Source organism: Streptomyces sp. NPDC006430, from assembly GCF_040612395.1.
Taxonomy (GTDB): Bacteria; Actinomycetota; Actinomycetes; order Streptomycetales; family Streptomycetaceae; genus Streptomyces.
In genome coordinates, this window is the sequence record NZ_JBEXQA010000020.1 from 38,258 (window position 1) to 93,258 (window position 55,001).

The 55,001-nt window shown below is 70.0% G+C and carries 60 protein-coding genes and 2 pseudogenes (1 of these 62 cut by a window edge); 44 read left to right on the plus strand and 18 right to left on the minus strand.

Features of this window, described 5'->3' with window-relative positions:
- On the minus strand, window positions 1-1,214 hold a 1,214-nt coding region (locus tag ABZZ20_RS25015), incomplete at its 3' end, for an ice-binding family protein (protein WP_356873122.1).
- Between the two features lie 840 nt (window positions 1,215-2,054).
- Here ABZZ20_RS25015 and ctaD point away from each other — a divergent pair.
- Together ctaD and ABZZ20_RS25025 are read left to right on the plus strand one after the other, a co-directional pair.
- Window positions 2,055-3,788, plus strand: a complete 1,734-nt coding sequence (gene ctaD, locus ABZZ20_RS25020) for a cytochrome c oxidase subunit I (RefSeq protein WP_356873124.1) — start codon at window positions 2,055-2,057, stop codon at window positions 3,786-3,788.
- Window positions 3,789-3,793: 5 nt separating this feature from the next.
- A complete protein-coding gene (locus ABZZ20_RS25025; RefSeq protein ID WP_356873126.1) occupies window positions 3,794-4,162 on the plus strand; it encodes a cytochrome C oxidase subunit I in 369 nt (122 codons plus the stop codon).
- A gap of 100 nt (window positions 4,163-4,262) precedes the next feature.
- Here the strand turns inward: ABZZ20_RS25025 and ABZZ20_RS25030 are convergent, their stop codons facing one another.
- Window positions 4,263-4,700, minus strand: a complete 438-nt coding sequence (locus ABZZ20_RS25030; RefSeq protein WP_356873286.1) for a hypothetical protein — start codon at window positions 4,698-4,700, stop codon at window positions 4,263-4,265.
- Between the two features lie 305 nt (window positions 4,701-5,005).
- Between ABZZ20_RS25030 and hemL the strand changes: the two genes are divergently transcribed.
- The 8 genes from hemL (at window position 5,006) to ABZZ20_RS25070 (ending at window position 13,218) form a co-directional block, all read left to right on the plus strand.
- Window positions 5,006-6,340, plus strand: a complete 1,335-nt coding sequence (gene hemL / locus ABZZ20_RS25035) for a glutamate-1-semialdehyde 2,1-aminomutase (protein ID WP_356873128.1) — start codon at window positions 5,006-5,008, stop codon at window positions 6,338-6,340.
- Complete coding sequence (locus tag ABZZ20_RS25040) at window positions 6,337-7,011, plus strand: histidine phosphatase family protein (protein ID WP_356873130.1); 675 nt, start codon at window positions 6,337-6,339, stop codon at window positions 7,009-7,011. Before hemL ends, ABZZ20_RS25040 begins: the two co-directional genes overlap by 4 nt.
- Before the next feature lie 151 nt (window positions 7,012-7,162).
- Window positions 7,163-8,404: a hypothetical protein gene (locus tag ABZZ20_RS25045; protein ID WP_356873132.1), complete on the plus strand. Its 1,242-nt coding sequence runs from the start codon at window positions 7,163-7,165 to the stop codon at window positions 8,402-8,404.
- A 66-nt stretch (window positions 8,405-8,470) separates the two neighbouring features.
- On the plus strand, window positions 8,471-9,106 hold the full coding sequence (locus tag ABZZ20_RS25050; protein ID WP_356873134.1) for a TlpA disulfide reductase family protein: 636 nt from the start codon (window positions 8,471-8,473) through the stop codon (window positions 9,104-9,106).
- A gap of 40 nt (window positions 9,107-9,146) precedes the next feature.
- Entirely contained in the window at window positions 9,147-9,884 is a 738-nt protein-coding gene (locus ABZZ20_RS25055) for a cytochrome c biogenesis CcdA family protein (protein ID WP_356873288.1), read from the plus strand.
- A gap of 13 nt (window positions 9,885-9,897) precedes the next feature.
- Window positions 9,898-11,607, plus strand: coding sequence for a cytochrome c biogenesis protein ResB (locus ABZZ20_RS25060; protein WP_356873136.1), 1,710 nt, complete (start codon window positions 9,898-9,900; stop codon window positions 11,605-11,607).
- Window positions 11,604-12,689 carry a c-type cytochrome biogenesis protein CcsB gene (gene ccsB / locus ABZZ20_RS25065; RefSeq protein WP_356873138.1) on the plus strand — a complete coding sequence of 362 codons (1,086 nt, stop codon included), beginning with the start codon at window positions 11,604-11,606 and terminating at the stop codon, window positions 12,687-12,689. Before ABZZ20_RS25060 ends, ccsB begins: the two co-directional genes overlap by 4 nt.
- A gap of 25 nt (window positions 12,690-12,714) precedes the next feature.
- Window positions 12,715-13,218, plus strand: a complete 504-nt coding sequence (locus ABZZ20_RS25070) for an SRPBCC domain-containing protein (protein WP_356873140.1) — start codon at window positions 12,715-12,717, stop codon at window positions 13,216-13,218.
- Window positions 13,219-13,362: 144 nt separating this feature from the next.
- Here ABZZ20_RS25070 and ABZZ20_RS25075 read toward each other — a convergent pair whose 3' ends face one another.
- Window positions 13,363-13,836 (minus strand): MarR family transcriptional regulator, encoded by a 474-nt coding sequence (locus tag ABZZ20_RS25075; protein ID WP_356873142.1) that lies wholly within the window; start codon window positions 13,834-13,836, stop codon window positions 13,363-13,365.
- Window positions 13,837-13,902: 66 nt separating this feature from the next.
- Between ABZZ20_RS25075 and ABZZ20_RS25080 the strand changes: the two genes are divergently transcribed.
- Window positions 13,903-14,274, plus strand: coding sequence for a cupin domain-containing protein (locus ABZZ20_RS25080; RefSeq protein WP_356873144.1), 372 nt, complete (start codon window positions 13,903-13,905; stop codon window positions 14,272-14,274).
- A 71-nt stretch (window positions 14,275-14,345) separates the two neighbouring features.
- Here ABZZ20_RS25080 and ABZZ20_RS25085 read toward each other — a convergent pair whose 3' ends face one another.
- Entirely contained in the window at window positions 14,346-14,660 is a 315-nt protein-coding gene (locus tag ABZZ20_RS25085; RefSeq protein ID WP_356873146.1) for a PLD nuclease N-terminal domain-containing protein, read from the minus strand.
- A gap of 90 nt (window positions 14,661-14,750) precedes the next feature.
- Here ABZZ20_RS25085 and ABZZ20_RS25090 point away from each other — a divergent pair, with 90 nt between their 5' ends.
- From ABZZ20_RS25090 to ABZZ20_RS25110, 5 genes are read left to right on the plus strand one after another with little or no spacing between them, the layout of a single operon-like run.
- The gene (locus ABZZ20_RS25090) at window positions 14,751-16,208 is read left to right on the plus strand and encodes a menaquinone biosynthesis decarboxylase (protein ID WP_356873148.1); all 1,458 of its coding nucleotides are present in this window, start codon (window positions 14,751-14,753) and stop codon (window positions 16,206-16,208) included.
- Window positions 16,205-16,675: a hypothetical protein gene (locus ABZZ20_RS25095; RefSeq protein ID WP_356873150.1), complete on the plus strand. Its 471-nt coding sequence runs from the start codon at window positions 16,205-16,207 to the stop codon at window positions 16,673-16,675. Before ABZZ20_RS25090 ends, ABZZ20_RS25095 begins: the two co-directional genes overlap by 4 nt.
- Window positions 16,672-17,595 (plus strand): menaquinone biosynthesis prenyltransferase MqnP, encoded by a 924-nt coding sequence (gene mqnP / locus ABZZ20_RS25100; protein WP_356873152.1) that lies wholly within the window; start codon window positions 16,672-16,674, stop codon window positions 17,593-17,595. Before ABZZ20_RS25095 ends, mqnP begins: the two co-directional genes overlap by 4 nt.
- A 26-nt stretch (window positions 17,596-17,621) precedes the next feature.
- Window positions 17,622-18,203, plus strand: a complete 582-nt coding sequence (locus tag ABZZ20_RS25105; protein ID WP_356873154.1) for a Uma2 family endonuclease — start codon at window positions 17,622-17,624, stop codon at window positions 18,201-18,203.
- A 39-nt stretch (window positions 18,204-18,242) separates the two neighbouring features.
- Window positions 18,243-18,929 carry a UbiX family flavin prenyltransferase gene (locus ABZZ20_RS25110; protein ID WP_356873156.1) on the plus strand — a complete coding sequence of 229 codons (687 nt, stop codon included), beginning with the start codon at window positions 18,243-18,245 and terminating at the stop codon, window positions 18,927-18,929.
- On the opposite strand, the gene ABZZ20_RS25115 is transcribed toward ABZZ20_RS25110, so the two are convergent.
- Window positions 18,926-19,093, minus strand: coding sequence for a hypothetical protein (locus tag ABZZ20_RS25115; RefSeq protein ID WP_356873300.1), 168 nt, complete (start codon window positions 19,091-19,093; stop codon window positions 18,926-18,928). The genes ABZZ20_RS25110 and ABZZ20_RS25115 overlap by 4 nt on opposite strands.
- A 96-nt stretch (window positions 19,094-19,189) precedes the next feature.
- Between ABZZ20_RS25115 and ABZZ20_RS25120 the strand changes: the two genes are divergently transcribed.
- The 7 genes from ABZZ20_RS25120 (at window position 19,190) to ABZZ20_RS25150 (ending at window position 25,178) form a co-directional block, all read left to right on the plus strand.
- Window positions 19,190-19,645 (plus strand): Lrp/AsnC family transcriptional regulator, encoded by a 456-nt coding sequence (locus tag ABZZ20_RS25120; protein ID WP_356873158.1) that lies wholly within the window; start codon window positions 19,190-19,192, stop codon window positions 19,643-19,645.
- Between the two features lie 80 nt (window positions 19,646-19,725).
- The gene (mqnE, locus tag ABZZ20_RS25125; RefSeq protein WP_356873160.1) at window positions 19,726-20,904 is read left to right on the plus strand and encodes an aminofutalosine synthase MqnE; all 1,179 of its coding nucleotides are present in this window, start codon (window positions 19,726-19,728) and stop codon (window positions 20,902-20,904) included.
- Window positions 20,905-21,020: 116 nt separating this feature from the next.
- Window positions 21,021-21,545, plus strand: a complete 525-nt coding sequence (locus tag ABZZ20_RS25130) for a GNAT family N-acetyltransferase (RefSeq protein ID WP_356873162.1) — start codon at window positions 21,021-21,023, stop codon at window positions 21,543-21,545.
- 137 nt (window positions 21,546-21,682) lie between these two features.
- Window positions 21,683-21,988: a DUF4229 domain-containing protein gene (locus tag ABZZ20_RS25135; protein WP_356873164.1), complete on the plus strand. Its 306-nt coding sequence runs from the start codon at window positions 21,683-21,685 to the stop codon at window positions 21,986-21,988.
- Window positions 21,989-22,369: 381 nt separating this feature from the next.
- Window positions 22,370-23,677 (plus strand): dicarboxylate/amino acid:cation symporter, encoded by a 1,308-nt coding sequence (locus tag ABZZ20_RS25140; RefSeq protein ID WP_356873166.1) that lies wholly within the window; start codon window positions 22,370-22,372, stop codon window positions 23,675-23,677.
- A gap of 185 nt (window positions 23,678-23,862) precedes the next feature.
- On the plus strand, window positions 23,863-24,279 hold the full coding sequence (locus ABZZ20_RS25145; protein WP_356873168.1) for a hypothetical protein: 417 nt from the start codon (window positions 23,863-23,865) through the stop codon (window positions 24,277-24,279).
- Window positions 24,276-25,178: a hypothetical protein gene (locus ABZZ20_RS25150; protein WP_356873170.1), complete on the plus strand. Its 903-nt coding sequence runs from the start codon at window positions 24,276-24,278 to the stop codon at window positions 25,176-25,178. The genes ABZZ20_RS25145 and ABZZ20_RS25150 overlap by 4 nt, the downstream gene beginning before the upstream one ends.
- Window positions 25,179-25,184: 6 nt before the next feature.
- On the opposite strand, the gene ABZZ20_RS25155 is transcribed toward ABZZ20_RS25150, so the two are convergent.
- From ABZZ20_RS25155 to ABZZ20_RS25165, 3 genes are all read right to left on the minus strand, one after another.
- The gene (locus ABZZ20_RS25155) at window positions 25,185-25,505 is read right to left on the minus strand and encodes a hypothetical protein (RefSeq protein WP_356873172.1); all 321 of its coding nucleotides are present in this window, start codon (window positions 25,503-25,505) and stop codon (window positions 25,185-25,187) included.
- Entirely contained in the window at window positions 25,502-26,893 is a 1,392-nt protein-coding gene (locus ABZZ20_RS25160) for a hypothetical protein (RefSeq protein ID WP_356873174.1), read from the minus strand. The genes ABZZ20_RS25155 and ABZZ20_RS25160 overlap by 4 nt, the downstream gene beginning before the upstream one ends.
- A gap of 398 nt (window positions 26,894-27,291) precedes the next feature.
- Window positions 27,292-27,765 (minus strand): hypothetical protein, encoded by a 474-nt coding sequence (locus tag ABZZ20_RS25165; RefSeq protein WP_356873176.1) that lies wholly within the window; start codon window positions 27,763-27,765, stop codon window positions 27,292-27,294.
- 47 nt (window positions 27,766-27,812) lie between these two features.
- Here ABZZ20_RS25165 and ABZZ20_RS25170 point away from each other — a divergent pair, with 47 nt between their 5' ends.
- Both ABZZ20_RS25170 and ABZZ20_RS25175 read left to right on the plus strand, forming a co-directional pair.
- Window positions 27,813-28,211 carry a peptidoglycan-binding domain-containing protein gene (locus tag ABZZ20_RS25170; RefSeq protein WP_356873178.1) on the plus strand — a complete coding sequence of 133 codons (399 nt, stop codon included), beginning with the start codon at window positions 27,813-27,815 and terminating at the stop codon, window positions 28,209-28,211.
- Between the two features lie 39 nt (window positions 28,212-28,250).
- Window positions 28,251-28,919 carry a hypothetical protein gene (locus ABZZ20_RS25175; protein WP_356873180.1) on the plus strand — a complete coding sequence of 223 codons (669 nt, stop codon included), beginning with the start codon at window positions 28,251-28,253 and terminating at the stop codon, window positions 28,917-28,919.
- Window positions 28,920-28,928: 9 nt separating this feature from the next.
- Here ABZZ20_RS25175 and ABZZ20_RS25180 read toward each other — a convergent pair whose 3' ends face one another.
- Window positions 28,929-29,177 carry a DUF397 domain-containing protein gene (locus ABZZ20_RS25180; protein ID WP_356873182.1) on the minus strand — a complete coding sequence of 83 codons (249 nt, stop codon included), beginning with the start codon at window positions 29,175-29,177 and terminating at the stop codon, window positions 28,929-28,931.
- Entirely contained in the window at window positions 29,174-30,031 is an 858-nt protein-coding gene (locus ABZZ20_RS25185) for a helix-turn-helix transcriptional regulator (RefSeq protein WP_356873184.1), read from the minus strand. The genes ABZZ20_RS25180 and ABZZ20_RS25185 overlap by 4 nt, the downstream gene beginning before the upstream one ends.
- A 146-nt stretch (window positions 30,032-30,177) precedes the next feature.
- Here ABZZ20_RS25185 and ABZZ20_RS25190 point away from each other — a divergent pair, with 146 nt between their 5' ends.
- From ABZZ20_RS25190 to ABZZ20_RS25225, 8 genes and pseudogenes are all read left to right on the plus strand, one after another.
- On the plus strand, window positions 30,178-30,594 hold the full coding sequence (locus ABZZ20_RS25190; protein ID WP_356873290.1) for an ATP-binding protein: 417 nt from the start codon (window positions 30,178-30,180) through the stop codon (window positions 30,592-30,594).
- Window positions 30,595-30,920: 326 nt separating this feature from the next.
- Window positions 30,921-31,679: a helix-turn-helix domain-containing protein gene (locus tag ABZZ20_RS25195; protein ID WP_356873186.1), complete on the plus strand. Its 759-nt coding sequence runs from the start codon at window positions 30,921-30,923 to the stop codon at window positions 31,677-31,679.
- A gap of 271 nt (window positions 31,680-31,950) precedes the next feature.
- Window positions 31,951-32,367, plus strand: a complete 417-nt coding sequence (locus tag ABZZ20_RS25200; protein WP_356873188.1) for a hypothetical protein — start codon at window positions 31,951-31,953, stop codon at window positions 32,365-32,367.
- A gap of 297 nt (window positions 32,368-32,664) precedes the next feature.
- Window positions 32,665-32,857 (plus strand): annotated as a pseudogene (locus ABZZ20_RS25205) (GntR family transcriptional regulator); the annotation flags it as partial.
- A complete protein-coding gene (locus ABZZ20_RS25210) occupies window positions 32,854-33,804 on the plus strand; it encodes a DUF1648 domain-containing protein (RefSeq protein WP_356873190.1) in 951 nt (316 codons plus the stop codon). The pseudogene ABZZ20_RS25205 and the gene ABZZ20_RS25210, both read left to right, overlap by 4 nt.
- A 198-nt stretch (window positions 33,805-34,002) precedes the next feature.
- Complete coding sequence (locus ABZZ20_RS25215; protein WP_356873292.1) at window positions 34,003-35,829, plus strand: AMP-dependent synthetase/ligase; 1,827 nt, start codon at window positions 34,003-34,005, stop codon at window positions 35,827-35,829.
- A gap of 145 nt (window positions 35,830-35,974) precedes the next feature.
- The gene (locus ABZZ20_RS25220) at window positions 35,975-37,555 is read left to right on the plus strand and encodes an alpha/beta hydrolase (RefSeq protein ID WP_356873192.1); all 1,581 of its coding nucleotides are present in this window, start codon (window positions 35,975-35,977) and stop codon (window positions 37,553-37,555) included.
- A 150-nt stretch (window positions 37,556-37,705) separates the two neighbouring features.
- Window positions 37,706-40,219, plus strand: a complete 2,514-nt coding sequence (locus ABZZ20_RS25225; RefSeq protein WP_356873194.1) for a DUF6185 family protein — start codon at window positions 37,706-37,708, stop codon at window positions 40,217-40,219.
- Window positions 40,220-40,360: 141 nt separating this feature from the next.
- On the opposite strand, the gene ABZZ20_RS25230 is transcribed toward ABZZ20_RS25225, so the two are convergent.
- A complete protein-coding gene (locus ABZZ20_RS25230) occupies window positions 40,361-41,068 on the minus strand; it encodes a hypothetical protein (RefSeq protein WP_356873196.1) in 708 nt (235 codons plus the stop codon).
- Window positions 41,069-41,253: 185 nt separating this feature from the next.
- On the opposite strand from ABZZ20_RS25230, the gene ABZZ20_RS25235 reads away from it, so the two are divergent.
- Complete coding sequence (locus ABZZ20_RS25235; protein WP_356873198.1) at window positions 41,254-41,562, plus strand: hypothetical protein; 309 nt, start codon at window positions 41,254-41,256, stop codon at window positions 41,560-41,562.
- A pseudogene (locus ABZZ20_RS25240) lies at window positions 41,448-42,176 on the plus strand (transposase). The gene ABZZ20_RS25235 and the pseudogene ABZZ20_RS25240 overlap by 115 nt, the downstream one beginning before the upstream one ends.
- Window positions 42,177-42,259: 83 nt before the next feature.
- On the opposite strand, the gene ABZZ20_RS25245 reads toward ABZZ20_RS25240, so the two are convergent.
- The 3 genes from ABZZ20_RS25245 to ABZZ20_RS25255 form a co-directional block, all read right to left on the minus strand.
- Window positions 42,260-42,850 carry an RICIN domain-containing protein gene (locus ABZZ20_RS25245; protein WP_356873200.1) on the minus strand — a complete coding sequence of 197 codons (591 nt, stop codon included), beginning with the start codon at window positions 42,848-42,850 and terminating at the stop codon, window positions 42,260-42,262.
- Window positions 42,851-43,014: 164 nt separating this feature from the next.
- Window positions 43,015-43,395, minus strand: coding sequence for a transposase (locus ABZZ20_RS25250; RefSeq protein WP_356873202.1), 381 nt, complete (start codon window positions 43,393-43,395; stop codon window positions 43,015-43,017).
- Window positions 43,396-43,800 (minus strand): VOC family protein, encoded by a 405-nt coding sequence (locus tag ABZZ20_RS25255; protein WP_356873204.1) that lies wholly within the window; start codon window positions 43,798-43,800, stop codon window positions 43,396-43,398.
- 66 nt (window positions 43,801-43,866) lie between these two features.
- Here ABZZ20_RS25255 and ABZZ20_RS25260 point away from each other — a divergent pair, with 66 nt between their 5' ends.
- Window positions 43,867-44,310 (plus strand): MarR family transcriptional regulator, encoded by a 444-nt coding sequence (locus ABZZ20_RS25260; protein WP_356873206.1) that lies wholly within the window; start codon window positions 43,867-43,869, stop codon window positions 44,308-44,310.
- Window position 44,311: 1 nt separating this feature from the next.
- Here the strand turns inward: ABZZ20_RS25260 and ABZZ20_RS25265 are convergent, their stop codons facing one another.
- Window positions 44,312-44,704 carry a hypothetical protein gene (locus ABZZ20_RS25265; protein ID WP_356873208.1) on the minus strand — a complete coding sequence of 131 codons (393 nt, stop codon included), beginning with the start codon at window positions 44,702-44,704 and terminating at the stop codon, window positions 44,312-44,314.
- A gap of 312 nt (window positions 44,705-45,016) precedes the next feature.
- Here ABZZ20_RS25265 and ABZZ20_RS25270 point away from each other — a divergent pair, with 312 nt between their 5' ends.
- The gene (locus ABZZ20_RS25270; RefSeq protein WP_356873210.1) at window positions 45,017-46,735 is read left to right on the plus strand and encodes a lytic transglycosylase domain-containing protein; all 1,719 of its coding nucleotides are present in this window, start codon (window positions 45,017-45,019) and stop codon (window positions 46,733-46,735) included.
- Between the two features lie 205 nt (window positions 46,736-46,940).
- Here the strand turns inward: ABZZ20_RS25270 and ABZZ20_RS25275 are convergent, their stop codons facing one another.
- Window positions 46,941-47,144: a cold-shock protein gene (locus ABZZ20_RS25275; RefSeq protein ID WP_030012116.1), complete on the minus strand. Its 204-nt coding sequence runs from the start codon at window positions 47,142-47,144 to the stop codon at window positions 46,941-46,943.
- A gap of 237 nt (window positions 47,145-47,381) precedes the next feature.
- Between ABZZ20_RS25275 and ABZZ20_RS25280 the strand changes: the two genes are divergently transcribed.
- The 5 genes from ABZZ20_RS25280 (at window position 47,382) to ABZZ20_RS25300 (ending at window position 52,393) form a co-directional block, all read left to right on the plus strand.
- Window positions 47,382-48,245 (plus strand): menaquinone biosynthesis protein, encoded by an 864-nt coding sequence (locus ABZZ20_RS25280; protein WP_356873212.1) that lies wholly within the window; start codon window positions 47,382-47,384, stop codon window positions 48,243-48,245.
- A gap of 139 nt (window positions 48,246-48,384) precedes the next feature.
- The gene (locus ABZZ20_RS25285; protein WP_356873214.1) at window positions 48,385-48,630 is read left to right on the plus strand and encodes a hypothetical protein; all 246 of its coding nucleotides are present in this window, start codon (window positions 48,385-48,387) and stop codon (window positions 48,628-48,630) included.
- Window positions 48,631-48,691: 61 nt separating this feature from the next.
- Entirely contained in the window at window positions 48,692-50,467 is a 1,776-nt protein-coding gene (locus ABZZ20_RS25290) for a serine/threonine-protein kinase (RefSeq protein WP_356873294.1), read from the plus strand.
- 74 nt (window positions 50,468-50,541) lie between these two features.
- Entirely contained in the window at window positions 50,542-51,741 is a 1,200-nt protein-coding gene (gene mqnC / locus ABZZ20_RS25295; RefSeq protein ID WP_356873216.1) for a cyclic dehypoxanthinyl futalosine synthase, read from the plus strand.
- A gap of 7 nt (window positions 51,742-51,748) precedes the next feature.
- Entirely contained in the window at window positions 51,749-52,393 is a 645-nt protein-coding gene (locus ABZZ20_RS25300; RefSeq protein ID WP_356873218.1) for a hypothetical protein, read from the plus strand.
- On the opposite strand, the gene ABZZ20_RS25305 is transcribed toward ABZZ20_RS25300, so the two are convergent.
- Complete coding sequence (locus ABZZ20_RS25305; RefSeq protein WP_356873220.1) at window positions 52,359-52,733, minus strand: helix-turn-helix transcriptional regulator; 375 nt, start codon at window positions 52,731-52,733, stop codon at window positions 52,359-52,361. The genes ABZZ20_RS25300 and ABZZ20_RS25305 overlap by 35 nt on opposite strands.
- Window positions 52,734-52,807: 74 nt before the next feature.
- A complete protein-coding gene (locus tag ABZZ20_RS25310) occupies window positions 52,808-53,734 on the minus strand; it encodes a DUF3152 domain-containing protein (RefSeq protein WP_356873222.1) in 927 nt (308 codons plus the stop codon).
- Window positions 53,735-53,998: 264 nt separating this feature from the next.
- Between ABZZ20_RS25310 and ABZZ20_RS25315 the strand changes: the two genes are divergently transcribed.
- Both ABZZ20_RS25315 and ABZZ20_RS25320 read left to right on the plus strand, forming a co-directional pair.
- The gene (locus ABZZ20_RS25315) at window positions 53,999-54,691 is read left to right on the plus strand and encodes a demethylmenaquinone methyltransferase (protein WP_356873224.1); all 693 of its coding nucleotides are present in this window, start codon (window positions 53,999-54,001) and stop codon (window positions 54,689-54,691) included.
- A gap of 6 nt (window positions 54,692-54,697) precedes the next feature.
- A protein-coding gene (locus ABZZ20_RS25320) for a glutaminase (RefSeq protein ID WP_356873226.1) crosses the window boundary here: on the plus strand, window positions 54,698-55,001 show its start. Its footprint extends 608 nt past the window's final position; only the first 304 of its 912 coding nucleotides appear in the window; the start codon lies at window positions 54,698-54,700; its stop codon lies beyond the right edge, outside the window.

The following is a 55,001-nucleotide window of genomic DNA, read 5'->3' on the forward strand; positions in this document are numbered from 1 at the left end:
GGTCCCTCGCCCTGCTCGTGGTCGGGCTTGCCGCCGTGCTCGTGGTCCGGCTTGCCGGGTCCCTCGCCCTGCTCGTGGTCGGGCTTGCCGCCGTGCTCGTGGTCCGGCTTGCCGGGTCCCTCGCCCTGCTCGTGGTCGGGCTTGCCGCCGTGCTGGTGGCCGGGCTTGCCGCCGTTCCCGCCAGTGACGTTCCCGCCGGTGATGCTTCCACCGGTGATGTTTCCGCCCGTGGTGTTCCCTGAGGTGCTCGCTCCCGTCGTGTTGCCCGCGACGTTCCCCGAGGTGTTGCCGGAGATGTTCCCCGAGGTACCGCCCGTTACGCCGCTGCCGATCGGGCCGCCCAGGAGGCCGCCTCCCGTCGTCACGCCACCGAGCACGCCACCGAGGACACCCGACGTCGCACCCGAAGTGGTCGTGCCGGTCGTGGCACCGGTGGTCGTGCCGGTCGTCGTCGTACCCGTGGTGCCACCGGTCGCGCACGTCCCGAGGAAGATCCGGTTGTTGTCGAGCGTCACCTCGCCGTTACGGGCGAACGCCCGGCCCTCGATGTTCGCCCTCGTGGTCACGAAGATCGAGGTCAGAGCCATGATGGTGCCCACGAAGGTGGAGTCGGTGCCGAGGGTCGCCGAACTCCCGATCTGCCAGTACACGTTGCACGGCGAAGCGCCGTTCGTGAGGAGGACGCGGCTGGAGGATGCCGTCGTGAGGGCTTCAGGGATCTGGAACACCCACACCGCGTTGGGGTCCCCCCCGGCGTTCAGGATCAGGTCGCCGGTGAGCCCGACACCGGATGTGGCCGTGTGGACGCCCGGAAGCAGCGTTTGGCCCGCGCCGATGCCCGCCGCGAGCGCGAAGTCCTGGGCCTGGCCGGCCGCGTTGTTGTACGCGATGGTCAGATCGCTCTTGGCCTGGAGGGCCGCAGCGTCCGCAGCGTGCACGGCACCGAGCACCAGGCCGGGCGGGAAGCCGGTGATGGCCGGGTTCGGGTGCGTCCCGAGGTCGTGGCTGATCACCGAGGGGCCGGTGTTGGTCACTCCCTGACCTGCCAGGACGGAGTGGCTGGCGGTGGTGCCCAGAGGCACGGGTGTTGCGATCGCCGACGCTTGCGTCGACGTCGTGGCGACCATCGCAGCGGCAACCGTTGCGGCAAGGGCCGTGGTTAGCCAGCCGGACAGAGGGCGGAGTCGAGCCGCTTGAGGAAATCTCAGCTTCATCGAGAGGCCATTTTCTGTTGGGGCCGTGGCGTGCCGGGCCCTAACCGATTGCCCGGGAAGCCTTACTGGTGAGACGGCATATTACGCAGGGGGTTGGGTACGGCAATTCCAAGCGGCGAGGGGAGGGGCGCGCTTGAGGGCGGAGTGGCGTAAAACGTGCCCGTATTATCGGAGTTCATATGGATGGTCATCCGATGTTCCGCCCGGGCGCGGGGAGTGCCATTTCCTCTATGTGGGTCAGCGACTTCAACCCGGTCTGACAATCCCACCCCGGTGCACCTGCGGAAGTGCCGCCATTTCAGTGAATCGACCAATTCCGGGGTGGGTGGGCGTGGCGGTAACGAGGAAACCCGCGCCGTTTCGTCACCTGGGTGGAAGCATGCGTCCATTGTTCGAGGCTCACGAGCGCGTGGGCGGTGGTCTGCGCACGGAGCCCCTGTTCAACTCGGAGGTGCTGCACGACCTCTGCGCTCCTTCGCCGACGACATCGGCGGTCGCCCTGCTGCTCGGCCACCCCGCCCGGCCCCTCGGGCCACGGGATGTGCGGATACCACGCCGCCACGGAGGCGCTGAAGGAGCAGCAGCGACGCCCCTTGACCCGCCTTCCCGGCTGACCGCCTCACCCGTGCCGCGTGTGTCACGGCGCCACCGGACGCGCCCCCCCGTGAACACCCGCTGAGGCGCCCGTCCGGGTGTCGTTTCGTGCGTTTTTCGGCGTGTCTCCGCGGGGCCGTCCCCGGCGTGGGTCACAGTCGCCGCGCGCGTGGTCACCCGTCGGCCGGTCCGCCGCTGGTCAGGCCGGCGCGGTCCGCACCGATGACGAAGTGACCAGGAGTTCGCGTGGGAGTCCTTTCGCAACCGCCCCGGGGTACCGCCCCGGACGAAGCCTCGTACGAGAACGAGCTGCCGCTACGGCGCAGGCAGCCGGGCAATGTGGTCGTGAAGTGGATGACCACCACCGACCACAAGACCATCGGCACGATGTACATGGTCACGTCGTTCGCGTTCTTCATCATCGGCGGCATTATCGCGCTGTTCATGCGCGCCGAGCTGGCCCGTCCGGGCACGCAGATCCTGTCGAACGAGCAGTTCAACCAGGCCTTCACCATGCACGGCCTGATCATGCTGCTGATGTTCGCCACCCCGCTCTTCGCGGGCTTCGCGAACTGGATCATGCCCCTGCAGATCGGTGCACCCGATGTGGCGTTCCCGCGGCTGAACATGTTCGCCTACTGGCTCTACCTGTTCGGCTCGATCATCGCGGCGGCCTCCTTTCTCACCCCGAGCGGCGCTCCCAGCTTCGGCTGGTTCATGTACGTGCCGCTGTCGGACGCGGTGCACTCGCCCGGCATCGGCCCCGACATGGGCATCATGGGCCTGGCCTTCTCGGGCTTCGGCACGATCCTCGGCTCGGTCAACTTCATCACCACGATCATCTGCATGCGCGCGCCCGGCATGACGATGTTCCGCATGCCGATCTTCACCTGGAACGTGCTGCTGACCGCTGTCCTGGTCCTGCTCGTCTTCCCGGTGCTGGCCGCCGCGCTCTTCGCGCTGGAGGCCGACCGCAAGTTCGGTGCGCACGTGTTCGATGCGGCCAACGGCGGCGCGCTGCTGTGGCAACACCTCTTCTGGTTCTTCGGGCACCCAGAGGTGTACATCATCGCCCTGCCGTTCTTCGGCATCGTCTCCGAAGTGATCCCGGTCTTCTCCCGCAAGCCGATGTTCGGTTACATCGGTCTGATCGCGGCGACGATCGCGATCGCCGGCCTCTCGGTGACCGTGTGGGCCCACCACATGTACGTCACCGGCGGTGTGCTGCTGCCGTTCTTCTCCTTCATGACCTTCCTGATCGCGGTCCCGACCGGTGTGAAGTTCTTCAACTGGATCGGCACCATGTGGAAGGGCTCGCTGTCCTTCGAGACCCCGATGCTGTGGACGGTCGGCTTCCTGGTCACCTTCCTCTTCGGTGGTCTGACCGGCGTCATCCTGGCCTCGCCCCCGATGGACTTCCACGTCTCCGACTCGTACTTCGTCGTCGCGCACTTCCACTACGTCATCTTCGGCACCGTGGTCTTCGCGATGTTCTCCGGCTTCCACTTCTGGTGGCCGAAGTTCACGGGCAAGATGCTGGACGAACGCCTCGGCAAGATCACCTTCTGGACGCTGTTCGTGGGCTTCCACGGCACGTTCCTGGTGCAGCACTGGCTGGGCGTGGAAGGCATGCCGCGTCGTTACGCGGACTACCTCGCCGCAGACGGCTTCACCACGCTGAACACGATCTCGACGATCAGCTCGTTCCTGCTCGGCCTGTCGATGCTGCCCTTCATGTACAACGTCTGGAAGACGGCGAAGTACGGCAAGAAGGTCGAGGTCGACGACCCATGGGGTTACGGGCGCTCGCTGGAGTGGGCGACCTCCTGCCCGCCGCCGCGGCACAACTTCCTCACCCTGCCGCGGATCCGTTCCGAGTCCCCGGCGTTCGACCTGCACCACCCGGACATTGCCCAGTTCGACCATGTGCAGGACCACTCCGGCGCCTCCGGGGCGGCCACCGGCGGCGGCAAGCGGTGACCGCCATGGACGCGTCGGCGGCAAGCGACTCGGGCGGCCAACCGGCCGCGTCCGTCAAGGACGGCCTGCGCAGCCTGGACGGCTACCTCTACTGGCAGAACGAGCTCACCCGGGCCCACCGCGAAGCCGTCGCCTTCTGCGACCAACTCACCTGGCTGACCACCAACGAACGACAAGAACTCGAACGCCTCTACGCGGACAGCCGCATCGAGACGGCCAAGGCGACGACCCGCCACCTCGCCCATCGCTGCACTCAGCTCCGCGCGGAGTACGAGGACCGCTACCGCACCCTGCGGCTGCGCACCTTCGCCCTGGCCCTGGCGGTCATCGCGATCACCGCCGCGTGTCCAGTGCTGCTCCTCCTACGGACCTGAGCCCGCCCACCGGCACCCCTGAACCGCTCCTGACGGACCACTTCCGAGCCGGGCCGGGCGGCTCCCCGAAGAGCCGCCCGGGGGGTGACGAAATCCCAGGTCAGGGCCAGACCAGGCAGTACGGCTGGTGGCCCGCCTCGTGGAGGCGGACGGAGAAGTCCTGCCATTCGTGGAGCAATTGGTAGACGTTGAAGGCGTCGCGGGGTCCGCCGCGGTCCGGGACCGTGGACCAGATGAAGGCCGCCGCGCCGACCGACTCCTCGCCGACGCCGCGCAGCGGGTCGACCACCGTCATCGGGAGCTTGACCACCGCGTAGTCGGGGTGCAGGACGACCAGCTCCAGCGGGGGCACCTTGTGCAGGGGTACGCCCTGGATGCCGGTCAGGACCATCGCGGCCACGGTTTCTGGCTTGATCTTGGTGAACAGGCCGCCCATGCCGAGCTCGTCGCCGCCCAGTTCCTCCGGCCGCATCGTGACCGGGACCCGGGCGGCCGTGGCGCCGTCCGGCGCGCCGAAGTACTTGTAGGTCACGCCCATGCCGCGTCCCTTGGGCGCTTCGTCGGGGGCCTCCAAAGGCCCCGGCACGTGATCGGCCGCGTCCGCGGCCCGGCGCCGGTGCTTGCCTCGGCGGCGGGCTTCGCGGGCCTCGCGGGCGCGCTGCGGATCGAGGCCGTCCGTACCCTCGCCCGGTCCTCCACCGCGTTGCATATCTCCACCCGACTGGTCTTGCCTGCCCCGGCCCCGTGGCCCCCGCCACGCAGCCTGATCATCATGGCAGTGACCTCCCCCGGGGCGGCGCGGTGAAACGCCCGTCCGCAAGTCAGTCGCGGCCTGATGAGACCATGGCTGGTGTGAGCTACCCGTATCCGTATGAAGCCCCAGTCTCGCAGAACCTGTTTACGCGCGCGTCCCTCGTGACTCCCGGCGGCGTGAACTCTCCGGTGCGCGCCTTCCGCGCCGTGGGCGGAACGCCCAGGTTCATGGTGTCCGGTACCGGTCCGTACCTGACCGATGCCGATGGCCGCGAGTACGTCGACCTCGTCTGCTCGTGGGGGCCGATGATCCTCGGCCACGCCCACCCGGCCGTGGTGGAGGCCATTCAGGCCGCCGTCGCCCGCGGTACCTCGTTCGGTACGCCCGGCGAGGGGGAGGTGGCGCTCGCCGAGGAGATCGTCGCCCGCATTGAACCCGTCGAGCAGGTCCGTCTGGTGTCCTCCGGTACGGAGGCGACCATGTCCGCGATCCGGCTGGCGCGCGGTTTCACGGGCCGGGCCAAGGTGGTGAAGTTCGCCGGCTGCTACCACGGCCACGTGGACGCGCTGCTGGCCGCCGCCGGCTCCGGGCTCGCGACCTTCGCCCTTCCGGACACCCCCGGCGTGACCGGCGCGCAGGCCGGCGACACGATCGTGCTCCCCTACAACGACCTCGAAGCGGTACGGGCGGCGTTCGCCTCGCACCCCGGCGAGATCGCCTGTGTGATCACCGAGGCCGCGCCCGGCAACATGGGCGTCGTGACGCCCGCGGAGGGCTTCAACCAGGGGCTCGCGGACCTGTGCCGGGAGAACGGCGCGCTGTACATCTCCGACGAGGTCATGACGGGCTTCCGGACCTCCCGCGCCGGCTGGTACGGCGTCGACGGGGTCAAGCCCGACCTGATGACCTTCGGCAAGGTCATGGGCGGCGGCTTCCCGGCGGCGGCTTTCGGTGGCCGCGCCGACGTGATGGGGTACCTGGCCCCGGCCGGCCCGGTCTACCAGGCGGGCACGCTCTCCGGGAACCCGGTCGCCACCGCCGCCGGCCTCGCGCAGCTGCGGCTGCTGGACGAGGCCGCGTACGACACGGTCAACGCGGTGTCGGGGCAGATCCAGGGGCTGGTCACGGAGGCGCTCGCCAAGGAAGGCGTGGCGCACCGGCTGCAGACGGCGTCCAACATGTTCTCCGTGTTCTTCACCGAGAACGAGGTCACGAACTACGACGACGCGAAGCAGCAGGAGTCCTTCCGCTTCAACGGCTTCTTCCACTCGATGCTGTCGCAGGGCGTCTACCTGCCGCCGTCTGCCTTCGAGTCGTGGTTCGTCTCCACCGCCCATGACGAGCGGGCGATCGAGCGCATCGCGGCGGCGCTGCCCGCCGCCGCCCGCGCCGCCGCTCAGGCCACCCCGGAGGCCACCGCATGAGTGACATCACCGTCGTCCACCTGATGCGCCACGGAGAGGTGCACAACCCGGACGGCGTCCTGTACGGGCGCCGTGCCGGCTACCACCTCTCCGAGCTGGGCCGTCAGATGGCCGAGCGTGTCGCCGACCACCTGCAGAACCGTGACATCACGTACGTCGTCTCCTCGCCGCTGGAGCGGGCGCAGGAGACGGCGGCGCCGGTCGCCAAGAGCCACGGGCTGGCCGTGGTGAGCGATGCGCGGCTGTTGGAGGCGGAGAACGTCTTCGAGGGCAAGACCTTCGGCGTCGGGGACGGCGCACTGCGCAAGCCGGGTAACTGGAAGCACCTGACGAACCCGTTCAAGCCGTCCTGGGGCGAGCCGTATGTCGAGCAGGTCGTCCGGATGATGAGCGCGATCGAGGCGGCGCGCGATGCGGCCCGCGGTCACGAGGCGGTGGCGGTCAGCCACCAGCTGCCGATCTGGATCGTGCGCAGCTTCGCGGAGAAGCGCCGGCTGTGGCACGATCCGCGCCGCCGTCAGTGCACGCTGGCCTCGCTGACGTCGTTCACGTACCAGGACGACCGGCTGGTGTCGGTGGGTTACAGCGAGCCGGCCCGGGACCTGGTGCCGGCGCACCTGCTGGCCGGGGCGAAGCCGGTGAAGGGCAAGTCCAAGGCCTTCGGGGCCTGAGTTCGGCGCCTGAGTTCAGGCCTGAGGTCGGGCCTGAGGTCGGGGTCCGAAGACCTCGAATGCCCTGAACGACTAAAAATTCATACAAGTCGCACCGGAATCCTCGCGTCAGCACTCGACTTCACTCAAAAGTCCGTTTATGTGACTTTTTATGAGCGATGCGACGCGCGACTTCACCCGAAGGGGAATGCTCGGGCTCGGCGCCGCGGCGGCCGTCGTGGCCGCCGCCGGTGTCGCCGGTTGCGGGTTCGGCGGACCGTCCGGCCCGGGCAGCCGGGGACCGGCGGCAAGTGCGAAGCCCGGACCGCCCGCACCCAGGGCCATCGGTGACGGCTCCACCGCCGACACCGGCCCGCAGCCCCGGCAGCCGGCCCGGCCCGTACCGCTCCAACCGGGCGAGACCCCGCCGCAGTTCGTCGTGTTCAGCTGGGACGGCGCGGGGGAGATCGGCAACGGCCTCTTCCCGCGCTTCCTCAAGCTCGCCGAGGACCACGGCGCGGCCATGACCTTCTTCCTCTCCGGCATCTACCTCCTGCCGGAGTCGAAGAAGAGCCTGTACAAGCCGCCGAACAACCCGGTCGGAGCCTCCGACATCGGCTACCTCAAGGACGAGAACGTCCGCAACACCCTCACCTGTGTCCGCCGGGCCTGGCTCGCCGGGCACGAGGTGGGGACCCATTTCAACGGGCACTTCTGCGCCGGCTCCGGCTCCGTGGCGCGCTGGACCCCTGACGACTGGCAGAGCGAGATCGACCAGGCCGTGTCCTTCGTCACCAACTGGCGGACCAACACCGGCTTCACCGATCTGGAGCCCCTGCCCTTCGACTACCGCAAGGAACTGGTCGGCGGTCGCACCCCCTGCCTGCTCGGCCGGGACAACCTGCTGCCGGTGGCGCAGAAGCTGGGTTGGCGCTACGACGCCTCCTCGCCCGGCGGCCTCCAGGTGTGGCCGGTGAAGAGGTCAGGCCTGTGGGACCTGCCGCTCCAGTCCGTGCCCTTCCCGGGTCACTCCTTCGAAGTCCTCTCGATGGACTACAACATCCTCGCCAACCAGTCGAAGAACACCACCCGGGGCGTCCCCGCCCAGTACCCGGCCTGGCGCACCCAGGCCACGTCCGCCTATCTGGGCGGCTTCCAGCGCGCCTACGAGACGAACCGCGCGCCGCTCTTTATCGGCAATCACTTCGAGGAGTGGAACGGCGGCATCTACATGGACGCCGTGGAAGAGGCCCTCAAGGGCATCTCGGACAAAAAGGACGTTCGGCTCGTTTCCTTCCGGCAGTTCACCGACTGGTTGGACGTCCAGGACCCCAAGGTGCTCTCCCGGCTCCAGGGCCTGGCGCCCGGTCAGTCGCCGATCGGTGGCTGGAACACGTACCTCTCCCATGTCTGACCAGCGGCTTAACACACCCCCGGGGGGCGCGGGAGATCCGCAAATCGCTCATGCGAAACTTTTCACATGAGAACTGGCCGCGCCCCCCGTCGCCGCCGCCCGACCAGCGGCCGTGCCCTCCTGCTGACCGCGGTGACCCTCGCTGGCGCCCTGACCCTTTCGGCGTGCGACGGCACGGGAAGTGGCAGCAAGCCGTCCGGCTCCGCCGGTGGCAACTACGTGATGGGCCCCGGCGGGATCTCCACCGTCGCCAAGGGAGCGCGCGACGCGGCCCCCAAGCTCGACGGCGAGAGCGTCGACGGCGAGGCGCTCGACACCACCGCCCTCAAGGGCAAGGTCGTCGTCCTCAACGTGTGGGGCTCCTGGTGCCCGCCCTGCCGCGCCGAGGCCCCGCACTTCGCGAAGGTGTCCAAGGAGTTCGCCGACGCGGGCAAGGACGTCGCCTTCGTCGGCATCAACGTCCGCGACTACAGCAAGCAGAGCGCCGCTGCGTTCGAGGAGAACTTCGGGATCTCCTACCCGAGCCTCTACGACCCGGACGGCAAGCTCATGCTCCGCTTCCCCGCGGGCACCCTCAACCCGCAGTCCATCCCCTCCACGATCGTCCTCGACAAGGAGGGCCGGATCGCGGCCCGCACCCTGATCGCGGTCAACGAGGAGCAGCTGCGCTCGATGATCGACCCGCTGCTCGCGGAGAAGTGACCTCGTGGTCGCTTATGTCCTCGCCGCCGAGGTGACCGGCATGAACGAGACGGTCCTCAGCGGGGCGCTGCTGCTGGCACTGCCGATCTCGCTGCTCGCCGGGCTGGTCTCGTTCTTCTCCCCGTGCGTGCTGCCGTTGGTCCCCGGCTACCTGTCCTATGTGACGGGCGTCGGCGGTGCCGACCTCGCCGAGGCCCGGCGCGGCCGGATGCTGGCCGGAGCGAGCCTGTTCGTCGCCGGGTTCACGGCCGTCTTCGTCTCCACCGGCGCGCTGTTCGGCTACTTCGGCGCCTCCCTCCAGGAGAACAAGGCGGTCATCTCCCAGGTCCTCGGCGGTCTGGTGATCCTCCTCGGCCTCTTCTTCATGGGGGCGATCCCGGGTCTGACGATGCGGGAGTTCCGGTTCCACAAGAAGCCGACGGCGGGGCTGATCGGCGCGCCCGTGCTCGGCGCCCTGTTCGGGGTCGGCTGGACCCCCTGCATGGGTCCGACCCTCGCCGCCGTCAACACCCTCTCCCTCGACCAGGCGAGCGCCGGCCGGGGCGCGGTGCTGACGGTCGCCTACTGCCTCGGGCTCGGCCTCCCCTTCATCCTCGCCGCGATCGCCTTCCGCAAGGCGCTCGGTGCATTCGGCTGGGTGAAGAAGCACTATGCGTGGGTGATGCGCATCGGTGGCGGCATGCTGGTTCTCACCGGTCTGCTGCTCGTCACAGGCTGGTGGGGCACCCTCGTCACCGACATGCAGAGCTGGACCCAGGGCTTCACGGTGGGGATCTGAGGACTTAACGCACATGAGTACGACCGACAAGGCGTCCACCGGGGCGTCGCAATCCGAGGACGCCGCCCTGGCCACGGCCGGCGCGCAGCTGTCCACCGCTCCCGTGGAGGACGGCGGTGCCCCCGTCGGCATCGGCGTGATCGGCTGGATCCGCTGGTTCTGGCGTCAGCTCACCTCCATGCGGGTCGCGCTGATCCTGCTCTTCCTGCTGTCCCTGGGTTCCATCCCGGGCTCCCTCGTCCCGCAGACCCAGGTCGACGCGATGAAGGTGGCCCAGTGGAAGAGGGACCACTCCTTCTGGGTCCCGGTCGCCGAGAAGCTCCAGCTGTTCGACGTCTACAGCTCGGTGTGGTTCTCCGCGATCTACCTGCTGCTGTTCGTCTCCCTGATCGGCTGCATCGTCCCGCGCAGCTGGCAGTTCGTCGGCCAGCTCACCGGCCGTCCGCCCGGCGCCCCCAAGCGGCTCGACCGGCTGCCCGCGTACACGACGTGGCGTACGGACCGGTCCCCCGAGGAGGTCCTCGGGCACGCGAAGACGCTCCTGGGCGGGCGGCGCTTTCGTACCGAAGCCGGTGCGACCTCCGTCGCCGCCGAGAAGGGCTATCTGCGCGAGGCAGGGAATCTGGCCTTCCACATCGCTCTGATCGTGCTGCTGGTGGCCTTCGCCTGGGGCCAGCTGTTCAAGTCCGAGGGCGGCAAGCTCGTCCTGCGCGGCACGGGCTTCTCGAACACGCTCACCCAGTACGACGACTTCAAGTCCGGCAGCTACTTCAGCTCCGAGGACCTGCCGCCGTTCTCCTTCACGCTCGACCGGTTCGACGCGACGTACGAGGCGTCCGGCCCGCAGAAGGGGACCCCGCGCGACTTCACGGCGCACGTCACCCTCCGCGAAGGTGCCGACGGCGCCCCGCAGGAGCGCGAGATCCAGGTCAACAAGCCCCTGGAGGTCGACGGCGCCAAGGTCTACCTGCTCGGGCACGGCTACGCGCCGGTCGTCTCGGTGACCGACCCCACCGGCAAGGTGATCTACAAGGACGCCGTGCCGATGCTGCCCTTCGATGCGAACCTCAGCTCCTCGGGCGCCGTCAAGGTGCCGGACGGCTACCGCGACAAGGACGGCAACAAGGAGCAGCTCGGCTTCAACGCCATGTTCGTGCCGACCTTCGCCGGTCAGGGCAAGGGCACGATGCTCTCCCAGTTCCCGGCGCTGAACTTCCCCGTGCTCGCCCTGAGCGCCTACCACGGCAGCCTGGGCGTGGACTCGGGCCTGCCGCAGAACGTGTACCAGCTGAACACCTCCAAGATGAAGGAGTTCAAGGACGCGGACGGGCAGCTGTTCAAGAAGCGGCTGCTGCCCGGCGAGACGATGGAGCTGCCGAACGGCGCCGGCACCGTGAAGTTCGAGGGCATCGAGCGCTGGGCCACCTTCTCGATCACGCAGCAGCCCGGCAGCGGTCTCGCCCTCGCGGGCGCGATCGCGGCGATCGGCGGCCTGGCCGCTTCCCTGTTCATCCAGCGCCGCCGGATCTGGGTCCGTGCGGTCGCCGGCGAGGACGGCGTGACCGTCGTCGAGATGGCGGGCCTCGGCCGCAGCGAATCGGCCAGGCTCCCGGAGGAGCTGACGGTGCTCGCCGCGTCGCTCCACCAGCAGGCGCCCACCGCGTCCGGCCCCTCTGATTTGTCCGAACTGGTCGAAGAATCCCCGGAAGGAGAGCGCGGATGACGCTGCTCGCAGCCGCAACGAACGAGAATCTGGCTCAGATCAGCAACTACCTGGTCTATTCGTCGATGGCGGTCTACACGCTCGCCTTCCTCGCGCACATCGCCGAGTGGATCTTCGGTAGCCGCAGCAAAGTGGGCCGTACGGCCGCCGCGCTGACCGGCGCCGGGGCCGCCGTCGACGCGCCTGCCGTGCAGGTGCGGACGAAGGGCGGGGGCACGGCCGTCCTCGACAGGCCCAAGGTCGTCACCCGGTCCGCCGCCGGCAGCCGCGACGTCCCGGACGGCCCCGGCGCGGCCGGCGACACCGTGCAGGGCGACCTGTACGGCCGGATCGCGGTCTCGCTGACCGCGCTCGCCTTCCTCATCGAGGCGGGCGGCGTCGTCGCCCGAGCGACGTCCGTGCAGCGGGCCCCCTGGGGCAACATGTACGAGTTCTCGCTCACCTTCTCCACGGTGGCCGTCGGCGCCTACCTGGTCCTGCTGGCGCTGAAGAAGAACGTGCGCTGGATGGGTCTGATCCTGGTCACCACGGTCCTGCTGGACCTGGGCATCGCCATCACCTGGCTGTACACCGACAGCGACCAGCTGGTCCCGGCCCTGCACTCGTACTGGCTGTGGATCCACGTCTCCACCGCGATCATCTGCGGCGCCGTTTTCTACATCGGCGCGACCGGCACGGTGCTGTACCTCTTCCGCGACGGGTACGAGGCCAAGCTCGCGCGCGGCGGCCGACCGGGCCGGTTCGCCACCTCGGTCATGGAGCGGCTCCCGTCCGCGGCCACGCTCGACAAGTTCTCGTACCGGATCAACGCGGCCTTCTTCCCGCTGTGGACCTTCACGATCATCGCGGGCGCGATCTGGGCGGGCGACGCCTGGGGCCGCTACTGGGGCTGGGACCCCAAGGAGGTCTGGTCCTTCGTGACCTGGGTGGCCTACGCCTGCTACCTGCACGCGCGCGCCACCGCCGGCTGGAAGGGCCGCAAGGCCGCGTACCTCGCGCTGTTCGCCTTCGCCTGCTGGATCTGGAACTACTACGGCGTGAACATCCTGCTGAGCGGCAAGCACTCGTACGCAGGCGTCTGACCCGCGGCAGTGGCACGCTGGTGGCATGACCCCTGTGAGTCATGCCACCAGTGAGAGCCGCGGCGAGGGCCGCTGGCTGTTGCGCTTCGAGGTGCACCTGCCGAGTGCGTACGCGGACCTCTGGCCCGCGCTGACCACGGAGGACGGGCTGCGCGGCTGGCTGGCCGCGGCGGACGTCCTGGAACGGCGACTCGGCGGAGCCGTCACCCTGCGCTGGTTGAACACCGGGACGACGGCGTCGGGGCGCATCACGGCCTGGGACGTGGAGCGGGTCGTGGAGTACACCGTGACCGAGCTGGGCCGGATCCGCTTCCACCTGGAGCCGGTGGGGACGGATTCCACCGTGATCCGCTTCCTGAACGAGCGGGACGGCACCGACGAGGACCGCCTCGACTGCCTGGCCACCTGGCACCACCACTTCGAACTGCTGGAATCGGCCCTCCAGGGCCACCCGGCGGACTGGTCCCGGTGGACGGACGCCCGCTGGGCGGAGCTGCGGGCCTCCTACGCGTCCTTCGCCAGGACGTAGGCGCTGCGCGCGTTCGGGTCGCCGAAGAAGAAGTACAGCTCCAACGTCTGCCGCGGGGTGCGGCGCAGCTCGAAGGTCCACCGGTACTGCTCGGGAGCGGCCTGGTGGAGCGTCGTGGCCGCCCTGGTCCCGGCGCCGTTCGGATCACCAGACGGGCCGCAGCGGGGGCAGGCTCCCCTCTCCGGCCAGCGTGCGCACCAGACGGGTCAGCTCGGTGCGCAGGGTGGTGAGGTCGACGTCGGCGCCCAGCTCCGCTTCCAGTGCGTGCAGGGTCCGCCCGGCGACGGCCAGGTGGTCGTGCGCGGCGCGGGTCAGGACCACCAGCTTGCGCCGGCCGCCCTCCGGGTGGGGCTCGCGCCGCACGTACCCCCGCCTCTCCAGGTCGTCCACGATCTGACCGGCGGCCTGTTTGGTCACTCCGAGGTGCTCGGCGAGCTCGGTCGCCGTGGCTCCGGAGCCCTTGAGTGCCTGGAAGGCCATGCCATGCACGGGCCTGAGGTCCGCGTACCCGGCCTCGTCGAGGCGGCGGGTGAACTCGCCGATCAGGAGCTGGAAGCCGAGGCCGAGCAGGAAGCCCAGCTCGATGTCGGAGTCGTCGTTTCTGGTCACGGAAAACATGGTGACACGCCTGAGTCAACCTGCTTTACTCGCTGCAAGTAAAGCTACTTGACTCAGGAGCCCTCCATGCACGTCATCCCCGCCTCGCCCGACCATGTCACCGAGACCCCCAACGCCGTCATGACCGGCCTGGGCGCCCCCAGCCGGGGCAGCACCGAGCTCAGCACCTGGCACGTCGCGATGGCGGCCGGATCCAAAGGCCCCGAGCACTCCGTCGACCGCGAACAGGTCTGGACGGTCGTCGCCGGCGCGTTGAAGGTCACCTCGGCCGGCCGCACCGAGGAGGTCAGCGCGGGCCAGACCCTCGTCCTCCCGCCGGAGGTGCTGCGCTCGGTCCACGCGCAGGAATCCTTCGAGGCGTACGTCGCCATGCGGGCGGACGGCGTGGTGACGGTCCCGGGAGAGGAGGGCACCCGCGTCCTTCCGTGGGCCCGGTGAGAGCGACCCCGGTGGGAACGGCTCCGGTGAGAGCGGCCCCGGTGGGAATGGCTCCCCGGTCGCCGTAGCCCTCAGCCCTTGTCCCCGTCCCCATCCTTGTTCTTGTCGCGGTTCTTGTCGCGCTCCTCGCCGAGGGACCGCAGGAACTCCGGGTTGTCGTCGGGCGCAACCCACTGCGTCCGACGCGCCCGGCCGCCGCCGGCCGGGGACCGCTGCTTGCCGGCGGCCAGCCACACCACCGGTCCGACGATGGAGAAGAGCAGGATGATGATCACCCAGACCACCTTGGGGAGGTGCTTGACCTCCTCCTCGGGGGTGTTCAGGCAGTCGATGAAGGCGTAGATGGTCAGTGCGATGACCAGCAGGAACGGCAGATAGCGCAGCACGGTGGGGGACCGACTCCCAGACAGTGGCGGAGGACCCGCCTCGGGCCCCGGTGACGCTCCCAGGTTAGTCGGTGACGGATACTGGCCCCTATGGCTTACGACGATCTCCGCTCGCTGCTCCGGGCTCTGGAGCGAGAGGGCGACCTCAAGCGCATCAAGGCCGAAGTCGACCCGTACCTGGAGGTCGGGGAGATCGTCGACAGAGTGAACAAGGCGGGCGGGCCCGCGTTGCTCTTCGAGAACGTCAAGGGCTCGGCGATGCCGCTGGCCATGAACGTCTTCGGCACCGACCGCCGCCTCCTCAAGGCCCTCGGCCTGAAGTCGTACGGCGAGATCAGCGAGAAGATCGGCGGCCTGCTCAAGCCGGAGCTGCCGCAGGGCTTCATCGGCGTCCGCGAGGCCTTCGGCAAGCTCGGCTCGATGGTGCACGTGCCGCCGAAGAAGGTGAAGGGCGACGCCGCGCCCGTCCAGGAGGTCGTGCTCACCGGCGACGACGTGGACCTGGACCAGCTGCCGGCCCTCTTCACCTGGCCCAAGGACGGCGGGTCCTTCTTCAACCTCGGCCTGACGCACACCAAGCACCCCGAGACGGGGGTGCGCAACCTCGGCCTCTACCGCCTCCAGCGTCACGACAAGCGCACCATCGGGATGCACTGGCAGATCCACAAGGACAGCCGCAACCACTATGCGGTCGCCGCCCAGCGCGGCGAGCGGCTGCCGGTCGCGATCGCCTTCGGCTGCCCGCCGGCCGTGACGTACGCGTCCACCGCGCCGCTGCCCGGCGACATCGACGAGTACCTCTTCGCCGGGTTCGTCGCGGGCAAGCGGATCGAGATGGTCGACTGCAAGACCGTTCCGCTCCAGGTTCCCGCCAACGCCGAGGTCGTCATCGAAGGCTGGCTGGAGCCGGGCGAGATGCTGCCGGAAGGCCCCTTCGGCGACCACACCGGCTTCTACACCCCGCAGGAACCCTTCCCCGCGCTGAAGATCGACTGCGTGACCATGCGCAAGCGCCCGCTGATCCAGTCGATCGTGGTCGGCCGGCCGCCGACCGAGGACGGTCCGCTGGGCCGCGCGACGGAGCGGTTCTTCCTGCCCCTGCTGAAGATCATCATTCCGGACATCGTGGACTACCACCTCCCCGAGTCCGGCGGTTTCCACAACTGCGCGATCGTCTCGATCGACAAGAAGTACCCGAAGCACGCGCAGAAGGTCATGCACGCCATCTGGGGCGCCCACATGATGTCGCTGACCAAGCTGATCATCGTGGTGGACAAGGACTGCGACGTCCACGACCTGCACGAGGTGTCCTGGCGGGCCCTCGGCAACACGGACTACTCCCGCGACCTCACGGTCGTGGAGGGTCCGGTCGACCACCTCGACCACGCCTCGTACCAGCAGTTCTGGGGCGGCAAGGCGGGCATCGACGCGACGAAGAAACTCCCCGAGGAGGGCTACACCCGCGACGGCGGCTGGCCCGACATGGTGGAGTCCGACCCGGCGACCGCGGCCTTGGTGGACCGCCGCTGGAAGGAGTACGGCCTGTGAGCCCGATCGGAGTGGGGGGCCCTGAGCTCTTCCTCGGCGCCGGCGACGTCTACGTGGCCCTGGTACGCCCGGAACTCGACCCGGCGGACCCGGGCGTCCGGCTGGCAGCCGAACAAGCCGGCGTCTCGCCGGAGGAGTTCGCGGGGCCCGGCAACATCTGGGCGCTGATGCTCGACGACGCGGACGGCGAGGGCGACGGCTTCGAGCTGCCCGGCGCGCGGGACATCGAGGCGGACGACTTCGCGGAGCAGCTCCAGCGGGCCCTGGCCGCCGGCGGGCCGTTCACCGCCGAGGCGGGGAACTTCCTGCGCCTGGACGCCCGCCCGGCTGCCGACACCTGGCAGCTCACCGCGCACGTCACCCCGCCGGAGGGCCACGACGGCGCCCCCCGGACCCTGGAGCTCGGCCCGCTCCCCACCGCGGAGCTGCTGGCCGACATCGAAGAGTTCCGGAGCAGCCTCGCATGATGGCGACCGCCGACGGGGTGATCGGGCCCGGCCCGGTGCCGCAGCCGACCGGCAAGGTGAAGGCGTTCCTCCGGCTCGTGATGATCGAGCACTCGGTCTTCGCGCTGCCCTTCGCCTACATCGCGGCCCTGACCGCCATGTTCCAGCTGGACCGGACCATGCACTGGACCGAGCTGCTGCTCGTCACCGTCTGCATGGTGGGGCTGCGGACCTTCGCGATGGCCGCCAACCGGATCATCGACCGCGAGATAGACGCCCGTAACCCGCGCACCGCCGGGCGGGAGCTCGTCACGGGCGCGGTGTCCGTGCGCTCGGCGTGGACCGGGGCCGGGATCGCGCTGGCCGTCTTCCTCGGCTCGGCGGCCCTGCTGAACCCGCTGTGCCTGGCGCTGGCGCCGGTCGCGGTGATCCCGATGGTGGTGTATCCGTACGGCAAGCGGTTCACGAACTTCCCGCACGCGATCCTGGGCCTGGCGCAGGCCATGGGCCCCGTCGGGGCCTGGCTGGCGATCACCGGCACGTGGTCCTGGGACGCGGTGATCCTCGGCCTCGCGGTGGGCGTGTGGATCGGCGGCTTCGACCTGATCTTCGCGTGCCAGGACGTGGCCGCGGACCGGGCGGACGGCGTCAAGTCGGTCCCCGCCCGCTTCGGTGTTCCGGCGGCCCTGTGGGGGGCCCGCGGCGCGCACGTCGTCACCACCGGCCTGCTGGTCTGGTACGCCGTCGCGATGGACGCGGGCGCCTTCTTCTGGTGCGGCCTGGCGCTCGTCGTGGCGGCCTTCCTCTACGAGCACACGATCGTGACGCCGCACGACCTGTCCCGGCTGAATCGTGCCTTCTTCACGGTCAACGGCTTCATCGGCATCGCCCTCTTCGTGTGTTCCCTGCTCGATCTTGCCGTTCGGGGTCTGACCCTCTAGATGCGGTGCGGCCTACCATCGAGTGCATGGACAGGGAGGCCGACGTGACCATCTCGGAGAGCGACCGCCTGCACTCACAGCTCAGCCGGTTCGAGGGCATGTTCCCGGGCTACCGGACGGAGATTGTCGAGGGCAACATCGTGATGAGTCCGGTAAAGCCCCACCACGCCAGGACCATTCGGCTGCTGTGGAACGCGTTGGAAGCGCAGCTGGCGGCGGAGTGGGGATTCATCAGCGATGTCGCGGTGCCGATCGACGGTGACAACGAGTTCTGCCCGGACCTCGCGGTGGTCCCCGCCACGGAGGCGGACCGGTACCTCAGCGCCTACCCGCCGGATCTGATCGAGCTCACCGTCGAGGTCGTGTCCCCCAGCAGCGTCCGCAACGACTACGTGGTCAAGGACCAGGCCTACGCTCGGCGCGGCATCCCGCACTACCTGGTCTTCGACCCGTACCGGGCGCACTGCGTGACGCTGTGGAACCCGGGGCCGGACGGTTACCGGGGCCGGGACACCGTCCCGTACGGCGAAACGGTCACCGTCGACACCGGCATCGGCAAGCTGCGGATCGACACGAGCGCCCTTCCCGTGGACCCGAGCGTCACCTGACCCGCACCCTGCCCGGTGTGGCCGGATAGTCTCGGAGTCATGACTGACGGCAAGCGCACCCCGTGGGTGGTCGGGGTTTCCGGGGCGTCCGGGACGCCGTACGCGGCCGCGGTGATCCGCGGGCTGCTGGCGGCGGGGGAGAGCGTGGACCTGGTGGTCAGCCGGGCGTCGCGGCTGACCCTGCTCGACGAGACGGGGATCGCCTTCCGCGACGCGCACTGGCGGGACGATCTCACCACCTGGTTGGAGCACGGGGCGGACGGCAAACCGGCGACCTTCGCACGGCCGGAATTGGACGACGTCCGCTACTGGGGTGCCGGCGACCTGGCCGCCGGGCCGAGCTCGGGCTCGTACCCGGTGAAGGGGATGCTGATCGTGCCGGCGTCCACGGCCTGTGTGGCGGGGGTGGCGCTCGGGCTGTCGAAGGACCTGCTCCAGCGCGTCGCGAGCGTGACGCTCAAGGAGCGGCGGCGACTGGTGGTCGCGGTGCGGGAGACCCCGCTGAACGGGCAGACGTTGAAACACCTGGTGACGCTGGACGAGGCGGGCGCAGTGGTGCTGCCCGCCTCTCCGGCGTTCTACTCGGGGGCGACGCACATCCAAGACCTGGTGGATTTCGTCGCGGGGCGGGTGCTGGATGCGGCAGGGGTGCCGCACCGGCTGTACCGCCGGTGGGAGGGGGAGCTCGGTGGCTCCCGCACTCCCCGGGAGGCAAGCGGTGCCTAGCGCTTCTTGGCGGTGTGCGGCTTGCGGGTCTTGTCGACGCGGTGGGCGGCGGCGGGCTGGTCAGTGCGGGATCGGTTGGCCAGCTCCTGGAGCTGTCGCATGTGCGCGTAGGCCATCTCGATCGTGTACACGGTGAACCACTCCTGATGCTCGTCAGATCTCATTGATCTGTTGAAAGATTCACAGGGTGTTGACCCTGTGCGCCTTTGATTCTATACGTAAACTTGCGGGATCGCCGAATAATGGAAGGCTCCAGGTATATGGACGCGGTGGATAGGCAGCTCATCCAGGCACTCCGGGAGAACGGACGTGCCTCGTACGCGGAGCTGGGCCGGCTCGTGGGCCTCTCCGGCCCCAGCGTCACCGACCGGATCAACCGGCTCGAAACGGCCGGCGTCATCACCGGCTACCGCGCGACCGTGGACGCGGCCTCGCTCGGCCTCGGCGTCACGGCGCTCATCGGCATCTCCCTCTCCGACGCCGCCGACCACGAGGACGTGGCCCGGCGACTGCGCGACCTGGCGGAGATCGAGGACTGCTGGTTCATCGCCGGTGACGACTCCTTCATGCTGAAGGTGCGGGCCAGCGACGTGGACGGGCTGGAGAAGATCATCCGGAAGCTCTCCGGGACCAAGGGCGTCTCCCGTACCCGCACCACCATCGTGCTCTCCACGAAGTGGGAGAACCGGGTCGGGGAGCTGCCCGAGGAGCGCTAAGAGTACGGTTGCGGGGTTGGGCAAGGACTGTCCGTACAGGGCAGTGCGGACAGGCAGGACACAGAGGAGGCGGCCGGCCGATGACTGCATCTATCAAAGATGTAGGGCTCAAGCGCGAGCTGGAGGAGAAGGTTCGCTCCGGGGAGCGGCTGACCCGTGAGGACGGCATCGCCCTCTACGAGTCCGACGACCTGGCCTGGCTCGGCGGTCTCGCCCACGAGGTGCGCACGCGCAAGAACGGCGACGTCGTCCACTTCAACGTGAACCGCCACCTCAACATGACGAACGTGTGCACCGCGTCGTGCGCGTACTGCTCGTTCCAGCGCAAGCCGGGCGAGAAGGACGCGTACACGATGCGCATCGAGGAGGCCGTGCGCCTGGCCAAGGCCATGGAGAACGAGAACCTCACCGAGCTGCACATCGTCAACGGCCTGCACCCGAGCCTGCCGTGGCGGTACTACCCGCGTTCGCTCTCCGCGCTGAAGGAGGCGCTGCCGAACGTCTCGCTGAAGGCGTTCACGGCGACCGAGATCCACCACTTCGAGACGATCTCCGGGATGTCGGCCTCCGATATCCTGGACGAGCTGATCGAGGCCGGTCTGGAGTCGCTCACCGGCGGTGGCGCGGAGATCTTCGACTGGGAGGTCCGCCAGCACATCGTCGACCACCGCACCCACTGGGAGGACTGGTCGCGCATCCACCGGCTCGCGCACGAGAAGGGTCTCAAGACCCCGAGCACGATGCTGTACGGGCACATCGAGGAGCCGCGCCACCGCGTGGACCACGTACTGCGGCTGCGCGAGCTCCAGGACGAGACCGGGGGCTTCCAGGTCTTCATCCCGCTGCGCTACCAGCACGACTTCGTGGACGTGAAGGACGGCAAGGTCCGCAACCGGCTCCAGGCGCGGACGACGATGGCGACGGGAGCCGAGGCGCTGAAGACCTTCGCGGTCTCGCGGCTGCTGTTCGACAACGTGCAGCACGTCAAGGTGTTCTGGGTGATGCACGGCGTGCAGACCGCCCAGCTCGCGCTGCAGCACGGTGCGGACGACATGGACGGCTCGGTGGTCGAGTACAAGATCACGCACGACGCGGACAACTACGGCACCCCGAACAAGCTGGGCCGCGACGACCTGCTGGAACTGATCCGCGAGGCGGGCTTCCGCCCGGTCGAGCGCAACACGCGCTACGAGGTCATCCGCGAGTACCCCGGCCCGGACGCGGGTCTGCGCGAGTCCCCGCAGGCGATGCGCGTCTGACGCGTCAACAGCAGGTGCGCAAGGCCCCGGTCCCCCGCGGACCGGGGCCTTGCGCATGTCGCCCCGCGTTCTCGATTCTCGTTGCCGAGGCGGCGTGTAATAGATAATCTTCCATCATGACCCTTACCTTTACGGTCGATCCGGTGGTCGACCCCGCGCTGCGCGACGGCATCGTCGAGCTCTGGACCGAGGTCTCCAACGCCGGCGGCGCCGTCGGGTTCGTGCCGCCCGTCACCGCCGATGACGTCCGGCCCGAGCTGGTCAAGCACCTCGTGGCGATGGCCGAAGGGCGCCACCGACTGGTCGTCGGCCGCGACGCCGACGGGCGGGTCCTGGCCGTCGCGTTCCTCGCGTTCAACGCACACCGGCTCCAGCGGCACTGGGTCTGGGCCTACACCGTCATGGTCAGCCCCGGCCTCCAGGGCCGGGGGGCCGGTCGGGCGCTGATGGAGGCCGTGGCCGGCGCCGCGCGCTCGTTCGACGGCGTCGAGGCGATCCGGCTCGGTTGTCGCGGCGGCATGGGTCTCGAACACTTCTACGCGGCCTGCGGCTACAAGGAGGTCGGCCGCGTCCCGGACGCGATCCGGGTGGCCCCCGGCGACGACCGCGACGACATCACGATGCTGCTGCCGCTGCACTGACGCCCGCGGGGCTCCGCGGAGCCCCGCCGGGCCCTACCGACCCCCGCTCGGGTGACCCCGCCGGGCCCGGTCCGGGGTCCGGCGTGCTTCACTGGACGGGCACGTGACGACGTACCGACGAGAGAGAAGGGGTCACCGTGTCCCTCAAGCCGAGCGCGACGATCCGCTACACCGCGATGCGCCTGGGCATCTTCGTCGGATGCCTCGTCCTGGTCGCCGTCCTGGTCAACGTGGGCTGGATGCCCGCGGGCCTCGGTGACGCCAACTTCGCCTGGGTCGTGCTGCTCGCCCTCGTGCTCTCCGCGCCGCTCTCCTTCGTACTGCTGCGCAAGCAGCGCGACGAGATGTCCGAGCAGATCTCCGGCCGCGTCGCGGGCGCGAAGGAGCGGCTCGCCGCGAACCGCTCCCAGGAGGACGCGGCCGACGACGCCGCGCGCGCGTGAGCGCGTAAGGCTCCGCCAAGGGCCCACCAAGGCCTGCTAAGGCCCGCCCGGGCCAGCCGCGGCCTGTTGGCTTCCTCACACATCGAACCGCCCCAGTACCGGGAAAGCCCCCCGTGTGCTGGGGCGGTGGCGTTTTCCGGGAGGGGGGTGGCGCTCCCGTGCACCCCTGGCTCAAAGTGCACCTTTGAGATCCTCAAAGGGAAAGTGTTAGCGTGTTAAACATGTTGACCACAGTTGCGCACGAAATGACCACGAGCGTTCTGCTCGTGGCGCGCCTGCACGTCGACCTCTGCCGCCGTGTGTCCGCGGCCTGTTGTGGCTGTCGCTGATCCCGCGCCCTTCTTCCCCTCTGCAGCTCTCTTTGCGCATCACCCCCGGAGTGTGTCCGTGTCCGCGACCCCTCAGGCCCCCGCCAAGGCCTCCTTCAAGTTCCCGTTCTGGGCCCAGATCGTCACCGGCCTCGTGCTCGGCGTCCTGTTCGGCTGGCTCGCCCGCAGCCAGGACGTCAGCTGGCTCGCCACCACCCTCGAACAGATCGGCGACATCTTCGTCCAGCTGCTGAAGCTGGCCGTGGCCCCCCTCGTCTTCTTCGCGATCCTGGTGTCGATCACCAACCTGCGGAAGGTGAACAACGCCGCCCGGCTCGCCTCCCGCACGCTGCTCTGGTTCATGATCACTTCGCTGATCGCCGTCGGCATCGGCCTCGCGATCGGCCTGCTGACCAACCCGGGCGCCGGCACCGGCCTCACCCCGCAGGACGGCAAACTGCCCAAGCGCACCGGCTCCTGGCTCGACTTCCTGACCGGCATCGTGCCGAAGGACGTCATCACGCCCTTCACCGAGCTGAACGTGCTCCAGATCGTCTTCCTCGCCGCCGTCGCCGGTATCGCCGCCCTCCAGTTGGGCAGCAAGGCGCAGCCGGTCCTGAACGTCGCCGAATCCGTCCTGGAGCTGCTCCAGAAGGCCCTGTGGTGGGTCATCCGCCTCGCCCCGATCGGCACCGTCGGACTGATCGGCACCGCGATCGCCTCGTACGGCTGGGAGCTCATCGGCAAGTACGCGACCTTCACCGCGGACGTCTACGTCGGCTCGGCGCTCGTGATGTTCGGCGTCTACCCGCTGCTGCTCGCGACGGTCGCCAAGGTCAACCCGATCCAGTTCTTCAAGGGCGCGTGGCCCGCGATCCAGCTGGCCTTCGTCTCCCGCTCCTCGGTCGGCACCATGCCGGTGACCCAGAAGGTCACCGAGCGGCTCGGCGTCCCGAAGGAGTACGCCTCCTTCGCCGTCCCGTTCGGGGCGACCACGAAAATGGACGGCTGCGCCGCGATCTACCCGGCGCTCGCCGCGATCTTCATCGCGCAGATCTTCGACGTGCAGCTGACGATCACCGACTACCTGCTGATCGCCTTCGTCTCGGTGGTCGGTTCGGCCGCCACGGCCGGTCTGACGGGCGCCACCGTCATGCTGACGCTCACCCTCTCCACCCTGGGCCTGCCCCTGGAGGGCGTCGGCCTGCTGATGGCGATCGACCCGATCCTGGACATGATGCGCACCGCCACGAACGTCGCCGGGCAGGCCCTGGTTCCGGTCGTTGTCGCGGCCCGCGAGGGAATCCTGGACAAGAAGGCCTACGAGACCGCGTCGTCCTCCCCGCTGGAGGAGCGCGTCCCGGTCGCCGTCGCCGCCTGACGGCTCCGGCCGCCCGCAGCCCCCGCCGCAGCCCCCGTCCAGTCGGCCGGGGGCTGCGGTGCGTTTTACCGGTCAGGGCCGTTCGCACCGACGCTGATGATGCATTAACTTGTCTGCTCTCGCGGGCAGTTCACCCGCGAACGCCGGTCACCGGGAGGAACAGGGTGCTGTCGGAAACTCTGGAGATGCTGGCTGCATCGGGCGGCGCGGCTCTGGTGAGCGCGGCCGCGACGGATGCATGGCAGACGACGCGGTCCGGCTTCTCCCGGCTCCTGGGACGTGGGAACCCGCAGACCGAACAGGCAACGGCCGGCCGGCTCGACCGCCTTGCCGTGGAAGTGAGCCGGGCGGCCTCCCCTCAGGAGCTGGAGTCCGTCCGACGCGACCTCCAGGCGGAGTGGCGTGGCCGACTGAAGGACCTCCTGGAGGAGCAGCCCGAGCTCGCGGCCGAGCTCGGCGAGCTGATCGACCGCGTCGAGGGCGAGCTGCCGGCGGCCCAGCAGACCTTCGTACAGAACAACACGGCGTACGGGGGCGGGATCCAGAACATCACCCAGAGCGGCGACATCATCGTCGGCGACGCCGGCCGGCCGCGGCGGTGAGCACGCCCGACCAGCCCGGTAGCCAGAACAATGCCGCCCACGACGGCGGGGTGCAGAACATCGCCCAAGGCGGCAACGTCTACAACCTCAACGTGTACCCGCCGGGTTCCGGTGAGTCCGGCGGCGCGCCAGGCGAGACGATACCGTCCGGGCAGCGCGGACGGGCGTTATCGGGCCGAAAGCTTGCCCTTGCCGTCGGCGGCGCCGTTGCGGTGATCGCCGTGCCGACGACGATCCTGGCCATGCAGTACGGCCTGCTGAGGACCGAGAACGTCGACAGTGCCCGCCCGGCCGAGTCCGGCGCGGTGTCCCCGACCCCGACCTCACCCAGCGCCTCCGCCACCGCACCGTCCACCCCGCCTGCGTCACCGAACACGGGCAACGCCGGGCAGACCGTCTCCACCGGGGGTACTCCGGCCCCGGCGCCCGCGCCGTCGACGGGGCCGACGCGCCGGTCAGCTACGGCGAGTTCCCCGTATCCGTCCAAGGACGTGGCCTGCACGACCAGATGGCTCCCGACCAGCGTCATCAACATCGACATGCAGCCCTGCACCCAGGCGGCTAGCGGGACGGGAGCGGCCCAGTTCGGTGTCATGCTGAGGAACGCGGGCGCCACCCAGCTGGTCGTCACGGTGTCCGTGAAGCCCGTCGTGAGCGGGGACTACGGAACATGCCCGTTGCATGCGGGGCCATGGCGGCAGGTCGTCATCGACCCAGGCAAGGTCTGGTACAGCTCGTTCGCGGACTGCTCGGTCAGCGGATCCGTCAAGGGGCACCGAGTGCAGTCCTCGGCCCGGGTCGCCGGCGAATCCGCCAGCGATACGGAAGTCGGGGACGCCAGGCTTGGCCTCGGGCGGGCATTCGACATCAGCACGAACGGTACGGCCACGCCCGCCTGAGACGGCTCAGCCCAGGGATACCCCGCGGAAGTAGGCGGTCGCGGCGAGGACGAGGGGTACGGCGAACCACCAGCGGCTCATCGTCCGGCGGTACACCGGGAGGAGCGAGAGCAGCAGCCCGGCGAAGCTGATGCACAGCGCGACGGCGCCCATCGCGTGGATGTCGTCGCGCGTGCGGTGGTCTTCAGGGGCGATCGGGTCCGCCGTCAGCATGAGGACGCAGATGTACACCGCGGGCAGGTAGATGAGCGCCAGCGGAACGCACAGCACCCACTGGAGGCAGCCCCGGTCCTCGGGCAGGTCGATGCTCTCACGCCCGTACGTCATCGCATTGCGTCCTTCACGTTGCCGAGGTTGTTGCGGAAATCATCGCCGTAGTCCTGGGCCTTCTTCGACTCCCAGTACGGGCCGCCGTTGTAGCGGGCGGCGATCTCCTGCATCTGGGCTTCGGTCAGCTGGTCCGCCGGGACGTTCGCGTAACCCGTCTCCTCCTTGATCTGGGCCAGGAAGCCGGCTGCGATGAAGGCGTTCTGCTTCGGGTCCTGGAGTGCGGACTTCACCACGTTGCGCTGCTGTTCGGTGAGGTGCTCCGGGTCGTAGCCGAGTACCTCGGCCCCGCGCCGCAGCTGGACGGCGATCGGCCCGAAGGAGGTCTCGTCGGGTTTGCCGCCCGCCCGGTCCGGCAGGTTCTCGGGCGTGACGGGGCTCAGGCCCCACGGGGCGTCGGCGGCCTGGCGGAAGAAGTCCACGCCGTCGTCGAAGATGCCCGGCTGCCCGCCGACCTCCTTCCAGGCGATGCCTGCGACCATCTCCTCCGGCAGACCGGCGCGCTGGGCCGCCGCGCGCAGGATCTCCTTGTTGTTGCGGATCCATTCGGCGCGGCCCTCGTCGGACTGCGGTGGGTCCCAGTAGTTGTCGTCCGCCTCGGGCAGACTCGCCACCCGCATCCGGATGTCGCGCAGTTCGGGGGAGACCGGGTCGTTGCCGAACGGCGCGGTCATGTCCTTCTTCGGGCCGCTGCCCGGCAGGGCGGTCAGGGGGTTGGTGCGGGCCTCGGCCGCCTCGCGGCGGATGTCGGCCATGGCCGCGTAGACGTCGACCCGGCCGGCGGTGCCCTTCAGCTTGAACTCGGGCAGCAGCTCGTACGCCTGCTTCAGCGCGTGGACGCAGACGCTGCGCGCCTCCTGCTCGGCCGTCTTGGCCAGGTAGAAGCTGCCGCCCGCGTCGTCGTGCAGCCGGTTGGCCTCGTCGCGGATGTCGTCCACGTCCATGGTGATCTCGGCGAAGAAGTCCATCACCCCGGTGGTGGCCCGCATGTCCTCCCACTGGCACATGGGCTCCGCCTCCTGGGCCGTGCGCGTGATCGCGGTGCCCTTGGTGGCGATGAGCGCGGCGAGCTTGCGTTCGGTGCGCTTGCCGTTCCCGTAGTGGGACTTGGCGGTCGTCAGGGCCGCCGCGTACGCGTGCAGGGCGCTCGCGGCCTTGTCGAACCCCTCGGCCATGTGGACCACGAGCTGGCGGGCCTCCGACAGGCGTGAGGTGTACGTGTGGCTGCCGTCGCTGTGCCATTCCGTACCGGTCTCGGCGCGGCGGGCGGGCTCCTCGGCCTGCACCAGCAGATCGCGCAGGCGCTTGAACTCGGCGGCGTTGCGTTCGACAAGCGCCGGGTTGCACTCCTCCAGGAACTCGACGTCCTTGCGGTGGCTCAGGCTCACCTGATTTCTCCCAGGAGGCTCCGCCCTTTAGGGCGGGGAGGAATGGGTCCTTGGTTCGGAGCCGCGAAGCGGGGGAGTTCTCTGCGCATCTGTTCTGACCTGCGCTCTCTTCCGTTGTCAGTGGCGGGTATTAGGTTTCGATCGTGACGACAGCAGCGGCAGCCGAAGAGGTGTCCGGGCACGCCCGGTACACCTACCGGTTGCGTCTGTCGTCCACCGCCCGTACCGCTTTGGAAGCGGAGTGGGGCCGGTGTCGTTGGGTGTGCAGAACCGCCGGCGTCGGCCAACTCCGCCCGCGTGATGCTCGTCCGGGCTGGTCTCAACCCGGCTAGTGCCGATCTTGTAAGCCCTGCCACCTGCTAGGTGCCAGGCGAAGTGAGCTAGGAATCCCCCTTCCTTCAGGAGGGGGGAGGAGTCAAGTACTGGCCCCCGTCGAGGAGCTGGTCGAGGAAGGATCGGGCGGTTCCGTCGTCCACCTGGGCGAAGTTGGTGCCGGTGGTCTTGAGCTTGGTGGCGAGGGCGGCGAACAGGCTGATCGTGTCCTTGAACTGGTCGTCGGCGAAGCGGGCGAAGCGCAGGGCCTCCGCGGAGACGTCGGCGTGCGCGCGCGGCGCCCGGGCCATGGTGCTCGCGTCGCCGTCGGGCCGGCCCTCGTGGAGGAGCGCGGCGATCTCGATCAGCAGGTTCGCGTTGCCGTTGATGGACTGGGCCCCGGCCACCAGGCTCCCGGCCGGGCTCCCCGAACCGCCGGCGTCGGCGGGTACGTGGTTGAGTCGCATGTCGGGTGACTGCCGTGCCAAGACGGCGGCCTTGTGCTGGGCCCACTCCGCATCGAACGACATGTGTCCCCTGGTGAGTTGAACGATGGACATGGCTAGAATCCACGGGTCATGTACATGCTAATACGGGGATATTGCACATGAACCTTCGCGACACGCGGCGGATGTTGGCCGGAATTGGTGCTGCCGTGACCCTGGTGGCCACTTTCTCCGGTACCGCGCAGGCCGCCTCGAACGCCCCTTACATCGGCTACGGCTACTCGACCTCCGGCCCGGGCGTCTGGTGCGCCCAGGTCTTCGCCAACCGCTACGGCGGGTACTGGGGCCCGATCAAGGAAGACGGCCGATATGGACCGGAGACGCAGGCGGCCATCAAGCGGTTCCAGGGCGAAGCCCACCGTGATCCGTACAACTTCCCGCTGACGATCGACGGCGTGGTCGGCAAGGGCACCGGCAGGGCCATGCTGGAGATAGCCCACCGGGACCACGATCTCGAACCGTACATTTACGACACCTGCGTCCACCACCTGCCCACCTGAGCGCAGGTCCTATAGTCGGTCCCCGTTGATCAACTGAGCTTGTTCGGGGGACTGGTGACGGTACGGGAGATACGCGCGGCGGCGCAGATGATCGGGCGGCGCAACGCGCTGCGCTACCTGGCCATCGGGGTCGGCGCCTCGCTGGTCGCGGCGTGCGGCGGCAAGGGCAAGGACGCCCTGCCCGGCACGCCGTCGGCCTCCGCCACGGACCCGGCCGCGGGGGGCGCCGCCGCCTCGTCGGCGGCCCCGAGCCCGGCACCGTCCAAGTCCGGCCCCCTCGAACGCGCCTTCGATGCCTTCATCGGGGGTGCCTGGAAGATCGAGTCGACCACGCCCGGCAGCAAGACCGTGCACGGGACGGCCACCGTGACCGCGCCGCCCGGCGGCAACGGCGGCTTCACCCTCGTCTGGGACGCCGACGGCACCCCGGTCACCTGGACCGGATCCTGGCTTCTGCGCGGCGGGCACCTGCGCTGCGACGTGTTCCAGGACGGCAAGGAAATGAAGAAGCTGAGCGGCGGCGAAGCCCTCACCGTCCCGGCGACGGTCGGGGAGACCGTCTCGGTCTCCCTGCCCTGGAAGCCACCGGAGGCGAAGGGCACGGGCGACGGCCAGCAGCTGAAGGTGACCTACAAGGACAACGTCCTGCGGATCGTCCACAGCGAGGGCGGGCACAGCGAATCGGTGCACGTCTGCACCCGCGTCTGAAGGCCGTCGTCAGATGTCGGACGCGTGGGCCACGAACCCGGCCCACGCGTGCGGCCCGAAGGCCAGGTGGGGCTGCTCGATGTCCTTGGAGTCCCGGACCAGGACCGCACCGGGGGTGGCAGCCACCTCGACACAGTCCTCACCATTGCTGCTGCTGCTGTAGCTGCTCTTGAACCAGGCGACCTCGACGCAGGAGTCGCCTTCGCTGCCGCTGCTGTAGCTGCTCTTGAACCAGTCGAGCTCGGGATTGTCGATCATGTCTCTCCCAGCAGTTCCTTGATGAAGTCCCGCGACTCCCGCGGCGTGAGCGCCTCAGCCCGGATGATGCCATAGCGCAACTCAAGGATTCGGAGTCGCTTCGGGTCGGAGACCGGGCGCCCGTTGAACGCCCCCTCGGAACGCCCTACGGCGGTGCCGTCCTCGAACTTCAGGATCTCGATACCGCCGTCCATGCCTGCATGTGCCTCGCGGCTGGTGGGCATGACTTGGAGGGATACGTTCCGCATCTGCCCCACCTCCAAAAGCCGTTCGAGCTGATGGCGCCACACCATTGTGCCCCCGATGGGGCGGCACAGTGCCGACGCTTCGTGTACGAAGCTGATCGCCGGTGCGGGTGCCCGGCCGAAGACGGACTGTCGGGCCACGCGTGCGGCCGTGTACCGCTCCACCTCGTCCTGTGAGTGCGCGGGCTGCCGCATCTCGAAGAGGGCCCGCGCATGGTCCGCCGTCTGCAGCAGCCCATGAACGACATGCGTGCTGTACACGCTGATCTCCGCTGCCCGGCGTTCCAACTTCGCCAAGTCCCGCACCTTCTTCGGGTAGCGGACCTGTTCCAGGTCCGCCTTCATCGCCTTGATCTTGCCGCCCGCGTTGAGGACCTCGTCCGCCCTGTCCAGGTACTCGGGGCGGGGGATGCGCTTGCCCGCCTCGACCTTGCGTACCTGGTCCTCCCCGTACTGGATCGCCGCCCCGAAGTCCGCCGGTCGCATCCCGGCAGTCTCCCGCCACGCCTTGAGCTGGCGGCCGAGTGCGGCCACCACCGCTACTCCCTGTTCGTCCTCCGGGTCGACATCCCAGCCGGGTTCTTCCGTACCGTCACTGTCCACGCTCATGCGCACCCACCTCCGACGAGCCGATGTCCTCAGCGCCCCCTACCCGGGCGGTCGGTCCGGACAGCCAGGACAGCGCTGGACAAGCTCCGGACAAACGCGGGACGTACGGGCGGCCTCCCTTCTCACGGTACGCACGGGCGGACACGCTGAGTGACGTGATCTCTCAACTCGTCGACTTTCATGCCCAGCTGTCCGCCACTCCGCGCGGTGCCCGACTCGGCCGGCTGCTCGCCGTCGAACAGCTGCGCTCCTGGGGGCTTCCGTTGGACGTTCCGGCGCAGATCATCGCGGAGCTCGTCGCGAACGCCGTGACCCATGGGCGGGTGCCCGGACGGGACTTCCGGCTGACCATGACCGTCACCGCGGGCGTGCTGTGCATCGAGGTGACGGACGCCCGGGGCGACCGCATCCCGGAGGTCCGCGACACGGGGCGGGGGCTCGTGCTGGTCGGCGAACTCGCGGACCGGTGGGGCGTCAGGGAGGGGCCCGCCCCGTGCAAGGTCGTGTGGGCCGAGGTGGCCCTCGGCGCCGCGTCGTGGGGGGCCGGGACACGGCGGGCTTAGACGCATAAAGAACCAAAGAACCCGGGGAAAGAACCAACCAACCCCACCCCACCGGGCCGCGTAACTCGGTCGGGTGAACCGTGCCAACTGGGCTGGATTTCGCGCCGGTTGGCGGGCATATGCTCGCCCCGACAACCGCAGACATGAGACGGCCCCCGGCGGGACTGCGAATCCCGGTCGAGGGCCTGACCATCTTAGGAAGTGGCTGCTTCCCCATGGCTTCTCAGCACCCTAGCGCGCACTCGCGCCCCTCGTCCCGTGTTCCCGCCGGGACCCCCCGATCCGGTGTCATCCACGTCAGCACGCCGCACGCGAGTCACTTCACGGTGGTCGGCAACCACCTGCTCCAGCACCGTGAGCTGTCGGCCGTGGCGATCGGGGTGGCCGCGTACATCCAGTCGCTGCCCGACGGGGCCCGCGTCGGCATCAGGGCGCTCGTCGAGCGGTTCCCGGAGGGCGAGATCCGGCTCGGCAATGCCCTGCGGGAGCTGGAGGAGCACGGCTACCTGGAGCGACGCCAAGAGCGGCTGGTAACCGGGCAGGTGGTGACCCGGACCTACTCGTACAACAACCCCGGGGCCACGGCCCCGGACGACCCGCCACCACCACCCCCGCCGGGCCGGGAGCCCGTACCCGCGCCCGCGCCCGTGCCCCGTCCCGTACCGGAGCCGCAGCAGGCCGCCGAGCCGGCTCCGGCTGCCGAGCCCGCGCCGCAGCGGCTGCACCCCGGGGCGGTCGAACTGCTCGCCGGGTTGCGGCGCTACGACCACCGGCTGCTGCTGGCCGAGCGGGACGTGGCGCGGCTCGCGCCCGACGTATCGACCTGGCTGGAGCGCGGGGTCGATCCCGAGGCCATCGGGCTGACCTTGGCGGCGAACCTCCCCGAGCCGATGCGCAGCCCGGTCTCCGTACTCGCGTACCGCCTCACCGCGCTGCTCCCGCCGCACCTGCCACCAGCCCCGGTGGCGCGACCGGTGAGACGGCCGGACCCCTTCCAGACCTGCGACGGCTGCGAGCGCGCCTTCCGCGCCCCGCATCCGGGCCGCTGCCGCGACTGCCCGCCCGAAGTGTGCGCGGCTGCCTGAGCCGGGCCTCCGGGGGTGACGTGCTGGCCGTCCGGCCGTTTCGGCGGGACGCAGCCACGGCCCGGCGGCATGTGGATCGCTCGTCGGGGTGCTCCCGCGCGCATCAGACCGGAGGCATACGCATAAGAGGGGCGCCGCCATGAGCCGGAGCTACTCCATGAAGCCGGAACATCGCACCCGCAGGCGCGTAGCGACGTGCTCACGGCCGGTCACAAGTAGCATGGCGGAAGCTCCTGTTCGCTCCATGCTCGTCCGACGGAGAGGAAGAGTCATGCGCAAGCCCCTGATGGTGATGGGTGCGGCCGTGATGGCGGCCATCAGTTTCGCCGCCCCGGCGCAAGCCACCGTGAACAGCGTGGACAGGCCCTTCAGCATGGCCTACGGCAACAGCACCACATCCGGAACGATCCACTTCACCGACGGGTACTCCGCCAGCGTGTCCGGCGTCGTCCACGCGGCGAGCGGCTCCCGTATGGTCTGCGCCTGGGGGGAGAACGGCAACGTGACGACCAGCGCCATCTGCAGCCCGTGGGCGTACGCGGGCGGGCCGAACCAGTCCTTCAGCGGATCGCTGCAGATCGCGCTGTCGGGCGGCGTTCAACGGGTCTACATCGCGATGTACGACGAGAACATCACCCCACGGGCCGAGGAAGTCTGCACCCGCACCAGCTGTACGCGGCTGTACTGAGCCGATGAGCCGATGACCTCACCCGCCGGCCGCGGCGGGACTGAGTAGGACTCTTGAAGCTGGCGGTGCTGACGGCGAGTTGGACATGCCTGCGCAACGACGAAGCTCCTGGTAGACGGGTTCTCGACCGAGATCACCCGTGTCCGCCAGGAGCTTCGCGTGCTTGAGCCTCGATGTCCCTGCGGTTCACGTGCCGTGTCACGGGCCGGCGCTGCCGGGCGATTTAACGCCCGTCCCGGGTGCGTCATCCGCCTACGGCGTCCTCGGCCGCCCAGCGCAGCAGGTCGCGCGCGGCCGACTGTCCTACGGGGCCTGTGCGCCCTGCGCGACGAAGGGCTGCTCGAATTCCGGCGGGGCCGCGGGGTGTCCGTGGCCGTCGGGGCCGAGCAGCGGTCGGCGCTGGTGGAGCGCGTGCGTGAGCTGGTGGTGGACGGGGCGCCTGGGGTACAGCAGGGCCGATCTCATAGAAATGATCAAGGAGGTGCCGTGAACGGCCGTACTGGTCGAAGGAGTGCAGCGGACTGGGGGGTCGCCGGCTGGGCGGCCGGGGTCCTCGTCTTACTCGTGGCGCTGCCGCTCGCGGCGAGCGGGCGGCTGCCGGACCGCCTGGCGACCCACTTCGACGGCGGATCCGGACGGCCCGACGGCTCGATGCCGCTGTGGGCTGCGGTGCTGTTCCCCGCGCTGATCTGGGCCGGGCTCGCGGTGGGCTCGGTGTACCTGCGGCGCGGGGCGGCGGCCGGACTGCTGTGCGGCGGGGTGTTCCTGGCCGGGGCCCAGGTGTCCATCGTGCGGGCGAACCTGGACCACGCGGACTGGCAGGACGCGGACTCGGTGAACGCCGGGGTCGCTTTGACCGGTGTGGTGGCGGCGCTGGCGGGCCTGGCCGGCTGGCTGGCGAGCCGTCGACTCCCGTCGCCAGCGGGGGTATCGACGTACGAGGGGCCGCGGATGGACGTTCCCGCCGGTGAGCGGCGCGTATGGCTCTCCCGTACGTCGAACCCGTGGCTCCAGCTGACGGCGGCGGTGACGGGGGTGGTGGCGCTGGCCGCCGTACTCGCCGCGGCGAGCGGACTGATCGACTTCCCGTGGGCGCTGGTCCTCCCCTTCTCCCTCGCTTCGGTCGCGGCCCTGGTCTGTTCGTCGGTCCGGGCCCGGGTCACCGCGGACGGCCTGGAGGTGGCCTTCGGCCCGTTCGGCCTGCCCGTACGCCGCTGGGCCGCCGGGGACATCGAATGGGCGCGCGCCGAGCACCGCACCCCTGCGCAGGTCGGCGGCTGGGGCTACCGGATCGGCGGGCAGGGCACGACGGTGATGTTGCGCAGCGGGGTGTGCCTGGTCGTGCGCTCGGGGGGAAAGGACTTCGCGATATCCGTGGACGACGCGTCCCGCGGCGCGGCCCTGCTGAACACCCTGACCACCCGCCGCGCGCGCTGACCGGCCCACCCGTTCTGCCACCGGCCGGGCGTGCGGGTCGTGTGGAGGAGTCGCACGGGTTCGTTCCCGCTCGGTGCGTGGGCTGGTCAGCCGGGTTACCCGTGCGTAGATTACCGGCGGTAACCCGGGAGTCGAGCCGAGGAGTGCGCCGTGGAAGCCGAGCCGAAGCCGATCGAGCCGAAGCTGGTCGAACCCCTGATGACCGTCGTCGGCGGGGTGGTGCGGGAAGTGGAGGTGCCCGCGCTGGTCGGGGTGCCGCGGAGCGGGTCGCTCGGGGACATCCCCTTCCAGAATGCCCGCGAAGCCCCCGGCGAGGCGGTGCTCGCGCGCAAGGAGCGCGACGGGCACTGGCGGGACGTCACCGCCGCCGAGTTCGCGAGCGAGGTGATGGCCGTCGCCAAGGGGCTGATCGCCGAAGGACTTCGGGAAGGAGACCGGTTGGCGATCATGGCTCGGACCACCTACGAATGGACGCTGCTCGACTTCGCGGGCTGGGCCGCCGGGCTGGTCACCGTACCCATCTATCCGACCTCGTCCGCACTCCAGGCGCGCTGGATCATTCAGGACTCCGGCGCCGTGGCCTGCGCCGTCGAGGACACCGTGCAGGCCCGGATGATCAGCGCTGAGCGGCCCCACCTGCCCTGGCTGGCCCACCTGTGGGAGTTCGACACGGGTGCGCTGGCGCGGCTGGTCAAGGCCGGACAGCACCTGCCCGACGCCGTGGTGCACGCGCGCCGTGCCGCCCGTACGCCCGACTCCGTGGCCACCCTCATGTACACCTCCGGCACCACCGGGCAGCCCAAAGGCTGTGTGATCACGCACGCCAACTTCTTCGCCGAGGTCGACAACGCGGTCGAGCTGCTGCACCCCGTCTTCAGGGCCGTCAGCAAGGACCCGGCCTCCACCCTCCTCTTCCTCCCCCTCTCACACGTCTTCGGGCGGATGGTGGCCGTGGGGTGCATGAGGGCCCGGGTCAAACTCGGCCACGCGCCGAGCATCCGGACCGAAGACCTGCTGGCCGACCTCGCCGGCTTCCAGCCGACCTTCCTGCTGGCCATCCCGTACGTCCTGGAAAAGGTCTACAACACCGCCCGGGCCACCGCCGAGCGGATGGGCCGGGCCGCGTCCTTCGACCGGGCCGCACGGATCGCGCAGCGGTACGGGGAAACCATCGAAGGCGGGACACCCGGCCTCGGCCTGCGCGCGGCCCGGGCGCTGTACGACCCGCTCGTCTACCGGCGCATCCGGGCGGCCCTGGGCGGACGCGTGCGGTACGTCCTGAGCGGCGGCTCACCGCTCGGCCGGCGGCTCGCCGCCTTCTACACCGGCGCCGGGATCGAGGTCTTCGAGGGGTACGGGCTCACCGAGACGACCGGGGCCAGCACCGTCACCCCACCGCTGCAACCCAGGCTCGGCACGGTGGGCTGGCCGCTGCCGGGCACGGCGGTGCGGATCGCGGAGGACGGGGAAGTGCTGCTGCGGGGCCGACACGTGTTCGCGGGGTACTGGAACACGGCGTACGAGGCCCCGCGCAGCGGCGGCTGGCTCGCGACCGGGGACATCGGCGAGCTGGACGGGGACGGGTACCTGACGATCACGGGCCGCAAGAAGGACCTGATCATCACCTCCGGCGGGAAGAACGTGGCCCCTGCCCCGCTGGAGGACTGGCTTCGGGCGCACCCGCTGGTCGGCCAGTGCATGGTGATCGGCGACAACCGGCCGTACGTCACGGCGCTGATCACGCTGGAGCCGGAGGGGCTGGCGCACTGGCGGCAGATGCGGAAGAAGGCGGCCGTGCCGATCAGGGAGCTGGTGGGCGACGAAGAACTGCACGCCGACCTGCAACGGGCGGTGGACGAGGCGAACAAGCTGGTGTCCCGGGCGGAGTCGATCCGGCGGTTCGCGGTGCTGCCGGGCGAATTCACGGAGGCCCGGGGCCATCTCACGCCCTCGCTGAAGCTGAAGCGGGACGCGATCGCGCGGGACTACGCGCGGGAGATCGAGGAGCTCTACCGACCTGCATGACGGCCCGCTCTCGGACTCCCGCTCTCGGACCCCCGTTCTCGGACTCCCGCCCGCGTGGGCCGGGGCCGCGGGCTCGGGCGGCGGGGGTGGGCGGGGGCGCTTATGGTGGGCTGACTGGTTCGGGGGCTTGCCCGAGGAGGGTGTCGTGCACCGTTCCCGTACCGGCGGCACGGCCGGCGCGGCCTGCGCACTCGTCCTCGCCGTCCTGGGGACCGCCCCCGCCGTCCCCGCCTCCGCTCCCGCCCCCGGCGGGCCCCGCATCCGGTGGGGCCCCTGCCCCGAGCGCCCCGTGCCCGACGCCATGCGCTGCGGCACGATCGGCGTACCGCTGGACCCCGCCCGTCCCGCCAAGGGCACCATCACGGTGGCCGTGGCCAAGATCCCGGCGACCGGCCCCCGCGGCAAGCGGCTCGGCTCGCTGCTGCTCAACTTCGGCGGGCCCGGCGCACCCGGAATCGCCGGCCTCGCAGCCGACTCCAAGACCTTCGCCGAGCTCGGCGAGCACTACGACCTCGTGGCCTTCGACCCGCGGGGCGTGGGCCACAGCGAGCCCGTCAGCTGCGGCGGCTCGCTCGAAACCGACGCCGAAGCCGGTCAGGACGCGGCCTCGCAGCTGGCCGCCCTACGGGCCGTCGCCAAACGCTGCGAGCTCTCCTCCGGCCCCGTCCTGCCGTACGTGGGCACCGTCAACGTGTCCCGCGACATGGACCTGATCCGCCAGGCCCTCGGCGACAGGAAGCTCAACTACCTCGGCTTCTCCTACGGGACCAGACTCGGCGCCGTCTACGCCGCCCAATTCCCTCACAAGACCGGCCGGATGGTCCTCGACGGGGTCGATACCCTCACCGAACCCCTGACCCAACAGGCCCTCGTCTCCGCGCAGGGCCAGCAGCATGCCCTGGACGACTTCCTCTCCTGGTGCGCCCACCGGACGGGCTGCGTGTACGGCACCAACACCCGCACCGCCAGGGAGGAGGTCAACGACCTCGTGGCGCGGCTCGACGCCGAACCGCTCGTCGGACAGGACGGCTCGTACTTCACCGGACAGGACGTGGTCGGCTCCATCGCCGGCGCCCTCTACTCGACGCGGATGTGGCCCGCGCTCGCGAACGGCCTCGCCCTGGTCGAGAGGGACGGCAACCCCCTCGGGCTGCTCCAGCTCGGCGGCCCGACGGAGCCGTCCGCCGCCGGCACGGACCCCGGCACGGGCCCCGGCACGGACCCCGGCACGGGCCCCGGCACGGACCCCGGCACCGGCACCCACGCCCTCGTGCCCGCCGACAACGCACAAGCCGCGCTCACCGCCGTGAACTGCGCCGACGACCCCGACCGGAGCGCCGACAAGGCGGGCCCGGCGGCCGTGGAGAAGGAGATCGCCGCCCTGCGAGCGCAGTTCCGCGAGGCCTCGGAGATCTTCGGCCCTTGGCAGCTGATGACCGTGCTCTCCTGCTACGGCCGCCCCGCCGGAACCGACTTCGTACGGAAGATCGACGACCCCGGCGCCCCGCGCATGCTGCTCGTCGGCACGCGCGGGGACCCGGCGACCCCGTACCGGTGGACGGAGGAGACGGCGAAGCGCCTCGGCTCGGCCGTGGTCCTGGACCACAAGGGCGCCGGCCACACCGGCTACGGCTCCTCGCCCTGCGTGCAGGCGTACGTGAACGGCTTCCTGACCGACGGCCGGCTCCCCTCCGGCACGCGCTCCTGCCCTGCCGCCGGCGAATGAAGGGCCGCCGCCGGATGCCGATCCCGCAGGGCGGCAACGGCTCTCCTGCCGCCGCCGCAGCGTCGCCGACTCGGCCGTCGAGGTGAACCTGGGCGTGCTCCGCCGTGCTGCCTGGAGCCGCGAGGGGTTGGAGGAGAAGATCCTGGAGCGGTGATCCATTTCAGGCGTCACATCCTGCCCGTGCTGCTCCTCTTGCCCGTGCTGTTGCTGGCCCTGTACGTGGCACCGAGCGGTGCGGGCGAGGCGCGAGCCGCCGATCCCCCTCGGTCCGGCTCCTGCAGACCTGACCGGCTCAGCGGGGCGAAGGTCAGTACCTCGGCGAAGTTCGACCACCGTGGCCAGGACTTCAGCATGCTCACCAGCGTCACGGACATCAAGATCCCCGCGACCTGGGACCGGACTGCTGACCTGCTGCTCGACACGCGTTCGCCTCTGTACCGTGACGCGCTGCGCTGCCTCCTGGGAAAAGGGGGCGAGTCGGAAGAGCAGTTCTACGACGACGAAACGCGATTGAAGCCGCTTTCGGTAAAACTCGCCGGAAAATGGGTCACCGTTCACTACGAGGCCGTCGACTGGGTTTACCAACTCGACTCCTATGACGTGGGCCTCTGGCGGATGACGGTGGGGAGGAACGAGTGGAGGATCCAACTGAGGCCTCCCCCCAGTCTCGCCAAGGCGACATGGGAGAAGGTGCGCGTACGGTTGGGTGGGCCGGCCGCGATGTCGGCTTCGCCGCCGCCGACCTTCGGTGCGGACCGCACCGACCTGAGCTGGTACGACAAGAAACCGAACGAGGTTCCTGACGTCGTTTTCCGGCCGCCTGCGGCGCAGCAATGGGCCGCGATCTCCGAATCGCCCGGACAGATCTGGGAAGCGCTGGGCACCGAAGGTGCATCGGGGGCGTTCGCGGCCATCGCCATGGGTACTCTCGCCCTCATTGCCGGCAGGCGGCTTCGACGCGGCCTGGGACGCCATCCGATTCCCGTGGAGGAAGAGGCGCTCGGGGCGCTTCGCTCATGGGCGCTGATCCTGGTGCTCCTCGGTCTCGTGGCCTACATGAGCGATGATCTATATCTTTTCGTTCATCCGTGGTTCTCCTGGAAGAGGGACTACCAGCCGGTAGTCTTCTTGTTTTCACTCTTGTCCATCGGCGTCATGCTGTGTTTCTTCGGCAAGCTGCGCAGGTATCTGCTCGTCGCCGTATGTGTGCTCGCTCTCTGCGTGGTCGCCCTCCACGCGAGCGCTGAGCTGTCCCGATCCGGACTGCTTCCCACGAGTGACGTCGAGATCTCCGGTGCCGGCACGTGGCTGGTGGTGTTGGTCTATGCGGTGCCGATCTTCGTGTGCTGCCTGGGTGTCATCTCCAGCGGGCAGCGCCTCCTGTTCCTGAGCGGGAGGGGCCTGCCGCAGTGGGTGATGGTCTGTGCCGCAGCAGGGGCGGCGGGACTGACGCTGCTCTGGGCCTTCCTCGCCTTCGACCGCAGTTGGCAGCGCTGGACCTGGCTCGCCGACTCCGCGTGGCCGACCTATGCCGGGCAGCGGATCACCGCGTACGACTCGTGGTGGTGGTGGTGGTTCGCGCACGACGAACTGGCAGCGCTGGTGGGCATCATCGTCCTCCTGACGCCGCTGGCCCTGGTGGGAGTCCTCCGCGTCTGTAGGGTCGAGCGTCACGAGGACGACTCCTTCACGCCGAGCGAGGCGGAGAGGTTCCTCCTGATGGTTTTCTTCGCCGTCGTTGTCGTGCCCGATTTCGCGTGGTATTTCGGGTTCTCCGGCTACATCGCGACGCTGATGCTGGGCCTCTTGGCGGCGTGGGCCCTGCTGGCGCGAGGAAAGTCCAAGTCCGTCCTGGAGCAGCCCGCTGAGGGCAATGCCCCCCTGGGCAAAGTGATTTCGCGGACGGACCGATCGGAATGGTTGCGCCTGGCGCGCCACTACCGGGAACTCCAGTTGCGTCTGCACGAACCCGGCACGGGATCTCCGTCCGAACAGGCCTCGTCGAAGGAATCCATCGAACGCGAAATCGACCAGCTGGATCAGTGCCTGCCGGAAGGGGTCAGGCCCATTGACCTACCGTTCGCGTTCGGCCCCATGACCACGTGGTGGGGCAATGCGTGCCGGTGCGCACTCATCGCCTGCTTCGTCGGCCTCCCCGCCACCGGACTGATGTATTGGGTCGACATCGTCAAGAGCAACGACTGGGCCGTGATGACGGAAAGCGCCGACGGCTTTCTGCAGGCGGTGCTCGAAATCCTGTACTGGCATGTGATCTGGGTGGGCGGAGGGTTCTTCCTGGGGGCCTTGTGGCGTGATCTTCCCGGTCGGCACGGGCCGACGAAGGCCGTTTACGTTGCCGCCGCTTTCGCCGTACCGATCGGCGCCCACCAGATCATCGCCCAGATCATCGGCCAGGGCATGCAGGGCACGGTCTCCGCCGTTGCCGCCTTCGCGTCCGTACTGACTTTCACCGGCCTCGTCATGGATATCCAGACGTTCCAGAGCGAACGGCGCTACTGGCCGTCCAACGCCAGCCTGATGGTGTACATCTACCAGATGCGATTCGCCTCGGTCGCGTTCTTCCTGGCGCAACTGCTGGCACTGGCCACGATCTGGAAGACGCTCCGCGAAGGGGGACCGGCGGCGCCTCCGCCCTCCCGATGACTGCGTCGGCCGTGCCGCAGCCCGCAGCCCGCAGCCACAGGTGTTCCCTCCCCGGTCGCGGGGGCAGTACGCCCCCGTGATCAAGCGAGGAGTGGGTCACGGCGTACCGACGATCGGTCCCCGGGCCTGCCGTGGCGGGCCTCACCCCCGGGAATAGGAACCCAGGCCGACGAGGCAGTACACGTACTCGTTGATGGTGACCCCGCCCCGGGAGTAGCGGTACGAGAACGCGTACTGCGTCTTCGGGTTGTCGTTGCACCGGTTCAGGTCCGAGGTCAGCGGGATGCTCTCGATCACGCGGTAGTGCGCGTCGGACGCCGAACAGGGGACCTCCTTGACCCCGGTGACACGCTGCGCGGTCGTCGAGTCCGGCAGCGATCCGTTGAGGCAGGTGCCCCGGTCGAACGGGGTGGGGGCCGCCTCCGAGGGCGGGTCGACGGGATCGGCCGGAACGCTCGCCGGCGGTGGGGCCGGGGCAGGCGACCAGGAACTGTACGAGGGAGTAGGCCGCGGGGCGGCGGAGCGATCCCCGTCGTCGTCACCGCTGTTCAACAGGATCACGCCGACGATGACGGCTACGGCGACCGCGAGCGCCACCAGACACCCCCGCGCGTCCGACACGGGCGCCGCTGCCGGCGCGACCCGGATGCGCAGCAGCACCTCTTCACCCCCGACGCGGGCCCGTACGAGATCGCCGTCCCGGGCGGGCGGAATCCTGAGGCGGGCGGTGCCGGTCGACAACGGCACGCTCAGGATCACGCCGTGGGCGGCCTGCTGAGGGGTGATCACGAGGGGGATCTCCTGAGACTCCACCGGCTGCTCCGAGAGATAGAGAATTGCCTGACGCATCGTCATGGGAATGCCGTGGCTGTGGTGTTGGGGCACAGCCCTTCCGCCGGATCTCCGGCCTCTCCGCGGAGTTGGCGCCTCCGCATCGAGGTCGAAGTCTGAGGAACTCTTGGGCCGGAACGATTTCATCGGCTGGTTGACTGGCCGCCACACGCCACCCCCCAACCCGAGAGGGCTAGTTACCCATGTCTTCTACGGCCATAACCCGCCGCCGCACCGCCACGGTTCTCGCCGACCTCGCCACCGCCGCTCTGCTGGGCACGGGAACCGCCAACGCGTCGATCATCTCGCCGGACGCCCTGCGCATCGCCTCCTACGAGAACAGTCTGAAGACCGAGGCCGCAGCGGTCACGGCCCGCGGGAAGCTCTCGCGCGGCTGGTGGGACCCCACCTCCTCGGTCAAGCAGAAGATCTCCGACGTCACGGTCACCAAGCTGAGGGTTGGGTGCGGCAGCGTAAGTCCGCGCAGGACATGGCGATGCGGGACCGTGTGATCCTGGCCTGTGACGATGTCGGGGAGGACGGCTTTCCCGTGTCGACGCGTGTGGTGATGGAGCGGGTCGGGGTGTCCCGCGACACCGTCTCGAAGTGGTGTAAGCGTTTCCTGGCGGACCCTCTCGACGGGTTGTCGGACGAGCCGCGTCCGCGCCGGCACCACCACGCTGTTCGCGGCCTTCGACATGGCCCCCGGCAAGGTGATCGGGTCCCTCCACCGCCGACACTGGCCCGAGGAGTTAAGGAAGTTCCTGAACAAGCTCGACAAGGAGATCCCTGCCGGACTCCAGGTCCACTTGATCTGCGACGACTATGCGACCCACAAGACCGCGGCCGTCAAGAAGCGGCTGCTGGCCCATCCCAGGTTCCACATGCACTTCACGCCCACCACTCGTCCTGGCTGAACCTGGTCGAGCGGTGGTTCGCGGAGCTGACGAACAAGCGGATACGGCGAGGAGTCCACAAGTCGGTCCAGGCGCTGGAGAAGGACATCCGCACCTGGGTCGACTCATGGAACGAAGACCCCAAGCCGTTCATCTGGACCAAGACCGCCGACCAGATCCTCGAATCCCTCGCCTGGTACTGCCGACGAATTGCCGACTCAGAACACTAGATCGGTCGCCGCGCGAGGGCCGTCGCCGGTTCTGCGCCCGATGTGGCTGCGCCCTCGCGCGGCGTCCGGTTATGGCCGGCGGCTCAGTGGAGCTTCCATTCCTGGTAGGGCAGGTCGTTGGAGCACCCCTGCTGGACTACGAAGACCCCGTCAGTGAGGTTCCCGCCCGGGACCGTCAGGCACTTGCCGCTGTGGCGGGTGACCAGGCTGAAGTGGCCGTTGGGCCGCTGGACGAGCCGCCATTGCTGTTGGGTCGTGCGGTTGGTGGTGTCGCAGGTTTGCTGGGTGACCGACGCCTGGTCGGCGGTGATCCCGCCCGCGACTTCCAGGCACATGCCGCTGTGTTGGGCGCGGATGGTGTAGTAGCCGTCGGCGAGGTAGCCGTCGGCGAGGTTGCTGTTGTAAGCAGCGACGAAGTTCCAGGTCTGGTTGTCGGGCGCGTCGTAGCAGTGCCACTGCTGGACGGCCTGCCCCGCAACCTGGCTCGCCGTCGGGACGTCCAGGCACTTGCCGCTGTGGTTGGCCATCAGCTTCGCCCTGAACAACGGGGCGGGCGCCGCGGCCATGGCGCGGTTGGCGGTCGCCGCCGGCGCGGCGGGGCTTGCGGCCAGCATCGTCCCGCTGACCGCCAGGGTGCACAGGCTGGCAGCGAACGCTCGTCTGGGTGCCTTCAAGGCGATCTCCCTTGGTCGAGGCCGCCCCTCTGGGCTGGGCGGCACACCCATATTTATACAATGAGTAACCAAAATCTAACTGTAAGTAGTCATAGCGTGCCGCCTCGGCGTCACTTTCGTCCGCCACCTGTCGGTTACACCCGACTACACGATCGTGGCGTGGGTCAGCCGAGGCTTCTGCACCTCGGGTCCGCCTTCGAGGCCGCGCCCGGCGGCCACACCGCCAGGACGTAGCCGGTGTTGCTGGCCTCCAACTCCGCGCGCAGGGCGGGTTCCTGGCCGTAGACCTCGTCTCCGGCGACCCACCGGGCCGGGGTGTCGGCGTCGAGTGCGGCGGCGATCATGTCGCGGGCCAGGTGCGGCTTCGTCGCGAACACGGCCTGTTCGGGTATGCCGGCCGCAGTTCGGCGGGGGCCGTTGGCGCACCGGCTGTCCCTGGGCAGGTAGAGGTGACGGTCGATCAGCGCGCGTCCGAGCCGGGACGCGGAGGTCCCAGTGCACGGGTGCGACGCGGGGGCGCTGCGCTCGGCCGCTCCCGGCCGCACTCAGTAGGACTGGAGCTCCCACAGGTTTCCCTCGGGGTCGCGGACGTGCGCGCTGCGCAGGGTCGGGCCCCACTCCGGGCGGTCGGCCGGCGGGCCGGCCGGGGCGGCGCCGCGGGCCAGGCAGGCGGCGTAGGCCGCATCGACGTCCGGGACGCGGCTGATCAGCACGGTGCGATCATCGGGGCCGGTGTCGGGTGCCGCGCCGTGCAGCGTCACCGTGGCGGCCATCGCCCTGCGGTCGAGCAGGGCCAGCACGCCCTGGCCGGCTACGTCCCAGGAGGCGTACGGGCCTTCGACGTCGCCGCGGGTGCGGGTGGCGCCGACGAGGTCGGGAAGCAGGGCGTCGTAGAAGTGGAAGGTCTCTGCGAAGCGTCCGACGAGCAGGCGGGTGTGCAGGGCGTCCATGCGGGCTCCGTCCGAACAATATTAGTAGGGTGCCACCAATGATTGGTTCCACCCTACAATGTGTCCATGGCTCCGCCCTCGACGCCCCGACTGACCGCGCTCACCCCCTACGTGCTCTCCAAGGTGGGCAAGACGGCCCGCACCCTCGTCGGTGACCGCCTCGCCGCGCGCGGCCTGCGGCTGTGGGACATGGCCGTGCTCGCCGCCCTCGCCGACCACGGTCCGCAGCCGCAGCGCGACCTCGCCGAGCGGCTCGACGTGCACCCGAGCGACGTGGTCAAGGTCCTCGACGGCCTCGCCCGGCGCGGATACGTCGACCGGGAGCGCGACACGGCCGACCGTCGCCGGGTCCTGGCGAGCATCAGCGAACCGGGCCGCCGGCTCCTGGACGAGCTGGTCGCCGAGACCACGGCCGTTCGCGACGACCTGTTGGCCCCCCTCGACGAGACCGAACGGGCCACCCTGCACGCACTCCTGCTGCGCGTGTACGCGCACGCGGGGAGCCGGTGACTCAGCGCTTGGGCAGGGCCCGGAGCACGGCGAGCTCCTCGGCGTGCCGGCGCATCGCCAGGGCCACCGTGCCCGAGGTGTACTGGAAGACGCCGACCGCCGCGCACGGCAGCGACACCAGCAGTGGAGCGAACAGTTCGGCCCAGTCCCGCGCGGCGGCGCAGGAGGCTCCCTCGACGTTGGCGTAGGACCGCAAGCCGCTCTCCCCGTCGTCGTAGAAGAACCGGGAGGCGCAGGTGGCATGGCCGGAGCCGGTGTGGAAGGTGAAGGGGGCGAACAACTGGTAGGCGAGCCAGACCCATACGGCGCCCACGGCGATGAACAGGAAGATGCCTATGGTCCGCTTGCGTTCCGCGCGTGCGCGGAACGCCGTCTCGTACGCCTCGGGAGTCATGGGCGTCGAATGTAGCCGAGTGGCCAGCCGGTCGCGTCCCGGTTTCGCGCCACCGGTCCTTTCCGGTGGAGGTCGCCACCAACCCTGCTCAAGTGGCGGAGAACGGGCAAAGGGTGGGCCATGGGGGCCATTCCGTCAGGGGTTCGGGTCCGTTGTGCGTTCGGTCGTGCAGACCCGGTGAAGCCGAGACGAATGGTGTGTCACATCTGCCGGGGTGACGGCGAGTCGCTCCCGAATAACTGATAGACAGGGGATATTCACGGCTCGACCCGCCGTATACCTTGCCGGCCGCCTTGGGGGGATCGCCGCACTGTGAAGCCGCTTCACCGTCACCTCGTCAACACCTCGCGCAAGGTCCTGTGCACGGCCGCGCTCGCGGCCAGCCTGACGACCGCCGCCGTGGTGACCAACCCTTCGACCGCCGATGCGGGCGAGTCCGAGCCGACTCCGGACAGCCCCCAGGCCAGTGACCGCGGCGACGCCCGGCTCGACCTGCCCGACCCGCTCGCCGACCCGGCCGTACCGCCCGCCGCGGGCGCCGGCACGGGCGCGGGCGAGGGGGCCAGCGGCATACCCGGGACCGCCCTTGACGCCTACAAGCGCGCCGAAATCTCCGTGGCCGCCGCGCTCCCGGGCTGCAAGCTGCCCTGGCAACTGCTCGCCGGCATAGGCCGGGTCGAGTCCGTGCACGCCTCCGGCTACGGACTCAAGGCCGACGGCTACACCGAGAAGCCGATCCGTGGCCCGCGCCTGGACGGCAACGGCTTCGCCGAGATCAAGGACACCGACAAGGGCGAGTACGACGGGGACGCCGTCTACGACCGGGCCGTCGGCCCGCTGCAGTTCATCCCCTCCACCTGGGCCACGTGGGGCGCCGACGGCAACGGCGACAGCAAGCGCGACCCGAACAACATCTACGACGCCGCGCTGGGTGCGGGCCTCTACCTGTGCGCGGGCGACCGGAACCTCTCGGACCAGGCGCAGCTCGACCGGGCGATCCTCAGCTACAACAACTCCCGCGAGTACGTGAACACGGTGGTCGGGTACATGCACCAGTACCAGAACGGGGTGACCGGGGTGCCGAACCCGCCCGCCGGCACCTACCCGACCCCGCCCACGTCGACGCTTCCCACCCCGAGGGTCCCCACGCAGACGCGGCCCACCACCCCGGTCACTCCGGCGCCGAAGCCGACGCCGACGCCGCAGAAGCCGACGCCGACGCCCGAGAAGCCCACGCCGTCGGTCCCGCAGCTGGCCAAGCTGGAGCTGCTCGGCAGCCCGGAGCTCAAGGCCGAGGCCGGGTCCGCGTTCACCACGGTCCCGCGGATCAAGGCGGTGCTCAGCGACGGCAAGCCGGCCGCCGGCAAGGCCATCCTCTTCGAGCTCAAGGACGACACCACGGGCACCTCCATTGGTGCGGAGGGCAAGACCGTCCTGGTGGTCGAGACCGACACCGAGGGGATCGCGGCGCTGCCCGGACTGAAGGCCGGCGCCAAGGCGGGCAGCTTCACCCTGCGGGTCGCGGCGTACAGCAACGAGGCCCAGCTCACGGCGAAGTTCACCGGGACCGTCACGGCGAAGCCGGCGCCGGTCGCGGACAAGCTGACCCGGACCGACGCCGATGCGGCGAAGCCGCTGGAGGTCGTGACCGGGACCAGCTTCAAGGGAGTGGAGCTGACGGCCACCGCCCAGGACAAGGCGGTGGAGGGCACTCAGGTCACCGCCGGACTGGTCGAGCAGAACACGGCCGGCGAGTGGGTGCCGGTGGACCCGGCGAAGGCGAAGGGTCCGTGGTTCAAGAACAAGGACGGCGAGCCGCTGACCACCTTGGACCTGGCCCCGACCGGCGCCGACGGCAAGATCGCGCTGCCGGAGCTGTTCACCACGGACGTCGCCCCGGGCACGTACCACCTCCGCCTGATCACGCGGGAGAAGGTCGTCCTGATCCTCGACCTGAAGATCACGGCAGCTCCGACGCCGACGCCCCCGGTGACGCCGACGCCGACGCCGACGACGGCCGCCAAGCAGTAGCGGCCCGGACTCGCGGCTCCCGGGCCCGCCCGCGAAACGACCTCCGTCCCGGTCACCGTCCAACGGTGGCCGGGACGGAGGTCGTTTCGCCCCGTTACCCACCCCGGGAGGGAAAAGGCAGGAGCCCCGCGACCTCCGCTCGCACGGAGGAGGCAGGGCTCCTTGGGTACTACTTATCCAACCGCGATGAGGTTGGCCCAGGCGACTAGGCCGGGGTGACGTTCTCCGCCTGCGGGCCCTTCGGACCCTGCGTGACGTCGAAGTTCACCGTCTGGTTCTCCTCCAGGGAGCGGAAGCCAGAGGCGTTGATCGCGGAGTAGTGGACGAAGACATCCGGGCCGCCGCCGTCCTGGGCGATGAAGCCGAAGCCCTTTTCAGCGTTGAACCACTTCACGGTTCCGGTAGCCATGAGCCCTCCTATGGGCCAAAGGGTCGCCCTGCTCCAGAACCTGCTAAGAAGTCTGAAAACTACAAAAGCCTGCGGGTCACATTCTCCGCAGGCCTCGTACTGCAAGGGAAACCAAACTGCAACTTGCGTCGAGCCTAGCACGCACCCTGCGGCGGAGACCAGAGGGAAAGATCACGTCACCCGGACGTTTGAGACCCGCTCGAAGGCTGACGCTGGCGCGGCGACTAGTCTCGCGATGTGGACGCCTATCGCAGCCGGCCCCGTGTCGGCCACATTCAGTTCCTGAACTGCCTTCCCCTCTACTGGGGACTGGCCAGAACCGGCACGCTGCTGGACCTGGAACTGACCAAGGACACCCCCGAGAAGCTCAGTGAGCGGCTCGTCCGGGGGGAACTGGACATCGCCCCGATCACCCTCGTGGAGTTCCTCCGCAACGCCGACCAGCTCGTCGCCTTCCCCGATCTGGCGGTCGGCTGCGACGGTCCGGTCATGTCCTGTGTGATCGTCTCGCAGGTGCCGCTCGGCCAGTTGGACGGCGCCCGGGTCGCCCTCGGCTCGACGTCCCGCACCTCCGTGCGCCTCGCCCAGCTGCTGCTTTCGGAGCAGTACGGGGTCCGTCCGGACTACTACACCTGTCCGCCCGACCTGGGCGTGATGATGCAGGAGGCCGACGCGGCCGTGCTGATCGGCGACGCCGCCCTGCGGGCCTCGCTGCACGACGCGCCCCGGCTCGGCCTGGAGGTGCACGACCTGGGACTGATGTGGAAGGAGTGGACCGGCCTGCCGTTCGTCTTCGCCGTCTGGGCGGCCCGCAAGGACTACCTGGCCCGCGAGCCGCTCGTCGTGCGCAGGGTCCACGAGGCCTTCCTCGACTCCCGTGACCTCTCGCTGGAGGAGGTCGCCAAGGTCGCCGAGCAGGCGGCCCGCTGGGAGGCCTTCGACGCCGCCCTACTGGAGCGCTACTTCAGGACGCTCGACTTCCGCTTCGGGCCGGAACAGCTGGCCGGCGTAAGGGAATTCGCCCGCCGTACGGGACCGTCCACCGGCTATCCCGCGGATGTCGCGGTGGAGCTCCTGAACGGGCACCACCCCCGGGATTGATCACCTTCCGTGATCGATTTACCGGGGGCGACCCGGGACCCCGATGCCGGGGATATGCCGTTTCCCGGGAATTCCCCCTGTTTTCGCTTTCCAGTTCGCCGTACGGGAATGCGAGGAAACCGCGATTCGCGGCGCCTGCGTGCCTGCGGCCGACGTGCGGTGGATCTGGCTGAGCCACCCCGACCGGGACCACACCGGAGGGCTCTTCGCCCTGCCGGACGCCGCCCCCGAGGCGAAGGGCTCCGACTGCTTCGGCGCGCCCGCCCCGAGCGCGGAGAGCGCCGACAGCGGTGCCGCCGCGGCCTTCGCCGCCGAGGAACTGCAGGCCCTGGAGCAGATGCTCGCCGGGTTCGAGCCCGCCGGATCGGCCCCGGCCGGTCAGTGACCGCTCTAAGGTGCTCTTGGCGATCAGGGACGTCAGGGACCTGACGGGGGAGGGGGACGCGATGGAGCCGCTCGATGCCGGCGATCCGCGGACCATCGGTGCGTACCGGCTGCTCGGCCGGCTCGGCTCGGGTGGCATGGGGCGGGTCTACCTGGGCCGCAGCGCGGGCGGCCGGACGGTCGCCGTCAAGATCGTGCACCCCCATTTCGCCTCCGACGCCGAGTTCCGCACCCGCTTCCGCCGCGAGGTCGAGGCCGCGCGGCGGGTCGGCGGCGAGTGGACCGCGCCCGTGCTGGACGCCGACCCGGAGGCGCCGGTGCCGTGGGTGGCGACCGGCTACGTGGCCGGCCCCTCCCTGGACCGTGCGGTCGCCGCGCACGGGCCGCTACCGCAGGCCTCGGTACGCGCGATCGGCGAAGGCCTGGCTCGCGCCCTCGTGGCCGTGCACGGGATGGGCCTCGTCCACCGGGACGTCAAGCCGTCGAACGTGATGCTCACCCTCGGGGGCGGCTCCCGGGCCGGTGGCCCCGCGGGAGGCCCGCGGCTGATCGACTTCGGGATCGCCCGGGCCACGGACGGCACCGCTTCCCTCACCTCCACCGGGGTCTCCATCGGTTCGCCCGGCTACATGTCCCCCGAGCAGATCCTCGGCAAGGGGGTCACCGGGGCGACCGACGTGTTCTCGCTCGGCGCGGTGCTGGCCTTCGCGGCGACGGGACGGCCGCCGTTCACCGGGGACAACTCGGCGACCCTCCTCTACAAGGTGGTCCACGAGCCGCCCGACCTCGACGAGGTCCCGGCCGGCGAGCTGCGCGAGCTGATCTCGGCCGCTCTAGCCAAGTCGGCCGCCGACCGGCCGACCCCGGAGGCGATCGCGGCGGCCCTCGACGGCGCCCTGCACGCTCCCGGCTGGCTCCCCGCCGCCCTGGTGGAGGAGGCCAGCCGCGCGGCGGTGGCCCTGCTGGACCTCGATGCCGCTCCCCCGCAAGCCCCGGAGCCCGCGCCGGCGTCCGGCCCCGAATCCGCTTCGGGGCCGGTGCCGTTCACGTCCTCTTCGTACGGGGAGCCGGCGGTGGGGTTCGGAGCGCCCGACCCCTCGTACGGAACCGCTGCCTCCGGCGCCGGCGGCGCGCACGCCCCGTACGGGCCCTACGGGCCGCCCCCGGCCGCCGTCCACGCGAGCCCCACCGAGACCTCCGGCGGCGTGCCGCAGCCCCGGACCGCTCCCGATCGGGCGCGGCAGGTCACCCTCAGCGCGGCCGGGCGGCGGTTCAGCTGCTCGTTGGTCCTCGCGGCGGCGGCCGTGCTCGCCGTCCTGTCGGGCGGCGGGCTGTACGGGCTGGGGCTGCTGCCGGGCACGGGCGGCGACCAGCGGGACGCGGTGGGCAGCGCCCCCCAGTCCCCGACGGCCTCGACGCCGGCGGTCACGCCGAACCCGGGTGGTGGGACCGGTTCGGCTCCGCCCCGGGGGACCCGCGGCGACGTTCCCAAGGAACTCGTCGGCACCTGGAAGGGCACGGTCACCACCGCCCGGGCAGGGGTCTCCAGCCAGTTCGAGATCACCATCAAGGGCGGCAAGATCGGCGAGGTCGTCGGCCGGGACAAGTCGATCCTCCCGATCCTCGGCACCGACTGCAGCGGCGACTGGAAGCTCGCCTCCGCCACCGACCGCTCCCTCGTCCTCGACACGGCGGGCGGGCCCAACCCGGCCCCCGGCATCTGCTCCAACGGGTCCGCCGACGAGCGCTTCACCCTCAACCCCAACGGGACGCTCCACTACAAGTCGGGCGACGTCCCGGCCGGAAACCCCGAAGGCGATCTGACCCGCAGCCCCTGAAATCCCGGGACGGGCCCTGGCGTAGGCTGGATCGGTCCGTACCTCTTGACACACCGCCGAAAGGTGACGCACCGGTGACCGACCAGGCCGCTCTCCAGTCTGTCCTCGACCGCGCCGCCGCAGGGGGCCGGATCACCCAGGAAGAGGCGCTCGACCTCTACCGGCACGCCCCGCTGCACGCCCTCGGCCAGGCGGCCGACGCGGTGCGCCGCCGCCGCTACGCCGGTACCGAGCACATCGCGACGTACATCATCGAGCGCAACATCAACTACACGAACGTGTGTGTCACGGCGTGCAAGTTCTGTGCGTTCTACGCCGCCCCGAAGGACACCAAGAAGGGCTGGTCCCGCGACCTCGACGACATCCTGCGCCGCTGCGCGGAGACCGTGGAGCTCGGCGGCACGCAGATCATGTTCCAGGGCGGACACCACCCGGACTACGGTGTGGAGTACTACGAGGAGCACTTCTCCGCCATCAAGAAGGCCTTCCCGCAGCTGGTCATCCACTCCCTCGGCGCGTCCGAGGTCGAGCACATGGCCCGCATCTCCGGCGTTACGGCCGAAGAGGCCATCCGCCGCATCCACGCGGCCGGACTGGACTCCTTCGCGGGCGCCGGCGCCGAACTGCTGCCGGAGCGCCCGCGCAAGGCGATCGCCCCGCTGAAGGAATCCGGCGAACGCTGGCTGGAAATCATGGAGATCGCCCACAAGCTGGGCGTGGAGTCCACCTCCACCATGCTGATGGGCACCGGCGAGACCAACGCCGAGCGCATCGAGCACCTCGCGATGATCCGCGACACGCAGGACCGCACCGGCGGCTTCCGCGCCTTCATCCCGTACACGTACCAGCCCGAGAACAACCACCTCAAGGGCCGGACCCAGGCGACGGTCTTCGAGTACCTGCGCATGATCGCGATCGCGCGCCTCTTCCTCGACAACATCGCCCACATCCAGGGCTCCTGGCTGACCGTGGGCAAGGAGGCGGGCCAGCTCGCGCTGCACTACGGCGCGGACGACCTCGGCTCGATCATGCTGGAGGAGAACGTGGTCTCCTCGGCCGGCGCCAAGCACCGCTCCAACCGCCAGGAGATCATCGACCTGATCCGCAAGGCGGGCCGGACCCCGGCGCAGCGCGCGACGACGTACGAGCACCTCCTCGTGCACGACGACCCGGCGAACGACCCGGTCGACGACCGCGTGGTCTCGCACATCTCCTCGACCGCGATCGAGGGCGGCACGGCCCACCCCGAGCTGAAGCTCATCTCGGCCAAGTGACGGCGCCTTGCTGACGCTCCACACCGCCGAACACCTCCTCGCCGGACCGGGGGCCGCGCCGCTGCCCGGCGGGGCGGTCCTCGTCGACGGCGACCGGATCAGCCGCGTGGGCCCGTACGAGGAGCTCGCCGCGGAGTTCCCGCACGCGCGGGTCCGGCGCTGGCCCGGGGTACTGACGCCGGGGCTGCTCGTGCGCGGGGCGGACGTGCTGCTGGAGCGCACCTACTACCCGGACGACCCGTACGAGACCACCGAGCTCGGGGCCGAGCCGATCAGCGGGGCCGAGGCGCTGGCCGCCCTGACGATGACCGAGGCCCGCTGGGGCAACAGCGCCCGGCGGGCCACGCAGAAGCTGCTGGCCCGCGGCGTGGTCGCGGTGACCGGGCGGCTCGCGATCCCGGCGGTGCGGACGGCGGTGGCCCGCTCGGGGCTGACGGTCCTCCCGCCGGCGCAGCCCTCGGGCCCGCCCTCCCTCGATCCGTTCGCCGGGCGGGACGCGGCCGAGCAGGCCTTCTACGGGGCCTTGGAAGCGGGTGTTCCGGCCCGCTTCGCAGTGTTCGCGGTGCCGGACGTACGGGCGCTGCTGGAGCAGGGCGCGACCAGCTGCGTGGCCACGGTCATCGGGGGACGACTGCTGCACCGTCGGCGCTGATCCCGCATTCCTGCCCGCATTCCCGCCCGAGCTCCTGCCCGTGTCCGAGCTCCTGCCCGAGTCCTGGCCCGCGCACGCCCTCGCGGGCCAGGGCGGCGAGCAGGCAGGCCTGGAGGCGGCTGATCCCGCCCAGCTTCGCCCGTATGTTGTGCACGTGGAACTTGACCGTGCTGACGGACAGTTGCAGCTCGCCGGCGAGTTCCGCGTTGGAGGCGCCGGTGGCCAGGCACAGGAACACGGCCGACTCCTGCTCGGTGAGCTGGGCCTCCCGCCGCACCTGTTCACCCGTACCGCTGCGGGGCGGGAACCAGGCCGGGACGCTGAAGCTGACGACGCGCACGGTTTCCACTCCTCGCCCCCGGCCGATGCCCCCTTGCCCGGCTCAATGCCCGGCCCACCGACCTTCCCTGTTGCCTAAGGGACGCGCGGGCCGGACAGGTAAGTTCCCTTGCCGTCGAACGGCCAGGCGTTGGCCTCGCAGCCGAGCAGCCCCTTGATCTGCTGCATCATCGCCGGAGCGGGCTTGCCGGGGCCCGGGCAGGTCTCGTGTTCGCGGCCGATCTCGTGGCCCACCTCGTGGTTGACGATCAGCGCCCGGTACTCCTCGACCGGGCCCTTGAACTGCGGCGACCCCTCCTGCCACCGCTTGAGGTTCACCACGACCGTGTGACCGGAGCGGCAGTTGGTCTCACCGACGAGCTCGGGGGTGACCACCTCGCACAGCCGGTCAGTGGTCGTGGGCGTCGCGATCTTCACCGTGAAGTCCACCGGCTGACCGGCCCCGACGAGCTGGAAGCCGTACGCAGGGTCCTGGATCCAGCCGCGCGGGTCCCCGAGGATCGCCTCGACCGACCGGGCGGCGGCATTGGCGTCCACTCCGCTGCCCTCCTCGACCTCCACCCGCCAGCGCCGTGCCGGCCCCTTGCCCTGCGGCTGCCCGGAGTGGTCGGAGGCACCGAATACCCCCGGCCCGGCGGCCGGGACCGACCCCGGAGCGGCGGAGCCGCCCTTCGGCTTCGGTGCGGCGGCGCCCGACGGGGCCGCGGCGGAGGGGTGCCCGGGCGCGGGGGACGCATGGGCGCCGTGCGGCGCGGACGGGGACGCCGTCGGCGCCGACGCCCCGGAACGCTCCGGGTCCGGCGCGCCCGACGGCGGGGCGGCGGCCAGGACGTCGGCGACGGAGACGACCTCGTCCAGGGGCGCGACGGCGTACGCGGTCGCCGAGACGGCGAAGAGCGCGGCAGTGCCGAGGAGCGTACGGCGCAGCCGCCTGCGCCGTTCGGCCCGGCGCCTGGCGCGCGGGCCGAGGCGGGAGCCACCGGTGGAACGGCCTGCCGGCATTGTGGAGCCCTTTGTTCGGGATCGTGCTGGTGCGGGAGCCCTCGCCAGGGCGTGCCCTGCCCAGTCAACGCGGACGTGCAGGCGCCGCGTAACTGTCCTTCGGGCCAGTTGTGCGGTGTCGTTCCGCTGGACGAGCGGGCCCTGCGCCCGCGCCGCCGCGCCGGGACGCGTCGGCCCGTGGGGCCCGGGCGGGGCGGGGGGCCGGGCCTGAGAGGATGGGTGCGTACCCGCCGATCCACACCGCACACCGAGGGGCGAACGCCAGTGACCCGCGCTTCCCTGGACAAGCAGCCGCACGAAGTCGCCTCCATGTTCGACGGCGTCGCGGCGAACTACGACCTCACGAACGACGTGCTCTCCCTGGGCCAGGCCCGACTGTGGCGCAAGGAGGTCGCCAAGGCGGTCGGTGCGCGCCCCGGGCACACGGTGCTGGACCTCGCGGCCGGAACGGCGACCTCCTCGCTGCCCTTCGCCGCGACCGGCGCGTACGTGGTCCCCTGCGACTTCTCCCTCGGCATGCTCCGCGAGGGCAAGAAGCGCCACGCCTGGCTGCCGCTGACCGCCGGCGACGCGACGAAGCTGCCGTTCAAGGACGACGTCTTCGACACCGTGACGATCTCCTTCGGACTGCGCAATGTCCAGGACACCGACGCCGCGCTGCGCGAGCTGTACCGGGTGACCAAGCCCGGCGGCCAGGTCGTGATCTGCGAGTTCTCGCAGCCCACCTGGGCGCCGTTGCGGACCGTGTACACCGAGTACCTGATGCGCGCCCTGCCGCCGGTGGCCCGCGCGGTGTCCTCCAACCCCGACGCGTACGTCTACCTCGCCGAGTCCATCCGCGAGTGGCCCGACCAGCCCGCGCTGGCCGAGCTGCTGCAGAAGGCCGGCTGGTCCAAGGTCGCCTGGCGAAACCTGAGCGGCGGCATCGTCGCGCTGCACCGCGGCTCCAAGGCGTAGGAAGCAGTGGACTACCAGGAACTGCTGGAGCAGATCGCGACCGACATCGCCCCCCTGGTGGGCAGCGGCACGCCCGCCGAGTACATCCCGGCCCTCTCGTCCGTGAACCCCCGGCAGTTCGGCATGGCCATCGCCGATCTCGAAGGCCGGGTCCACGGGGTGGGGGACTGGCAGGTCCCCTTCTCCGCCCAGTCCATCACCAAGGTGTTCGCCCTGGCCCTGGCGTTGGCCGAGGGCGGGGACAGCCTGTGGGAGCGGGTCGGCCGGGAACCCTCCGGCAATCCGTTCAACTCCCTGGTGCAGTTGGAGT

Coding starts and splice junctions, on each gene's coding strand:
- ABZZ20_RS25025 (WP_356873126.1), top strand. CDS start 3,794: ATGGACGCGTCGGCGGCAAGCGACTCGGGCGGCCAACCGGCCGCGTCC.
- ABZZ20_RS25030 (WP_356873286.1), bottom strand. CDS start 4,700: ATGGGCGTGACCTACAAGTACTTCGGCGCGCCGGACGGCGCCACGGCC.
- hemL (WP_356873128.1), top strand. CDS start 5,006: ATGGCTGGTGTGAGCTACCCGTATCCGTATGAAGCCCCAGTCTCGCAG.
- ABZZ20_RS25040 (WP_356873130.1), top strand. CDS start 6,337: ATGAGTGACATCACCGTCGTCCACCTGATGCGCCACGGAGAGGTGCAC.
- ABZZ20_RS25045 (WP_356873132.1), top strand. CDS start 7,163: ATGAGCGATGCGACGCGCGACTTCACCCGAAGGGGAATGCTCGGGCTC.
- ABZZ20_RS25050 (WP_356873134.1), top strand. CDS start 8,471: ATGAGAACTGGCCGCGCCCCCCGTCGCCGCCGCCCGACCAGCGGCCGT.
- ABZZ20_RS25055 (WP_356873288.1), top strand. CDS start 9,147: ATGAACGAGACGGTCCTCAGCGGGGCGCTGCTGCTGGCACTGCCGATC.
- ABZZ20_RS25060 (WP_356873136.1), top strand. CDS start 9,898: ATGAGTACGACCGACAAGGCGTCCACCGGGGCGTCGCAATCCGAGGAC.
- ccsB (WP_356873138.1), top strand. CDS start 11,604: ATGACGCTGCTCGCAGCCGCAACGAACGAGAATCTGGCTCAGATCAGC.
- ABZZ20_RS25070 (WP_356873140.1), top strand. CDS start 12,715: ATGACCCCTGTGAGTCATGCCACCAGTGAGAGCCGCGGCGAGGGCCGC.
- ABZZ20_RS25075 (WP_356873142.1), bottom strand. CDS start 13,836: ATGTTTTCCGTGACCAGAAACGACGACTCCGACATCGAGCTGGGCTTC.
- ABZZ20_RS25080 (WP_356873144.1), top strand. CDS start 13,903: ATGCACGTCATCCCCGCCTCGCCCGACCATGTCACCGAGACCCCCAAC.
- ABZZ20_RS25090 (WP_356873148.1), top strand. CDS start 14,751: ATGGCTTACGACGATCTCCGCTCGCTGCTCCGGGCTCTGGAGCGAGAG.
- mqnP (WP_356873152.1), top strand. CDS start 16,672: ATGATGGCGACCGCCGACGGGGTGATCGGGCCCGGCCCGGTGCCGCAG.
- ABZZ20_RS25105 (WP_356873154.1), top strand. CDS start 17,622: ATGGACAGGGAGGCCGACGTGACCATCTCGGAGAGCGACCGCCTGCAC.
- ABZZ20_RS25110 (WP_356873156.1), top strand. CDS start 18,243: ATGACTGACGGCAAGCGCACCCCGTGGGTGGTCGGGGTTTCCGGGGCG.
- ABZZ20_RS25115 (WP_356873300.1), bottom strand. CDS start 19,093: ATGAGATCTGACGAGCATCAGGAGTGGTTCACCGTGTACACGATCGAG.
- ABZZ20_RS25120 (WP_356873158.1), top strand. CDS start 19,190: ATGGACGCGGTGGATAGGCAGCTCATCCAGGCACTCCGGGAGAACGGA.
- mqnE (WP_356873160.1), top strand. CDS start 19,726: ATGACTGCATCTATCAAAGATGTAGGGCTCAAGCGCGAGCTGGAGGAG.
- ABZZ20_RS25130 (WP_356873162.1), top strand. CDS start 21,021: ATGACCCTTACCTTTACGGTCGATCCGGTGGTCGACCCCGCGCTGCGC.
- ABZZ20_RS25145 (WP_356873168.1), top strand. CDS start 23,863: ATGCTGGCTGCATCGGGCGGCGCGGCTCTGGTGAGCGCGGCCGCGACG.
- ABZZ20_RS25155 (WP_356873172.1), bottom strand. CDS start 25,505: ATGACGTACGGGCGTGAGAGCATCGACCTGCCCGAGGACCGGGGCTGC.
- ABZZ20_RS25165 (WP_356873176.1), bottom strand. CDS start 27,765: ATGTCCATCGTTCAACTCACCAGGGGACACATGTCGTTCGATGCGGAG.
- ABZZ20_RS25170 (WP_356873178.1), top strand. CDS start 27,813: ATGAACCTTCGCGACACGCGGCGGATGTTGGCCGGAATTGGTGCTGCC.
- ABZZ20_RS25180 (WP_356873182.1), bottom strand. CDS start 29,177: ATGATCGACAATCCCGAGCTCGACTGGTTCAAGAGCAGCTACAGCAGC.
- ABZZ20_RS25185 (WP_356873184.1), bottom strand. CDS start 30,031: ATGAGCGTGGACAGTGACGGTACGGAAGAACCCGGCTGGGATGTCGAC.
- ABZZ20_RS25200 (WP_356873188.1), top strand. CDS start 31,951: ATGCGCAAGCCCCTGATGGTGATGGGTGCGGCCGTGATGGCGGCCATC.
- ABZZ20_RS25215 (WP_356873292.1), top strand. CDS start 34,003: ATGACCGTCGTCGGCGGGGTGGTGCGGGAAGTGGAGGTGCCCGCGCTG.
- ABZZ20_RS25230 (WP_356873196.1), bottom strand. CDS start 41,068: ATGCGTCAGGCAATTCTCTATCTCTCGGAGCAGCCGGTGGAGTCTCAG.
- ABZZ20_RS25235 (WP_356873198.1), top strand. CDS start 41,254: ATGTCTTCTACGGCCATAACCCGCCGCCGCACCGCCACGGTTCTCGCC.
- ABZZ20_RS25255 (WP_356873204.1), bottom strand. CDS start 43,800: ATGGACGCCCTGCACACCCGCCTGCTCGTCGGACGCTTCGCAGAGACC.
- ABZZ20_RS25260 (WP_356873206.1), top strand. CDS start 43,867: ATGGCTCCGCCCTCGACGCCCCGACTGACCGCGCTCACCCCCTACGTG.
- ABZZ20_RS25265 (WP_356873208.1), bottom strand. CDS start 44,704: ATGACTCCCGAGGCGTACGAGACGGCGTTCCGCGCACGCGCGGAACGC.
- ABZZ20_RS25275 (WP_030012116.1), bottom strand. CDS start 47,144: ATGGCTACCGGAACCGTGAAGTGGTTCAACGCTGAAAAGGGCTTCGGC.
- ABZZ20_RS25290 (WP_356873294.1), top strand. CDS start 48,692: ATGGAGCCGCTCGATGCCGGCGATCCGCGGACCATCGGTGCGTACCGG.
- ABZZ20_RS25310 (WP_356873222.1), bottom strand. CDS start 53,734: ATGCCGGCAGGCCGTTCCACCGGTGGCTCCCGCCTCGGCCCGCGCGCC.